The organism is Streptomyces sp. NPDC028298 (assembly GCF_055565895.1).
In genome coordinates this window covers 845,178-902,029 of sequence record NZ_JBVHTL010000001.1, presented here as the reverse complement: position 1 = coordinate 902,029, position 56,852 = coordinate 845,178, and the positions used below count along the sequence as shown (strand labels likewise).

The following is a 56,852-nucleotide window of genomic DNA, read 5'->3' as shown; positions in this document are numbered from 1 at the left end:
TCCACGCGGAACGTTCCGCCACCAGTTCCAGCAGCGTGCGCCAGTCCTCCATGTCCCCGGCGTACAGGCCGGGGACACGCCCGGCGTCGTCCGCCTGCCGCAGGGTCACCGCGTCCTCGGCCAGGGGATCGTGCCCGAACGCGGCCGCCTCCTGGCGGGTCATCGCGCCGCCCGGGGCGAGCGCGGCCGGCCCCTGGGCGGGCGAGCCGGCCGCGAGGTACCGCTCCGCCGCGACGTGCAGCCGGACCAGTCCGGAGACCCGCTCGCCGAGGAGCGGCCGTACCGCGTCGGCGGCGAGGCCGGCGTGCCCGGCTTCGTCGCCGGGCCGGAGCAGATGCCCGATGTCGTGCACCAGGCCCGCGACCTGGAGCTCCTTGTCACTGGGGTGCCCCCGGCGCAGCAGCGCGGCGGTCTGCAGGGCGTGGTCGTGCAGATCGACGGGATCACCGGAGGGCGTTCCTCCGCCCGGGCGGAGCCGGGAGGGGGCGAGCTCGGCGGTGTCGTGGACGCCCCGGCAGGCGTGCAGCAGATCCATCAGCTCCTCGACGCTGCGCAGCTCCATGCGTCAGTCCTCCCGCGAGAAAGGCCGTTGCCGTGCGACAGCACAGCATGGCCTCCTTGCGAACCGGCCAACGGCACCTGAACTGCGTGACGTCTTCGGGCCGGCCGCGCGCGACGGCCGTCGGCCGATGGTGACTCAGTCCTGCCCCGGGTCGGCCCCGACGCCCCCGTCCAGGGGCGATATTGAGCCGAATGGGTGGTCGCGAAGAGGGCATCATGTTTCAAATCGCCGCAGATCGAGGCTTGATGGAGCCTGGAAGACGTGTGACAGTTACCTCACGTTTTCAGCCCCATAGAGCGGGGGCCTGCTCATTTGGTTAGGCTGTAGCCGACGGACAGACTCACTGGGGTCCACCCACACCCACGGTCCGTCCCGGGACTTGCCGGTCACCACGGCCTGCTCTCACACGAGTTACCGGCGCCACCGCGTCCCTAACTGCTTCGACTCAGACCCGAGCGGACGTCAGGCGACCCGAGAGCACCGGGCCCTAGCGTCCCGAGGGTGACCCGACACATAAGGAGTGCGCGGTGACACCAGAGAAGACGAATCGCGATCAGGGCACCAAGGAACGCAGGGACCGCCTCGGCGGTGGGTCCGACACCAAGCTCGGAAGCCTGGACGTGTGGGCCAGGTCCGCCCCCATCCGCCTCGCGGGCTACGAGGACGACCTCGCCGAGCCCCACATCCTGCCGAGCGTCGACTGACCGACGCCAGGAGCCGGCGCGACCGGGGACGGCACGTGAGTGCCGGACCCGCGTTCCCGCCGAACACGAGAAGCCGTGGCCGACGACCGGCCGCGGCTTCGGCGTGTGACGCCACCTCCGGGCCGACCGTCTGCTCCCGGCCGACCGACGACCGCCGACCGCCGCCCGCGACCGCCGAGGGGCTGGCTGCCGTCTGCCGACGGCCTGCGGCCCCCGAGGCCGTCCCTCAGCCGAGCGGAGCGGTGCGCCGCCACGGGTGGAGTACCTCGAGTTGCCCGGCCACGTCGAGCAGGGCCGCCTCCGAGCCGGGCATGCCGACGAGCTGGACCGCGCACGGCGCCCCGTTCGCCAGCTTGCCGAACGGGACGGACATCGCGGGCCAGCCGGTGAGGTTCCAGGGCGGGGTCATCGGCGAGTAGTTGGTGTTGGCCAGGACATTGCGCAGCCAGCCCCGCTTGTGCCAGTCGGCGGACGCGGGGCTGCGCCGGGCGAGGGCCGGGGTGAGCAGCACGTCGTACTCCGCGAAGAACGCCGCGAGGCGCCCGCGCAACTGCTCGCGCCGGTCCCCCTTGCGCACGCCCGTCACGAAGCGGCGGCCGACCGCGGCGTGCACCCGGGTGCGCCGGGCCAGCCGGCGCGGGTCGAGGTCCTCGGCGTCCACGGCGGTGCCCGCCGTCCAGTGCGCGAGCGAGGTCGTGCTCAGCCACAGCGGGTAGGGCGGGTTCGCGGTCCGCACCCGGTGCCCCGCCTCGGCCAGCAGGGCGGCGGCCTCCCGGGCCGCGTTCGTATACGGTCGCGTGACGTGGATTCCGGCCAGCGGGCTGCGTACGGACAGGGCGATCCGGCGGGTGGCGGGCTCCGCGGGCGGGGCCGGCTCGATGTCCGCGAGGAGGGCGAACATCAGCCGCGCGTCCTCGACCGTCGTGGCCAGCGGGCCGTTCTCCGACATACCGAACCAGTCGCCGTGGCCGATCCCGGCGGGGATGACGCCGTGGCCCGGTTTCAGGGTCACCAGACCGCAGTTGGCGGCCGGGATGCGCAGCGAGCCCATGCCGTCGTTGCCGAGGGCGATCGGCACCATCCCGGCGGCGACCGCGGCCGCGCTGCCGCCCGAGGAGCCGCCCGCCGTGCGGGACAGGTCCCAGGGGTTGCGCGCGTTGCCGTACACGCCCTCCGTGGTGCCGAAGACACAGAGTTCGGGCACGTTCGTCAACCCCACCACGACGGCGCCCGCCGCGCGCAGCCGGGCCACGGTGACGTGGTCCTCCTCGGCGACGGCGTCCGGGGTCGCGGCGGAACCGTTGCGGGTCTGCTCGCCGCGCACCGCGAGGTTGTCCTTCACCGCCACCGGCACGCCCGCCAGGGGGAGCCGGCCGAGATCCCTGCCGGCCAGCCCGTCGGCCTCCGCGAGGGCGGCCTCGGCGCGGACCGTGCGGAAGGCGCCGACGCGCCCGTCGAGGCGTTCGATCCGCGCGAGATGCTCGGCCACCACCTCGCGGGGGGTGACCTTCTTCTCGCGTACGGCTGCGGCGATCTCGGTGGCGGTCCGGCCGGCCCAGGTGGTCACGGGCGCTCCTCACTCGTGTCGTACTGGTGAGTAGTTACGGGGAGCACTCTGCCCGCAGCCCGGGCACCGCGTCGAGAGCACACGACCCCCGACCTTCGGCCGTCGGACCGGAAACGCCCCGGACGCTGTACGCGGACGGGTGGGCGGGGAGATCCTCGGGACCGAGCACTCCTCCGCACCCGGCCATGGACCCCTGCCGCCGACGGAAAGGCCCGCCGTGCCCCCGACCTCCGCCCGTGTCGTCGCGGTCGACACCCACGACATCCGCTTCCCCACCTCGCGCGAGCTCGACGGCTCGGACGCGATGAATCCGGACCCCGACTACTCGGCCGCGTACGTCGTGCTGCGCACCGACGCCCCCGACGGAGCCGAGGGGCACGGCTTCGCCTTCACCATCGGGCGGGGCAACGACGTCCAGGTCGCCGCGATCGACGCGCTGCGCGGACACGTCGTCGGGCGGTCCCTCGACGAGCTGTGCGCCGACCCCGGCTCCCTCTCACGGGACCTCGTCGGCGACAGCCAACTGCGCTGGCTCGGACCCGAGAAGGGCGTGATGCACATGGCGATCGGCGCCGTCGTCAACGCCGTGTGGGATCTGGCCGCCCGGCGCGCCCGCCGTCCGCTGTGGCGGCTGCTCGCGGAAGCCGAACCCGAATGGCTCGTCTCCCAGGTCGACTTCCGCTACATCGCGGACGTGCTGACGCCCGAGGAGGCGCTGCACCTGCTGCGCCGGGGCAGGGAAGGCGCCCAGGAGCGCGTCGCGAACCTGCGCGCACGGGGCTACCCCGCGTACACCACCTCGCCCGGCTGGCTCGGCTACGACGACGAGAAGCTCACCCGGCTGGCCGTCGAGGCCGTCGCCGGGGGATTCCGGCAGATCAAGCTGAAGGTCGGCGCCGACCTCCAGGACGACCTGCGCCGCCTCCGCGCCGCGCGGGCCGCGGTCGGTCCGGACATCCGTATCGCCGTCGACGCCAACCAGCGCTGGAACGTGGACGAGGCGATCACCTGGACCAGGGCGCTCGCCGCGTACCGGCCGTACTGGATCGAGGAGCCGACCAGCCCCGACGACATCCTCGGCCACGCGGCCGTGCGCGAGGCGGTCGCCCCGGTCAAGGTCGCCACCGGCGAGCACGTACACAACCGGGTCGTCTTCAAGCAGCTCCTCCAGGCGGGCGCCATCGACATCCTTCAGATCGACGCGGCACGCGTCGGCGGTGTCAACGAGAACCTCGCCATCCTGCTCCTCGCCGCCAAGTTCGGCGTGCCCGTCTGCCCGCACGCCGGAGGGGTGGGCCTGTGCGAACTCGTCCAGCACCTCTCGATGTTCGACTTCGTCGCCCTGTCCGGCACCACCGACGACCGCGTCATCGAGTACGTGGATCACCTGCACCACCACTTCACCGATCCGGTGGTCCTCCGTGACGGCCACTACACCGCGCCCACCGCGCCGGGCTTCTCCGCCGCGATGCGGCCCGAGTCCATCGCGGAGTTCACCTATCCCGGCGGCACCTTCTGGGCCGCCGACCTCGCCCGGCACCAGGCCGACGACCCGAAGGGACACGCCGTATGACGGACTCTCAGGAACTCGACGGGCTCAGGGCCCTGGTGACCGGAGGCGCCTCCGGGATCGGCAGGGCGACCGCCGATCTGCTCGCCGCGCGCGGCGCCCGGGTCGCGGTCCTCGACCTCGACCCGTCGTCCGTCGACAAGCCGCTGACCGGCCACCGGGCCGACGTCGCCGACGACGCCTCCGTGCGCGCCGCCGTCGCCGCCGCGGTCACGGACCTGGGCGGCCTCGACATCCTGGTCAACAACGCGGGCATCGGCGCCCGCGGCACCGTCGAGGACAACGACGACGCCGAATGGCACCGGGTCCTGGACGTCAACCTCCTCGGCATCGTGCGGACGACCCGCGCCGCCCTGCCCCACCTGCGGGAATCCGCGCACGCGGCCGTCGTGAACACCTGCTCCGTCGCGGCCACGGCGGGACTGCCCCAACGGGCCCTGTACTCGGCCTCCAAGGGCGCGGTCCTCGCGCTGACCCTCGCCATGGCGGCCGACCACGTCGGTGAGGGCATCCGCGTCAACTGCGTCAACCCGGGCACCGTGGACACCCCTTGGGTCGGCCGGCTCCTGGACGCCGCCCCCGACCCGGCCGCCGAACGTGCCGCGCTGGAGGCCCGCCAGCCCACCGGACGTCTGGTGACGGCGGCGGAAGTCGCGGGAGCCATCGCCTACTTGGCGAGCCCGCTGTCCGGATCCACCACCGGCACCGCCCTCGCGGTGGACGGCGGGATGCAGGGACTGCGGCCGCGCCCGGTGGTCCGGTGAACTCCCTCGGCGCCGCAGGCGTCCCCGTCAGCGCGCTGTCCTTCGGCGCCGCCGGCATCGGCAACCTGTACACCGAGGTCACCGACGAGCAGGCGTACGAGGCCGTCGGCGCCGCCTGGACGAACGGCATCCGCTACTTCGACACGGCCCCGCACTACGGCCTCGGCCTCTCCGAACGGCGGCTGGGCGCGGCCCTGCGCGACCTGCCCCGCGCCCAATACAGCGTCTCGACCAAGGTGGGCCGCCTGCTGGAGCCCGTCGACTCCGGAGGCGACGACCGGGCGGACGGCTTCGCGGTGCCCGCCACCCACCGCAGGGTCTGGGACTTCAGCGCCGACGGCGTACGACGGAGCCTGGACGCCAGCCTCGACCGCCTCGGCCTCGACCGCGTGGACGTCGTCTACCTCCACGATCCCGACGACCACGCCGAACAGGCCTTCCGTGAGGGCTTTCCCGCGCTCGACGAGCTGCGTTCGCAGGGCGTGGTGCGGGCGATCGGCGTGGGCATGAACCAGACGCGGATGCTGACCCGGTTCGTCCGCGAGACCGACGTCGACGTGGTGCTGTGTGCGGGCCGCTACACCCTCCTGGACCACGAAGCGCTCACCGAACTGCTGCCCGCCGCGCAGGCCCGCGGTACCTCCGTCGTCATCGGCGGCGCCTTCAACTCCGGTCTGCTGGCCGACCCGAGGCCCGGGGCGACCTACAACTATGCCGCCGCGCCCCGTGAGTTGCTGGACCGCGCTCTACGGCTCCAGGAGATCGCGGGACGCCACGGCACCAGCCTGCGCGCCGCCGCCCTGGCCTTCCCGGCCGCCCACCCGGCGGTGGTGAGCGTCCTGGCCGGGGCCCGCTCGGCGGACGAAGTCCGTGACTGCGCCGAGCGGTTCGCGGAGCCGGTGCCCCCGGACTTCTGGCGGGAACTGCGCACGGAGGGCCTGCTCCCCGACACCGCACCCCTCCCCGACACCGCACCCCGCCCCGCCGGAGCCCCCGTGACGGCCGCCGGCCCGGTCCCCGACCCCACGACCGCACCCCGCCCCGCCGGGGCCCCCGCCCCGGAGCGTCCGTGACCGTCGACGCGCACCACCACGTCTGGGACCTGTCGGTCCGCGACCAGGACTGGCTCACCGGACCCGCGCTGCGGCCCCTGCGGCGGAACTTCGCGATCACCGACCTCGAACCGGTGGCCGCGGCCGCGGGGGTGGACCGTACCGTCCTCGTCCAGACGGTCACCGTGGCCGAGGAGACCCCGGAGCTGCTCGCGCTCGCGGAGCACAGCGCCCTGGTGGCGGGCGTGGTCGGGTGGACGGACCTGACCCGGCCGGACGTCGCCGACGAACTGGCGCGGCTGCGGGAGCTCCCCGGCGGCTTCCGCCTGCGCGGCATCCGCCACCAGGTCCAGGGCGAACGCGACCCCGGATGGCTGCTGCGCCCCGACGTGCGCCGGGGACTGGCCGCCGTCGCGGACGCCGGCCTCGTCTACGACCTGGTCGTCCTGCCGAGCCAACTGCCCGCCTGCGCCCGGGCGGCCGCCGATCACCCCGGACTCGTGCTCGTCCTGGACCACCTGGGCAAGCCGCCGATCGCGAGCGGCGCCCTGGACCCCTGGGCGGGCGCCGTCCGTGAGCTCGCCGCGCTGCCCGACACCGTCTGCAAGCTCTCCGGCCTGGTCACCGAGGCGGACCCGGCGCGCCGGACCCCGGACGACCTGCGGCCGTACGCGGACACCGTCCTGGAGGCCTTCGGTCCGGAGCGCACGATGTTCGGCTCCGACTGGCCCGTGTGCACGCTCGCCGCGACCTACGGAGAGGTCCTCCGGACGGCGCGGGAGCTGACGGCCGGGCTGGGTGAGAGCGAGCGCCGGTCCGTCTTCACCGGCACCGCCGAGCGCGTCTACCGCCTGGGACCGCCACCCGGTGCTTCCTCCGTCGTGACCACCCCCGCCCCGTCCTGCTGATCAGCGGGGAACGCCTCGCTCGGCGGCCCCTTCCAGCCGGGTCGGCGGGAGGAAGTCGCGCACGTACGTCCGTTCCCAGCACGCGCCCGTCTCGCGCAGCTCGCGCCAGGTCGTGTAGCGGTAGCGGAAGAGGCGGGCGCGGACGTAGCGCGGCGGCGCGTCGGCCGGGAACGGGGAGCGGCGCAGCAGCCGCAGGGTGTCGGGGTCGTTCTCCAGCAGTCGCTCCACGAGACCGGAGAACCAGGTGCCGGCGTAGCCGGGAGACAGCGCCACGAACCACATCAGCCAGTCGAGCCGCAGATGGTACGGGGCGAACTGGCGCGGCCAGTGGCGCGGATCCCCCGGCTTGCCCTTGAACTCGTACTCCCGCCAGTCGGCGTCCTCGCGCGGCACCGCGTCCGCCGTGCCCTCGACGACCACCTCGTGGCGCATCCTGCTGACACTGCCGAACGCCCCGTAGGTGTTCACCAGATGAAGCGGGTCGAAGGAGCGGTTCATGACCTGCCTCCTGGAGACCAGATTGCGCGCCGGACGGTAGCCGAGCGCGACCAGGCCCGCGGCCACCACCAGCACGACCACCTCGTACCACAGCGGTGTCGGCGGGGTCCGCGGCGCGGTGACGGGGAGTTCGGTCACGCTCAGGGCGAGCACGATCGTCGTCCAGTTCAGCCAGGAGAAGTTGCCGGAGAGCACCAGCCAGAGCTGGGTGAGGATCATCAGCGAGGCCGCCGCCGTCGCGATCGGCTGCGGGGTGAACAGCAGCACCGGAAGCACGAGTTGGGTGAAGTGGTTGGCGGCCGCCTCGATCCGGTGGAACGGCTTCGGCAGATGGTGGAAGAACCAGCTCAGCGGGCCCGGCATCGGCTGGGTCTCGTGGTGGTAGTAGAGGCAGGTCAGATTCCGCCAGCAGGCGTCGCCCCGCATCTTGATCAGCCCCGCGCCGAACTCCACACGGAACAGCACCCAGCGCATGAGGAACAGCACGACGACCGGCGGTGCCACCTCGTCGTTGCCGAGGAACACCGCGAGGAAGCCCACCTCCAGCAGCAGCGACTCCCAGCCGAACGCGTACCAGGTCTGGCCGACGTTGACGACCGACAGGTACAGGGCCCACGGCACGAGCCACAGCAGCATCGCGCCCCAGAGCGGCAGCAGACCGTCGAGTCCGGCGGCCAGCGCCAGCGACACCGCGCAGCCCGTCCAGCACCAGGCGGCGTAGAAGCGGTCGGAGTAGCGCCAGTGGAACACGCTCGGCGCGTCCCGGAACGCGACGTGCCGCACGAAACGGGGCACGGGCAGCATCCCGCGCTCCCCGGTCAGCGCACGGAACTGCCGGGCCGCGCCCAGGAACGCGACCACGTACAGCACGGCCAGCCCCCGCTGGAACACCAGCCGGCTCAGCTCGTACCCGGGTGCGACGAACCACTCCATGGCGCGTGCTCCTCTCCCCTCCATTGTGACGCTGGGTGACCGTTTTCCGCTTGCGTGCGCCAAGAGGGTGACGCAGAGAATGAGGCACGAACAGCCCGGGACGAACGGGAGAACGCGTGCACATACCCACCAGGACCTTTGCCGCGGCCTGCGCGCTCGCGGCGGCACTCCTCGTCGTCGCGGGCTGTGGCGGCGGGGGCGGGCACTCCGCGCCGAACGGATCCAGCGGCGGCGACGTGCTGCTCCAGCCCCTCGCGGTCCGGGGGCCCGACCCCTTCACGGAACCCACCGTCACCACCCCAGCGCCCCGCCCGCCCGTCACCCGAACGCCGCAACCCACGGCCACCGGCACCGGGGGCGCGCGCACCGTCTCGGGAGCCACCCCCGGTCTGTACGGCGGCACCCGGAACGCCGGGAGCTGCGATGTCGAGAAGCAGATCCGCTACCTCGCCGCCGACCCGGCCAAGGCCCGCGCCTTCGCCGAACTCTCCGGCGTCTCGACCGGGTCCGTCCCGGACTACCTGCGCCAACTCACCCCGGTCGTGCTGCGCGCCGACACCGGCGTCACGGACCACGGCTTCGCCGCCGGACAGGCGACGGGCTACCAGGCCGTGCTCCAGGCCGGTACGGCCGTCCTGGTCGACAACCGGGGCGTACCCAGGGTCCGCTGCGCCTGCGGCAACCCGCTGGGCCGGCCCACCGCGCTCGACCGCGACCCGGACACCCGCGGCACGCCCTGGAGCGGTTACCGGCCCGCCCGGGTGGTCATGGTGACGCCGTCGGCCGAGGTGATCACCGCCATCACGATCGTCGACGACGGCGACGACACCTGGATCGAGCGGCCGGTCGGATACGACGGCCACCGTCACGACCACGCCGTACCGCCGCCCGAGGGCCAGGACCCGGTGCCGCACGACTCCGCCACCGCGCCCGAGCCCTCCGCCGGCACCTCGGAGGGCGGCCGGAGCCCGAACCCCGACGCCTCCGACTGCGCCACACCGACCGCGACGGTGACCGCCACGCCGGGCACCGGTGAGGGGACCCCGGGCGAGAGCGCCGGGCCGCGCACCGCGCCCACCGTCAGCCCGACGCCCACCGACGGCCCCCTGACGACCGTCGGTCCCACGCCCAGCGGCATTCCCACGGACGACACCGCCATGGACGTCGTCGCGCCGGGCCGCACAGAGCGCCCGCACTGCCCGGGAGCCACCGTCACGGCATCGCCGACGACGGGACCCGGCACCACCCCGCCCCCCTCGGGCGGCACCACGGCCCCGCCGTCCGACCCGGCCGCCCCCGACCGCTCCGGCTCCCCGGAGTCGCGGGTCCCGTCCGAGGAACCGGGCACCCCCACCGAGGACACCGGCCCGGACAGTCCGGACGCACCCGACGGCGGGCTGATCCCCGACGAGCCGACCGGTCCCGACAGCGTCTTCGAGGTCTCGGCCGACACCCCGGGCACGTGAACGGGGCCGCGTCCGGGAGCCCCGGAACCATGCCCTCCAGAAGTCGAACAATCGGGCAAATGCTGGCATGGTGGCCCCATGGTTGATCGGGGAGCGAGCGCCCTGTCACTCCCGGACGACTGGCCCGCCCACCCGGATCCGATCCTGGCGCTCAACCGCATGGGCAGCTTCGACTGGGACCTGGACACCGGTCTGATGCAGATGGACGCCCAGGCCCACGAGGTCTTCGACGTGCGCCCGGACGAATACGACGGGCAGCCCGCCACCCTGTCCGTGCGCGTCCCGCCGGCCGAGTCGCGCCGCCTCGACACGATGGTCTCCCACGCCCTCAAGGACGGCAGCGAGAACTACGGCGCCTACTTCCGCATCCGGCGCCGCGACGGCGCCCTGCGCTGGACCCACACCCAGGGCTACATCCGCCGCGACGAGAACGGCAGGCCGCGCCGCATCATCGGCATCGTCCGCGACGCCACCGACGAGCTCGACGAGAGCGCGGCACGCCGTGAACAGGCCGCCCAGAACGAGGTACGGCGCCAGCAGACCAGCGTCGTCCAGCTCACCACCGCCGCGCTGGCCCACGCCGTCACCGTGCAGGACGTCATCGACGTGCTGCAGGACACCCACGGCCTCACCCACCTCGGGGCGGCCAGCCTGGTCATGGGCCTGGTGGAGGCCGGCCGTATCCGCATGGTCGCCACGGGGCCCGTCGACAGCTACGTCCCCGGCACCCGGGTCACACGGCTGGACGCGCAGTACCCGATGAACGAGGTCGTCCGCAGTCTCGCCCCGCACTTCATCGAGTCGCCCGAGGAGTTCGCCGAGTCGTACCCGCTCCTGTGGCCCAACATCACCGGTCTGAAGATCACCTCGGCGGCGTATCTGCCGCTCATCGTGCAGGCCCGCCCCATCGGCGCCATCGGCCTGCTCTACAACGACCGGCACGGCTTCTCCGAGGACGAGCGCAACGTCCTCGTCGCGCTCGGCAGCAGCATCGCCCAGAGCCTCCAACGGGCCATGTTCTTCGAGCAGGAGAAGGACCTCGCCCAGGGCCTCCAGCAGGCCATGCTGCCGCGCTCCATCCCCAGCGTGCCCGGCGCCGACATCGCCGTCCGCTACCGCTCCGCCTCACTGGGCCGGGACATCGGCGGCGACTGGTACGACCTGATCCCGCTGCCCGGCGGACGCGTGGGCGCCGTCATCGGCGACGTCCAGGGCCACGACACCCACGCCGCCGCCGTCATGGGCCAGCTCCGCATCGTCCTGCGCGCCTACGCGGCCGAGGGCCACACCCCGGCCACCGTGATGGCCCGCGCCTCGGTCTTCCTCCACGAACTCGACACCGACCGCTTCGCGACCTGCCTGTACGCGGAGATCGACCTGTCCACCGGGGTGACCCAGCTCGTCCGGGCCGGCCACATCGACCCGCTCGTGCGGTACACCGACCGGACCTGCCGGCGGCTGCCCCTCGAAGGCGGCCTGCCGCTCGGCCTGTCCGCCGAGTTCGGACGCCTCGAATACCCCGTCGCCATCATCGAACTCGACCCGGGCCAGACCCTGCTGCTGTGCACCGACGGGCTCGTCGAGGAACCGGGCGTCGACCTCGACGACGGCATGCACACGCTCAGGGAACGCGTCCGCGTCGGCCCGGAGGACGTCAGCGATCTCGCCGACCGGCTCATCGACATGGCCGAGGCCCGCGGCGGGGACGACGACGTGGCCCTGCTGCTCCTGCGCCGCCACGGCGGCGGCGACCAGCGCTCGGGCGGGCGGCTCCAGCAGCACGTGGCACCCGGCGACCCCGAGGCGCTCAGCTCGGCCCGCCACATGATCCGGGCCGCCGTCCGCGCCTGGGGAGCCCGGGACCGGGCCGACGAGGTCGAGCTCGTCGCCGACGAACTGATCACCAACGCCCTCATGCACACCGAGGGCTCGGCGATCGTCACCTTGCGCGTCCTGGCCGGACCCGAACGCCGACTGCGCGTCGAGGTCGAGGACTCCTCCAGCGCGCTGCCGCGCCGCCGTGAGGCGGGGGAGTCCGGGGTCTCGGGCCGCGGACTGCTGCTCGTCGACCGGCTCACCGACGTCTGGGGCGTCGACGCGCGCGGCGGCGGCAAGGTCGTGTGGTGCGAGTTCCTGGTCGGAGAGCGCGCCTGATCCCCGGCGTCGTCGGCGCCGGATGGCACCCTGGACGTATGCCGGAACTGCCCGAGGTCGAAGCGCTCAAGGATTTCCTGGCCGAGCATCTCGTCGGCCGCCGGATCGTGCGCGTGCTGCCCGTCGCCGTCAGCGTCCTGAAGACGTACGACCCGCCCGTCTCCGCGCTGGAAGGGCGCGAGGTCACGGCCGTCCGCCGGTTCGGCAAGTTCCTGGACATCGGCACGGACGGCCCGCACCTCGTCACGCATCTGGCCCGGGCCGGCTGGCTGCACTGGAAGGACACGCTCCCGGACGGCCCTCCCCGGCCCGGCAAGGGGCCGCTCGCGCTGCGCGTCGCCCTGGAGACCGGCGAGGGCTTCGACCTCACCGAGGCGGGCACCCAGAAGCGGCTCGCCGTGTACGTCACCGAGCACCCGGAGCAGCTCCCCGGCGTGGCCCGGCTCGGCCCCGACCCGCTCGCCGGCGACTTCGACGAGGAGCGGTTCGCCGGGCTGCTCCAAGGCGAGCGGCGCCGGCTCAAGGGCGCGCTCCGCGACCAGAGCCTGATCGCGGGTGTGGGCAACGCCTACAGCGACGAGATCCTGCACGCCGCCCGGATGTCCCCCTTCAAGATCGCCTCCTCGCTGACCCCCGAGGAGACCGCGCGGCTGTACGAGGCGCTGCGCGACACGCTCACCGACGCGGTGGAGCGCTCCCACGGGCTGGCTGCGGGGCGGCTGAAGTCGGAGAAGAAGAGCGGTCTGCGGGTGCACGGGAGAACGGGGGAGCCCTGTCCGGTGTGCGGCGACACCATCCGTGAAGTCTCCTTCAGCGATTCCTCGTTGCAGTACTGCCCGACCTGCCAGACGGGCGGCAAGCCGCTGGCGGACCGGCGGATGTCCCGGCTGCTCAAGTAGGAACGGGCTTCGCTTCAAGTAGGAACGGGCTTCGCTCAGGGGGAGTTGAGCGAGACGAGGTGCTCGCCGTCCGCCGTGCGTACCTCGAAGCCGCGGATCTCGTCGGTCTGCATCGAGGAGCCGCCCTGCATGGTGATGGCGTCCTCGTTGTGCGCGGGCTCCATCCAGCTCGTCACCGACTGCTCCGAGCCGTCCTTGCCGATGGCGACGAGCTCGCAGGAACGGGGGCCCTTGGCGTCCTTGACCTCGACCTCGATCTCGCTGCCCCAGAGCCGTTCGCGGGTCGTCACCTGGGCCCACACGCCGGTCTCCGCGTCGGTCCTGGCCATCTGGCTCGACGGCGGGCCGTCCGCGACGATGCTGTCCGAGGGGGAGTCGTGGCCGACGACGAGCGCGAGCGCGGGTCCGCCGGTCGCGAGGACCACGGAGGCGGCCAGCGCGAACAGAAGACGCCGGCGTCCGGCCCGGTTGCGTGCGGCCACCTCGCCGAGCAGCCGGTCGAGCAGGCGCGGCCCGGGGGCGGCGAACGGGTGGACGCTGCGCGGCGTCGACTGCCGGTACAGCATCAACTGCCGGGTGGCGGGGCGGTACTCGCTGACGAACGCCGTGCACTGAGCGCACTCCACGAGGTGGTCCTCGAAGCGGAAGGCTTCCGCCTCGCCGAGCACGCCGAGCGCATAGGCGCCGACGTCGCGATGCCGTTCCAGGGACCTCATACCGAATACCGAATCCTCGTGGCGTTGGTGCGGACTGTGAGTGGTGTTGCTGTTGCCCACGGGTACGCATCAGACCGTCGAATCACTCAAGACTCGTCAGGAATCGGGGTGAAGACATTCGGAGCGGGGGCGCTCGCGGATTGGTGCGAGCCCCGGGAAATTCTCCCGGGACCGGTCGCGGCCGCCGCCGGAAGCCGTTCCGGCGCGGTCACGGCCGTCGTCAGAAGAGGTGGATGGCCAGATGGCCGAGCGGCAGACCCAGCCGCCAGGCCGCCGTCCACACCTTGGGACCGTCGTCCTCACCGGGCACGGAGCCGCCGCCGGGCACCGCGTCGAGGTCCGGCGCCAGAAGTTCCGTCTCCTCCAGCCACCGCCAGGCAGCGGACGCCAGCTCCAGATCGGGGTCGGGCGCGGCGCGTCCCGTCGCCTCGGCGGCGCGCAGCTCCAGGTGCTCGCGCACCCAGACGTGCCAGGGCTGGTCGTAGGCCGTCAGCGACAGCCAGGTCTCGAGCTGGGTGATGACCCGGATCCCGGAGAGTTCGCCTCCGCTGTCGGACAGGAAGATCGTCAGCGCGAGGGCGTCGCGCCCGGCGCGGAACTCGAAGGAGGTGGGCGGCATCAGGTCGCCCGTCCGCAGCAGTTCGTCGGCGATGTACTCGGCGTACAACCAGGCCATGGGGACGGTGAGTTCGCCCCCGCCGGTACCGTCCGTGCTCTCTTGCCCTCTGTGCAGCATCCCTTCCTGCCTTCCTCCGGTGCGTGCGCGTCGCCCGACCCCGGGCCCCAGTCCGGAACACGGATGAGGCAAGCTGATTGCTCAACCATGGTCCTCAGCAAGGCACTTTACGGAGGTTTGACTAAGCCTTCGGTTTCACCGCAGGTCGGCCGCATATCCAGGAAGAACCCGGCGCAGGGCGCGCAGCGCGTAGTACGCGCGGGATTTCACCGTACCGGGTGGAATGCCCAGCGCCGCGGCGGCCTCCGCCACACTGGCACCCTGGAAGTACACCAGCACCAGGACTTCACGGTGTTCGGGAGTGAGAGTCTTCACAGCCTCCCGCACATCGAGCGTCGCCGCCGACCGTTCGGCGTGATCGGCGCAGATCCGCGCGTTGTCGAGGACGTGGTCGCCGACCTCCGGGGGCCGGGCCTGCCGGGCCCGCCGCGCGTCGATGGCCAGCCGCCGTCCCACGGTCAGCAGCCAGGGCCGTACGGAGTCGAAGTCGTCCGCGCGCAGTGCCTCGGGATGCTGCCAGGCGCGTACGAACGTCTCCTGCACCAGGTCCTCCGCGCGCTGGCGGTCTCCGTCGGACAGGCGCAGCAGCAGCGCGAACAGGGGGCGGCCGTGGTCGCGTTGCAGCGCGGCCAGCTCGTGTTCGGCGGTCGTCCCGGGGGTGATGGTGGTGGTTCCGGCCGTCATGGCGTGTATGTCAGCGCCCCGCGCCCCGCGCGGACAGGCCGGGGACACGGTTGTGCGGTGGGCGGTCGAAGCCGTCGGTGAACGGTGCGCCGAACGGTCCGCCGAGGTGGAGCCCCGAATTCCGGAGCCCCGGTGTTCGTACCGCTGTTCGTCCGGCGGGCAGGCCCGCGAACGCCGGACGGGTGACCTGCCGGGGTGTCTCCTTGACTGCCGGCGGCCCGTATACGTGGATGCGTATCTATTGGTAGGTAAATGCGACCGCATGGGGTCCGGCATGTTCACACGCGCGCGACAGATCAATCTGGCCCTCGCGGCCGCCCTCATCGCGGCCGCGGTGACCAGCCAGGCCCATGACGCGGCCTCCCCCCACCGCGACGGGCGGCCCGGCCCCGCCGCGGCGGCCCGCGGTTTCACCCTCGTCGCCGGTGGTGACGTCCTGCCGGACAGCTCGGTCCTCGAACGGGCCGGCTCCGACGCGGGAGGCACCGGATACGACTTCCGGCCGATGCTCGCGGGCGTCCGGCCCGTGGTCTCCCGCGCCGATCTGGCGCTCTGTCACCTGCGGACCGTCTACGACACCGACGCGGCCCCCAGCGGCACGTACGCCTTCAAGACCCCTCCCCAGGTGGCCGAGGGGCTCGCCGCCACCGGCTACGACTCCTGCTCCACCGCCTCCAGCCACACCCTCGACGACGGCGCCGACGGTGTCCGGCGCACCTTGGACGCGCTGGACCGCGCGGGCGTGCGGCACGCCGGTTCGGCCCGTGGCGCGCGGGAGGCGAACGCCGTCACCCTGATGCGGGCGGGGAGCGCCCGGGTCGCCCATCTCGCGTACACCGACGGCACCGGCGGCCTTCCGCTCCCGCCGGGACAGCCCTGGGCGGTCGGTCTGATCGACCCCGCCCGGATCGTCGCGGACGCCCGTGCCGCCCGGAAGGCGGGCGCCGACGTGGTCGTCGTCTCCCTCGACTGGGGCACCGAGTGGCAGGACGGGCCCGACGAACGCCAACTGAGCCTGAGCAGGCGGCTGACCGCCTCCCGCACCGGCGGCCGACCGGACATCGACCTGATCCTCGGCACCCACTCCCACGTCCCGCAGGCGTACGAGAAGGTCAACGGCACCTGGGTCGTCTACGGCACGGGCGACCAGGTCGCCGGCGAGATGTACGACGACCGGGGAGTCCAGGACCCGCGCGGTGACCAGAGCACCATCGGCCGCTTCACCTTCTCCCCGCCGGCGGGGCCCACGCGGCGGTGGGAGGTGACGAAGGCCGAGTTCGTCCCGCTGGCCTTCGACCTCGACGCCGGCCGGGTCGTCGACCTCGGCGCGGCGCTGCGGCAGGGCGCCGACGTCGGCGCGGTGCGCGACCGGATCCGCGACGTCGTCCTCGCCAGGGGCGCGGGCCGGGCGGGCCTCGTCATGGCCGAATGACCCCCACCGGACCGGCAGGAACCCGGGGCCGCCGGCGACCGACCGCAAGAGGCCCGACCGGACCGCGGCGACCGCGACGGGACCTGCCGTGACAGGGCGGGCGGGCCCCCTGGGCACCGCCTACGGCACGACCGTGACCGGCCAGCGGCCCGCCTTCACCAGCCGGATCGCCACCGAACCGATGATCCGGTGCCCCGACTGCTCGGAGGCCCCGACCACCACGGCGTCCGCCTTCAACTCGTCCGCGGCGGTGACCAGACCGTTGTACGGATCGCCGCGGAAGGTGTGGAACTCCCAGCGCACGTCGAATATGTCCTTCACCCGCTCGGCGGCGTCGCGGATGTACTGCACCAGATCCTCGGCGATCTCGTCGGTCGTGTCCGCGACCGGCACCCCGAGCGCGGCCCCCGCCGCCATCACGGGCTTGACGTAGACCACCGCCAGCAGCGCGTGCTGGCGCCGGGCCAGGCCCCCGGCGTACGCCGCGGCGCGCAACGAGGAGTCGGAGCCGTCCACCCCGACGACGATGACCTTGGGACCGTCCGTCCCGCGTTCGAACCGATGCGCGTGCTGCTCTTCCGTCACGGCTGCGAGGCTATCGGAACCCCCAGGTCCCACCGCCGCGGGGGAGCGGCGGAGATCCGCTCGACGGGCGGGGCGCCGCCGCTCTTCCTACAGTCGGAACCATGAGTGCCACCGTGGAGGCCCGCCCGCCGAAGACCGCCAGTGGCGCGCCACGGCCGCCGCAGAGCGGGTTCCTGAGCAAGGTGCCCGAAGGCTTCGCGACCTTCTTCGTCGCCATCGGCCTGCTCTGCACCCTGCTGGCGTTCATCCCCCCGCTGCGCGCGCTGCTGCGCCCGGTCGTGCGGTTCCTCGACCTGCTGATCATCCCGGTCAGCGCCAACCTCGCGTACGCCGTCTTCCTCTTCCTGCTCGCCGCCGCGACCGCCGCCCGCAAGAAGATCGCCTGGTGGCTGGTGGTCGTCTACCTCGGCCTGCTCGTCCTGACCGACGTCCTCGGGATCGCCGCCGGCCTGTACGCCGCCTCGATCCCGTCGTTCGTCGTCTGCGGGCTCCTGCTCGCCCTGCTGATCGTGGCCCGCCGGGAGTTCTACGCCGACTCGCGCCGCGCCGCCGTACGACGCGCCCTGCTCGTGCTGGTCACCGGCCTCGTCGTCGCGATCCTGCTGGGCTGGGGCCTGGTCGAGCTGTTCCCCGGCACCCTGCCGGAGAGCCAGCGGCTGCTGTGGGCCGCCAACCGGGTCTGCGGCGGACTCGTCTCCGCGCGCTCGTTCGACGGCCGTCCACCGCGCTGGCTGTTCTTCGTGCTCGGCCTGTTCGGCGCGCTGGCCCTGCTCAACGCGGCCGCCACGCTCTTCCGCTCCCAGCGTCTGGTCGCGGCCCTGCACGGCGACGAGGAGGCGCGGATCCGCGCCCTGCTCCAGGCGTACGGCGGCGACGACTCCCTCGGCTACTTCGCCACCCGCCGCGACAAGGCGGTCGTCTTCTCGCCCAGCGGCAAGGCGGCCGTCACCTACCGCGTCGAGGCGGGGGTGTGCCTCGCCAGCGGAGACCCCGTCGGCGACCGCGAGGCCTGGCCCCACGCGATCGCCGCCTGGCTGGACATCGCCCGCCGCTACGCCTGGGCACCGGCCGCGATGGGCGCCTCCGAAGAGGGCGCCAAGGCGTTCGCGCGCGCCGGGCTCGGTGCACTCCAGCTCGGCGACGAGGCCATCCTGCACGTCGCCGGCTTCGACCTGTCCGGCCGCGACATGCGCGTCACCCGGCAGGCCGTCAACCGGGTCAAACGCTCCGGCGCCACCTGCCGGGTCCGCCGCCACTCCACCCTGTCCGACAGCGAGATGGAGGAGATCGTCGGCCGGGCCGACGCCTGGCGCGACACCGAGACCGAACGCGGCTTCTCGATGGCGCTCGACCGGCTCGGCGACCCCGAGGACGGCGACTGTCTGCTCGTCGAGGCGATGGGGTCCGACGGCAAGCTCCTCGCGCTGCTGTCCTTCGTGCCCTGGGGCCGCGACGGCATCTCGCTCGACCTCATGCGCCGCGACCGCAGCGCGCCCAACGGCGTCATGGAGTTCATGGTCGCGGAGGTGTGCGCGGTCGCCGGCAAGTTCGGTGTCCGGCGCATCTCCCTGAACTTCGCCGTGTTCCGCTCCGTCTTCGAGGAGGGCGCCCGCATCGGCGCCGGACCGGTGCTCAGGCTCTGGCGCAGACTGCTGCTGTTCTTCTCCCGCTGGTGGCAGCTCGAGGCCCTGTACCGCTCCAACGCCAAGTACCACCCGGAGTGGTACCCGCGCTTCATCTGCTACGGCGACACCGGCGCCCTCGCCCGCATCGGCCTGGCCTCCGCGATCGCCGAGGGCTTCGTCTCCGTACCGTCGCTGCGCAGCCTGTGGGGCAAGGGGCACACCAAGGGCGGACTCGCGCCCGCCACGACCGCGGGACTGCCGTCGCTGGCCGCCCTCGGCCTCGACGCGGACGGCGGGGCCCCGGCCGACGATCCGACCACCGGTCTGCCCGACCAGGTCCGGGTGCGGCACCGCAAACTCGACCGGCTGCGCGCCGAGGGCACCGACCCCTACCCGGTCGGCATCCCCCCGCGCACCCATGTGCTGGCCGACGTCCGCGGCGGGGAGGACGTGACCGTCGCCGGACGCGTCATGCTCGTACGCGACTTCGGCGGCATCCTCTTCGCCGTGCTGCGCGACTGGTCGGGCGACCTCCAGATCGCCCTCACCCGTGACGGGGCCGGACCCGCGCTCGACCGCTTCCGGCAGGTCATCGACATCGGCGACCACATCAGCGCCGACGGTCTGGCGGGCGCCAGCGACACCGGCGAACCCACGGTCTTCGTCACCTCCTGGCGGCTCACCGCCAAGTGCCTGCACCCGCTGCCCGACAAGCGCAAGGGCCTCGCCGACCCCGAGGCCAAGGTCCGCCGCCGCTATCTCGACCTGGTGTCCAGCCCCGCCGCGCGCGAGGTCGTGCGTGCCCGCTCCACGGCCGTCCAGGCACTGCGCCAGGGACTGCTCGACCGCGGCTACCTGGAGGTCGAGACCCCGATGCTCCAGCAGATCCACGGCGGGGCGAACGCCCGGCCCTTCACCACCCACATCAACGCCTACGACCTGAACCTCTATCTGCGCATCGCGCCCGAGCTCTACCTCAAACGGCTGTGCGTCGGCGGCATGGAGAAGGTCTTCGAACTGGGCCGCACCTTCCGCAACGAGGGTGTCTCCTACAAGCACAACCCCGAGTTCACGATGCTGGAGGCCTACCAGGCCTTCGCCGACTACGACGTGATGCTCGACCTCGTCCGCGAGCTGATCCAGGGCGCCGCGACCGCCGCGTTCGGCAGCCCGATCGCCCGCAAGGACGGTGTCGAGTACGACATCTCCGGGGAGTGGCCGGTCAAGACGGTGTACGGCGCGGTCTCCGAGGCGCTGGGCGACGAGATCGACGCCGACACGAGCCTGGAGAGGCTGCTGCGGCTGTGCGACCGCGCGGGCGTGCCGTACACGGCGGACGACGGACGCGGTGACGTCGTCCTGGAGATGTACGAACGCCTGGTCGAGGAGAAGACCGGGCTGCCCACGTTCTACAAGGACTTCCCGACCGACGTCTCCCCGCTCACCCGCCAGCACCGCACCGACCCGCGGCTCGCCGAACGGTGGGACCTCGTCGCCTTCGGCACGGAACTGGGCACGGCCTACTCGGAGTTGACCGATCCGGTCGAGCAGCGGCGCCGGCTCACCGAGCAGTCGCTGCTGGCCGCCGGGGGAGACCCCGAGGCGATGGAGCTCGACGAGGACTTCCTGGACGCGCTGGAGTACGCCATGCCCCCCACCGGCGGGCTCGGCATCGGCGTCGACCGGCTCGTCATGTTCCTCACGGGCCTGACGATCCGTGAAACGCTGCCGTTCCCGCTGGTCCGCCGCCGCTGAGTGGTCCAGGCGGGTGCATTCGCGGGGCCTTCCCGGTGGTGCTCGGCGTGGTGGGTCCTCCGTCGGGTGACTGATTGGTCATGAAAAAGGATCAGCTGATTACCCGACGCCGGGCGTTGATCGCCGGCGCCGCTGTCCTCGGGGCGGCCGGAGCGGCGGGCACGGCCCATGTCCTGACCGCCGGTCAGGCCGCGCAGCCGGCGAGCGGACCGCCGCTCTCCGGCCCGCAGGCGAACCGGGCCCTCAAGCCCTCCGCCTACCGCCTCCAGCCGCTCACCGGGTACGGTCCGCCGCACGGCACTCAGCTTCGGACCCTCGTCCGGCACGAGCCCTTCATGCGCGTCTCCGGGCGGGGCCGCACCATGGTCCTGACCTTCGACGACGGCCCCGACCCGACGTACACCCCCGAGATCCTGCGGACCCTGCGCGAGTACGACGTGCACGCCATGTTCTTCGTGTGCGGGCAGATGGCCGCCGACAACAAGGACCTGCTGGGCGACATGGCCGACGACGGACACATCGTCGGCAACCACACCTGGAGCCATCCGCTGCTGACCAAGCTCTCGCGCTCCGCGATCCGCTCCGAGATCGAGCGCACCAGCGAGGTCATCGACGAGGCCTACGGCGAGCCGCCGAAGTGGTTCCGCGCGCCGTACGGGGAGTGGAACCGGGCGACCTACCAGATCGGCGCCGAACTCGGCATGGAGCCGATGGCCTGGACGATCGACACGAACGACTGGGCGAGGCCCGGGACCCGCGCGATCGTCGGCACGATCCAGAAGGAGGCCGCCCCCGGGGTCGTCGTCCTCTCCCACGACGCGGGCGGTGACCGCTCGCAGAGCGTGCAGGCGCTGCGCACCTACCTCCCGCGCCTGCTGGACGCCGGATATCACATCACGGTGCCACGCCGGAGAGACGCCTAGAACCGAAAAAAGCCCCGCGCACCCTGTGTCGCGGGGCTTTCGGCCGGACCGGCCGGCGGGAGGCGGAACGCCTCACCGACCGGCTTTCTCGCGGACCGGTCCGGGAACGCTCAGCGCACCTCGGAAAGGCGCGCGAAGACGACCACGTTCCCGTCGTAGCCGTGCTGCTTGGAGAATCCGCCCCCGCACGTGATGACACGCAATTCGGGGGTTCCCTTGCTGTTGTAGACACGGTCTCCGGGGAAATTGCTCTTCGCGAAGACCTCGATGCCGTAGATCTCGAACACCGCGGTCTTCCCGTCCTTGCGCTGGACCTCGACCTTGTTCCCCTTCTTGAGCGCCCCGAGCCCGTAGAAGACGGCGGGGCCCTGCATGTTGTCGACATGGCCCACGATCACGGCCGTGCCCTTCTCGCCGGGCGAGACCGCGCCGGTGAACCAGCCCGCGAGATTCGGGTCGTCGGGCGGCGGCGCGTCGACCCAGCCGTCCACGTCCAGCCCCACCGGCATCACGGGGGCGTCGACGCGGATCGCCGGGATCCGCACCCGGTCGACCACGGAGTACGGCAGCGCGGCGGGCGTCTTCGAGAACGTGCCGCCCGGTGTGCGGCTGTCCGCCGCGGCCGCCGAGGCCGGCTGCGGGGGGCCCACGTCGAACTCGCCGGAACCGTTCCGAATGAGTGCGAGGCCGGTCAGCAGAACAAGCGCTATGACGCCCCAAGGAGCGCGCTTCCTCCGCCGCTCCTCCTCTTCGGCCAACTCGTCGGACGCAGACATTCGCAATCCCCTCTCGACGCGGCCGTCGCCTCGTCATCCGCGCATATGAGCACGCTAATGGCAGCAAGGCCGCCCGGCGACGGGGCACGGGCGAACGGGTGGCGGCGGGAATGCCCCGTGCGCCATCCGAGTTGCCGTGACCAGGAATTTTCTGACGGTCCGTGACCTGCGGCAATATCCGATTGTGTGGAATTCCTTCGGCGTGTCCTCTCACCAGGACGGACCATTCCCGAAATGCGGCCCCGTGCACGGCATCTGAGGGTCTGACTGGGAGGCGCTTTCTCGCCGATCCACCGGGGACGGTTCCCGGGGCGCCCCCGCGGAGGATCACATGCGTACTACTCGTGCCCTGGCGGTGTCCGCCGCCGCGGTCGCCGCCGTGGGGCTCGCCGCCCCGATGGCCGCGGCGTGGAACACGCCGAGCAACATCGTCGCGCAGCCCAGCGTCATCGCCCGGGGCGGCCAGCTCACCGTGACGGTCGACGGGTGCCCGAGGGGAGGCACGATGACCTCTCCGGCGTTCCGTCAGGCCAGACTCTCGCCGCTCCTGGGCAGCCGCACCGAGGCGTCCAGCGGTACGGCCACCATCAACCAGGACGCCAGCCCCGGCTCGTACGACATCACCGTCAACTGCGACGGGACGGGCCCGCTGACCCGCCCGGCCGCCTTCACCGTCATCGGCGGTGTGCGCGGTGGTCTCGGCGGCAGCAGCTCCACCGGTGCCACGCCCACCGACATGGCGATCGGCGGCGGTCTGGTGGCCGCGGCGGCCGTCGGCGGCGGGGTGTTCTGGATGCGGCGCAGGTCGGAGCGGCACATCTGACCGTTCCACCGGTGAACGGCCGGTCCCGCCCCCTTCGGAGGCCGGCCCTCGCCGCGCGGAGCCACACCTGACAGCCCTTCGCTCCGGACCCGCCCGACCGGGTCCGGGGTGAAGGGCTGTGCCGTCGTGTCAGGTCTCGTCGGAGGAGGTGCGCCGGCGGGACAGGTACCAGGCCGCGCCGACCGAACCGGCGATGAGCGCCGTGCCCATCCCGATCTGCTTCAGGTCGAAGCCGCCGGCGCTGCCGCCGACACCGGCCCGCACGCCCCGCTGGAGGGGTACCGGGGTCGGCGTGACCGGCCGGCCGCCGGCGATGGTGAGACCGGTGCTGCCGCTCGCCCCGCTGCACGAGAACGTCACGTCGTACACGGCGCCGGGTCTGGCGTCCCAGTCGACCGTGGCGGTGGCCGAGGACTGTCCCGGCGGGATGCTGACGGTGTCGAAGACCCCGGAGGTGACCGTGGCGGTGCCCCGGCACTGGCCGTCCCGTTTCAGGAGCAGCGACACCTGCCCCCCGGGCGCGACGGTCGACGGCTGCACGCTGAAGGCGAACGGGGTGATCGGGGTGAGTCCGTGGTCCCCGTCACCGGCGAGCGCGGCGGGTGCGGCGAAGGTCAGGGCGGTCACGCCCAGCAGTGCGGCCGAAGCGACGCGTATCGCGCGCATGGTGAGCCTCCAGGTCCCCGAGGAGCCTTGCTGCGGACCTTTTCCGCTTGCGCCAGAAATGCACCTCGATGATCGGAACGCTAGGAAAGGCCGAACAGGGACGCGATCCCAGTAGCGCGAACGGGGCAATTGTGTGGGCCGTCCGGGGGACGCCGTGCCCGCGGACGGGGGACGGGCACGGCGTGGCGCGCGTCCCTCCGCCCGCGGAGAGTGCTCAGGACCGCGTCACCCGGGAAGCTGCGGGAACAGCGAGGTGAAGGCTTCCGCCGACGTCGTGAGCCCGCGGCTGTAGGGCGCGTCGAAGTCCCAGATCAGGAACAGCAGGAACGCGATCAGGGCGGAGAACAGCCCGGCCAGGATCAGTTCCCGCGCGGTACGCCTGATCTGCAGCGCGAAGATCATCCCCACTGTCACCACGGCACCGGTGATCAGCCCGAACCACACCACCCCGGGCATGGTCGCCCCGGTCGAGTCGGCGCGGGCGCTGCGCGCGGTGTCGGCCGCCGTCACCTGGTCGAGGAGCGGCTGGTAGGCCTGGGCCTCGAAGTCCGACTTCGGCTGGTAATCGGTGACGTCGTGCCGGACCCGGTCGAGGAGCCGTCCGCCCTCGTCGGTCACCCGGCCCTGCTCGGCCATGGCCTTCCACTCGGTGGTGACCACGTAGTGGACGTACGTGTCGACGTCGCCGCGGATCCGGTCGCGGACGTCGGGCGGGTAGACCCGGACCCGTTCGGAGATCTCGTGCAGGGCCTGGGCCTCCGTCTGCACCTGGCTCTCGGCGCCGCCGCGGGCCTCCCAGACACCGGCGATGGCCAGTCCGAGGACGATGGCGTACACCACGCCGATCATCATCGTCATGTACTCGATGACGTCCGGCGTCTCGGTGGGGTCCTCGTCCTCGCGGGCCCTGCGATGACGCAGGAGCGTCACGACGAGGACCACGAGGCACGCGGCCGCCATCGCCAGGGCGAGAACAAGCCAATCCGACACAGTGTGCCTCCAGGGGTCAGCGCGGGCGCAGTGCCGCGACGGCGAGCACCGCGGGCGCGGTGATGAGCAGGGTGAACGAGACCAGCGAGGGGCCGCCGCGGGGCGCGTGCTTGTGCGCCGGGGCGCGGTACGCCGGATAGCTGACCGGAACCGGCCGCGGTGCGGGACGCGCACGGGGTGTCGGGGCGGGCTCGGGAGCGGGTCTCGGTGCCACGACCGGAGCCGGCGGCGGAGGCTTCGGCGCCGCCGGTGGAGGCGGTGGAGGCGGTGGGGGCGGCGGAGGCGGAGGCGGCGCGGGTTTCGGCGCGTGGGTGGGCGGAGGCGGAGGAGGTGGCGTCGGCTTCGGCTCGGGCCTGGGGGTCGGCTTCGGCGGGGGAGGGGGCTCGGGGGCCGGAGGTGGTGGCGTGGGCGTGGGGGTCGGCGGGCAGGGCGGGGTGGGCGTCGGGGGCGGGCACCGGATGGTGTGCCCGGCGACGGCGACCGCCCCGTCGCCCGCCACGGCCACCGCGGTGATCCCCTCACCGTCCGGGCCGGTCGAGGCGTAGGCACAGGCGTCGGCCGCGGCCGTTCCGCTGGGCGCGCCGACGAGGAGCCAGGTGAGCGCCGTCAGCGCCAGTACCCGTATGACGAGGGCGGATCGGGTCCGCTGGGGTGCGTGCACGACGGAGATCATGGAGTGTGAGGGGCCCGGTCACGCCGAAGTGTCCTGGAATGGCCACGAATTGGGTACCTCGGCCCCCCGGCGGCTTGACGCGTGGGGCCGGCGAACGCCGCCGTGGCTCGAACGCGTGGGCGGTCCGTGTCGAACGGCGTCACAGTCTTCCGAAAGAAATGTGGCACCCCTTTGAACGCTCCTGCACCTCCCGCCCGTACCTAGGGCCATGCGCGGCGCTGCAGGGCGCTGCAACACTTATGCGAACAGCGGGAGTTACCAATGAAGACCTCCTGGCGGAGCGCCTCACTCGTAGCGTCAGCTGCGGCCGTGCTGGCGCTCACGACGGCGTGTGGTCAGGAAAATGGCACTGCGACGGGTGCCCAGAACGTCGGCGCCACCGCGCAGGCGGGGGGTTACGGCACCAGCACCACCGCGGGTGCGGGCAACGGCTACGGAGCCGATTCCGACGCGAGCGCCGCCGCCAAGCCGGAAGCCGCGGGCGAGCTGTCCGTGAGCGAGAGCGCCAAGGTCGGCAAGGTGCTGACCGACGGCGCCGGATTCACCCTTTACCGTTTCGACAAGGACACGGCCGAGCCCCCGAAGTCGAGTTGTGACGGCGACTGCGCGAAGGCCTGGCCGCCGGTGCCCGCCGAGGGTGCCGAGGCCGCCACCGGTGTCGACAAGGCACTGCTCGGCGAGGTCACCAGGACCGACGGCACCAAGCAGCTCACCATCGGCGGCTGGCCCATGTACCGGTACGCCAAGGACACCAAGGCCGGTGACACCAACGGGCAGAACGTGGGCGGGACGTGGTTCGCCTCGGCGCCCGACGGCAAGAAGGCCACGCTGGCCTCCCTGCCCGGCCTGTCGGTCCGCAAGGACCCGAAGCTCGGCGACATCATCGTCGACAAGAACGGCATGACCGTCTACCGCTTCATGAAGGACCAGGCCTGGCCCGTCTCGAAGTCGGCCTGCACGGGCGCCTGCCTGGAGAAGTGGCCCGCGGTCGCCCCGGTCGACGAGGCCGACACCAAGGGCGTCAAGAAGAAGGGCCTGATGCCCTTCACCCGCCCCGACGGTCTGAAGCAGATGACGGTCAACTGCTGGCCGATCTACACCTTCTCCGGTGACAGCGCCCCCGGCGACACCAACGGTCAGGGCGTGGGCGGCACGTGGTACGCGGTCTCGCCCGAAGGAAAGCCGGTCGGCGCGGCCAAGTAGGGCACCGGCACCCCACGGTCGACCGCCCCGCCCGCACGAACGCGCCGCCAAGGGTCCGCCCCCTCCACGGAGGGGGCGGACCCTTGTGCGCTGCTTCCGGCGGACTTTCACGTTCCGGCGGCGAAGGTTTCCGGCCGTCGCCGGAACGTGAAAGATCCGGGCGTCGGCCCGGATGTGAAAGAACGCCTCGGCCCGGCGGGAGACTTGACCACGCTTCGTGACCCCGCGGAGCTTTTTGGAATGCTTCGGAGGGATTTCGCGAGGGCGGTGAGTGGCGTGCGCGGTATACGTTCGCAGATGCCAATTCGGCACGTGCCTGAGGCAGTGACCGGGAACGGACGGTCAATTTCCGGTTTGACTCGCTCCTTTGGCGGGCGATCAGTAGCCTCTGCTCGAACACCGGATCGTCCGTGCCGTCGCCTACGCCTTGGAGAGATAGATGGAGCGTCCCGCCTGGGCCCCTCGCAGCATTGACATCTCAGTGCCGAGCGTGTCCCGGATATACGACTACTACCTGGGCGGTTCGCACAACTTCGAGGTCGACCGGGAAGCGGCGCGCAAGGCGATGGAGTTCATGCCGGGACTTCCCAAGATCATGCAGGCGAACCGGGCGTTCATGCGCCGGGCCGTCCGCTACGCCGCCGCCGAGGGCATCGACCAGTTCCTCGACATCGGCTCCGGCATCCCGACGTTCGGCAACGTCCACGAGATCGCCCAGGCCGCCCGGCCCGGCGCGCGGGTCGTCTACGTCGACCACGACCCGGTTGCCGTCGCACACAGCGAGGTCGTGCTGCGCGACAACGAGGACGCGGACGTCGTCGCCGCGGACCTGCTCAAGCCCCAGGAGATCCTGCTGAGCCACCCGGTTCAGCGGCTGATCGACCTGAACCGGCCGGTCGCGGTGCTTCTCGTTGCCATACTTCACTTCGTGGAAGACGCGGACGACCCGTACCGGGCGGTGGCCGAACTGCGCGACGCCCTCGCGCCGGGAAGCATGCTCGTCGTCACGCATGCCTCGTTCGAGGGCATTCCGCTCCCGCGGGAGCAGGCCGAGGGCACGGTCGACGTCTACAAGGACATCCGCAACCCGCTGATCATGCGCACGCGCGACGAGATCGCGCGGTTCTTCGAGGGGTACGACATGGTGGAACCCGGACTGGTGCCGATGCCGAACTGGCGGCCCGACACGGCGTCCGAGGACGAGGATCCCTATTCCTTCTCCGGGTTCGGCGGCGTGGGACGCACGGCGTGAGCGCCGAGCCGGACGGGCCGGAGGACAGACTGCGCCGGTTCGCGACGATCTGGAGCCGCGCGGTCTTCCCCGTCACCTCCACCTCGCTGACCCGGCCGGAGTTCGAGGAACAACTGCTGCCGCTCGCCCGGCGGCTGAGCGAGGCGCTGCGGGCCAGGACCTTCGAGGCGGCCGAGGGACGCGGCGTCGGAGCCGCCCTCGTCGCCGCGCACTGCACCGACCCCGAGGCCCTCAGCAGGGCCCTCGACTGCGTCGACGCCTACCTCGTGCTCTACTGCGGCGAGGACGGCCCCAAGGAGGCCCTGCGCACCCGCTCCGCGCGACTCCAGCACGCGATGGCCGCCGGGTACGCCGAGGCGCTGCGCGAGCGCACCCTCTCCGAACAACAGGCCATCTCGCAGGCGGCGTTGACCGCGCGCAGCGCGGTGGCCGAGGCGCTGCACGACAGCGAGGCCCGCTTCCGCGCGGTGTTCGAGGGCGCGGCCATAGGCATCGCCATCGCCGACCTCGAAGGCAACATCCTCCAGGCCAACGGCGCCCTGCTGCGGATGTTCGGCGGCTCCGAACAGACCATGCGCGGCCGCAAGGTCCCGGAATGGACCCACGCCGAGGACGCTCCCCAGGTGTGGCGGCTCTACGAGGAGCTGGTGCGCGGCGAGCGCGAGCACTACCACGTCGAGAAGGCGTTCTACCGCCCCGACGGCACCGCCCTGTGGACCAACCTGACGGTCTCCCTGCTCCGCGACGCGGACGGCCAGCCCCAGTACCAGCTCGCGCTGATGGAGGACACCACCGAGCGGCGGCTGCTCAATCTGCGGCTGCGCTACGAGGCGACCCACGACGCGCTGACCGGACTGCCCAACCGCACCCTGTTCTTCGAGCGCCTGGAGAAGGCGCTGGCCGCGGGGGAGGGGCAGCGCTTCGGGCTCTGCTACCTCGACCTCGACGGCTTCAAGACCATCAACGACAGCCTCGGGCACGCGGCCGGCGACCGGCTGCTCGTCGAGGTCGCCGACCGCCTCCAGTCCTGCGCGACCGCCCCCGGCGAGATGGTCGCCCGGCTCGGCGGCGACGAGTTCGTGGCCCTGACCACCGGCCCGCACACCGAGCGCGAGGTCGACGAACTGGCCGGGCGCATCATGAACGCGCTCGTCACGCCGATCAGCATCGACGGCCGTGACCTGACCGTGCGGGGCAGCGTCGGCGTCGTCGAGGGGCCGGCCGGGGAGCGCGGCGCCGCCGAGGTGCTGCGCAGCGCCGACATCACGATGTACCGGGCCAAGTCCGCGGGCGGCAACCGCTTCGAGCTGGCCGACCCGGAGGCCGACGCTCGCGCCATCACCCGCAACGGGCTGACCACCGCGCTGCCCGCCGCCCTGGACCGGGGCGAGTTCTTCATCGAGTACCAGCCGCTGGTGCACCTCGGCGACGGCAGCGTGCGGGGCGCGGAGGCGCTGGTGCGCTGGCTGCACCCGCAGCACGGCGTCCTCGGACCGGACCGCTTCATCCCGCTCGCCGAGCACACCGGGCTGATCGTGCCGCTCGGCCGCTGGGTCCTGGAGCAGTCGGTGCGGCAGGCCCGCAGCTGGCAGGAGCGGCACTCCGACGCGGGTCCGCTGCGCGTCAACGTCAATCTCTCGCCGTGCCAGCTCACCCATCCCGGCCTGGTCCAGGACACCGTGGACATCCTGGAGCGCGAGGGCCTCGACGCCCAGGCGCTGTGCCTGGAGGTCACCGAGTCCGCGCTGATCGGCGCCGACGACGACCTCCTCAAACCGCTGCGCCGGCTCGCCGAGATGGGCGTCGACATCGCGCTCGACGACTTCGGCACCGGCTACTCGAACCTGGCCAACCTGCGGCGTCTGCCGGTCAGCATCCTGAAGCTCGACCGCTCCTTCACCCAGGGGATGCAGCAGTTCCCGGCGGATCCCGTCGACCTGAAGATCGTCGAGGGCATCGTCTCCCTCGCCCACAGCCTCGACCTGGCGGTCACCGTCGAGGGCGTGGAGACCGGCGCGCAGGCCGAACAGCTTCGGATCCTGGGCTGCGACACCGCCCAGGGCTGGTACTACGCCCGCCCCGGACCGCCGGAGCGGCTGCACGAGCTGGCCCTGGTCGACGCGGTCGGCTGAGCCCGTCCACGCGGCGCGCCTCCGTCACCGGAGGCACGCCGCGCGGGGGCGGACGTCCCGGGCGCACGGCACGCCTCGCGCCCGCGGCCCTTCGTATGTCTCATGGACGGGGAGCACCTCCCACACATGGAGCTGAGACGGATGAGCACGGAACTTCAGGGCAGAACCGCCGTCGTCACCGGAGCCAGCAAGGGCATCGGACTCGCGGTCACGGAGGCGCTGGCCGGGGCGGGCGCCACGGTGATCGCCGGCTCCCGCGGCACCTCGGCGGGCCTCGACGCCCTGGCCGCCAAGGGGAACGTGACCTGGGTGCCGGCCGACCTCGCCGAACCGGACGCCGCGGCCAGGCTCGTCGAGGCGGCGGGCGGACGGATCGACGTCCTGGTCAACAACGTGGGTACGGCCCCCGCCCGGACCGGCGGCTTCCTGTCGGTCACCGACGAGGAGTGGCGGCGCAGTCTCGAACTGAACCTGTTCACGGCCGTACGGGTCACCCGTGCGGCCCTGCCGGTGATGCTGGCCGCCGGTGACGGCTCGGTCGTGACGATCGCCTCGGTCAACGCCACACTGCCGGACCCGCTGGTCATCGACTACAGCGCGGGCAAGGCGGCCCTGGTCGCGTTCTCCAAGGCCCTGTCCAAGGAGGTCGGCCCGCAGGGCATCCGTGTCAACACGGTGAGCCCCGGCCCGGTGAAGACCGACCTGTGGCTCGGCGGCGGGGGAGTAGCCGCGACGGTCTCGGCGTCCGCCGGGCTCACCCCCGACGACGTCGTCGCCAAGGCGTCCGGGGCGACCGTCACCGGCCGCTTCTCGGAGCCGTCCGAGGTGGCCGGACTCGTCCTCTTCCTCGCCTCGGACGGGGCGCGCAACATCACCGGCAGCGACTTCGTGATCGACGGCGGCCTCATCCCGACCTGGTGAGCCCGGGGCGGTCCGCCGTCAGCGCTCCAGCAGCATCCGCTGCAGCTCCCGGGCCGCCCGGGGCGGCGCCACGTCACTGCGGTGCGCCAGCGCGATGGTCCGTTCCAGACCGGGCGGCGCCAACGGTGTCACCCGCAGCCCGGACCCGGACCGCGCGGCCACCATGCGCGGTACGACGGCCACGCCGAGGCCCGCCCGGACGAAGCCGAGCACCGCGTCCATCTCCCCGCCCTCGACCGCGAAGTCCGGTTCGAAGCCCTCGGCCCGGCAGGCGGCGACGGTCAGCTCCCGCAGGTCGTAGCCGTGCCGGAACATCACCAGACGCTCGCCCTCCAGGTCGGCGACCCGCACCGCGCGCCGCCCGCCGCGCCCGCCGGGCGGCGGAGCGTCGGGCGACGACACCACCACCAGGTCCTCGCGCAGCAGCTCCACCGTGGTCAGCGCGGGGGACGGGGTGGGCAGGGGCAGGACGACCAGGGCCAGGTCGAGCGCGCCGCGCGCGAGTTCCCGTACGAGATCGTGCGAGCCGCCCTCCTCGATCAGCAGCCGGATGCCCGGATAGCGGTCGTGGAAGGCGCGCAGCACGTCGGGCAGCAGGCCCGTGCACAGGCTCGGGGTCGCGCCGAGCCGCACCCTGCCGCTGCGCAACTGGGCCAGCTCCTGCACCTCGTGCCGGGCCGTGTCCGCGTCGGCGAGGATGCGCCGGGCCAGCGGCAGCAGCGCCTCGCCCGCGTCGGTCAGCGTGATGTTCCCGCGTGCCCGCAGGAACAGATCGGCCCCCAACTCCCGCTCCAGCGCCTTGATCTGCTGGGACAGCGAGGGCTGCGCGACATGCACCAGGTCGGCGGCCCGGGTGAAGTGCCGGGTCTCCGCGACGGCCACGAAGTACTGGAGCTGGTGGAACTGCACCCTTCGACCATAGCCCAGGTCTATGGAAACCAGCCGTTTCATGTCTTGGACCGATCGGTACCTCGCCACCTACCGTCTCTTCTCATGGCTCTGGCAACGCGGACGGACCGACGGCCGTCCATGGCGCGCACCGTGTGGGACAGCTCCGTCGGCAAGAAGACCGTGATGGCCGTCAGCGGCCTGATCATGCTGCTCTACCTGGTCGCCCACATGATCGGGAACCTGAAGATCTACTTCGGAGCGGGCGAGTTCAACCACTACGCGCACTGGCTGCGCACCATCGGCGAACCGTTCATGCACTACGAGTGGACCCTGTGGCTCGTCCGCGTGGTCCTGGTCGTCGCCGTGATCGCGCACGCCACCTCGGCGTACCAGCTCAGCCGGCGCGACATCAAGGCCCGGCCCACCCGGTACGTGCACCGGAAGCGCGGCGCGAGCTACGCCACCCGCACGATGCGCTGGGGCGGGATCATCCTCGGCCTGTTCATCGTCTGGCACCTCCTCGACCTGACCACCGGCACCGTGCACTCCGGCGGCTTCCAGGAGGGCCACCCCTACCAGAACGTCGTGGACACCTTCTCCACCTGGTACGGGAACGTCATCTACATCGTCGCGATGCTCGCGCTCGGCCTCCACATCCGGCACGGATTCTGGAGCGCCGCCCAGACCCTCGGGGCCGGCAGCCGCACCCGCGACCGCGCCCTCAAGACCGTCGCCGACGTCCTCGCACTGCTGCTCACGGCGGGCTTCATCGCCGTACCCGTGGGCGTCATGACCGGAGTGGTGAGCTGAAATGACCACCGAATACGCCCACTTCACGACCGGCGAACCCGTCGCCGACACCAAGGCACCGGCCGGCCCGGTCGAAGAGCGCTGGGACAGGCGCCGCTTCGAGGCCAAGCTGGTCAACCCCGCCAACCGCCGCAAGCACACCGTGATCGTCGTCGGCACCGGCCTCGCGGGCGGCTCCGCCGGCGCCACCCTCGCCGAACAGGGCTACCACGTCGTCCAGTTCTGCTACCAGGACTCCCCGCGCCGGGCCCATTCGATCGCCGCGCAGGGCGGCATCAACGCCGCGAAGAACTACCGCAACGACGGCGACTCCGTGCACCGGCTCTTCTACGACACCGTCAAGGGCGGCGACTTCAGGGCCCGCGAGTCCAACGTCCGCCGCCTGGCGCAGATCTCGGTCGAGATCATCGACCAGTGCGTCGCCCAGGGCGTGCCCTTCGCCCGCGAGTACGGCGGTCTGCTCGACACCCGGTCCTTCGGCGGCGTCCAGGTCTCCCGCACCTTCTACGCCCGCGGCCAGACCGGCCAGCAGCTCCTGCTCGGCGCCTACCAGGCCCTGTCCCGGCAGATCGCCGCCGGCAACGTCGAGATGCACCCGCGCACCGAGATGCTGGACCTGATCGTGGTCGACGGACGCGCCCGCGGCATCGTCGCCCGCGACCTGATCACCGGCCGGATCGACACCCACTTCGCCGACGCGGTCGTCCTGGCGAGCGGCGGCTACGGCAACGTCTTCTACCTCTCGACGAACGCCATGAACTCCAACGCCACCGCGATCTGGCGGGCCCACCGGCGCGGCGCCTACTTCGCCAACCCCTGCTTCACCCAGATCCACCCCACCTGCATCCCGCGCACCGGCGACCACCAGTGCAAGCTGACCCTGATGAGCGAGTCGCTGCGCAACGACGGCCGCATCTGGGTCCCGAAGGCACACGGCGACACCCGCCCGCCGAACGAGATCCCCGAGGAGGAGCGCGACTACTACCTGGAGCGCATCTACCCCTCCTTCGGCAACCTCGTGCCCCGCGACATCGCCTCCCGCGCCGCCAAGAACGTCTGCGACGAGGGCAGGGGAGTGGGCCCCGGCGGCCAGGGCGTCTACCTCGACTTCGCCGACGCCATCCGGCGGATGGGCCGTGCCGCGGTCGAGGAGAAGTACGGCAACCTCTTCGACATGTACGCCCGGATCACCGCCGAGGACCCGTACACCGTGCCCATGCGGATCTACCCCGCCGTGCACTACACGATGGGCGGACTGTGGGTCGACTACGACCTCCAGACCACCGTCCCCGGCCTGTTCGCGATCGGCGAGGCCAACTTCTCCGACCACGGCGCGAACCGGCTCGGCGCCTCCGCCCTCATGCAGGGACTCGCGGACGGCTACTTCGTCCTGCCCTCGACGATCAACGACTATCTCGCCCGCAACCCGAAGCAGCAGCCCGTCACCACCGGACACCCCGCCGTGCAGGAGGTCCTGGCCGAGACCGAGGACCGCGTCAACCTGCTCCTGTCCGTCGACGGCGACCGCACCCCCGACTCCTTCCACCGCGAACTCGGCGAACTCATGTGGGAGTTCTGCGGAATGGCCCGCACCAAGAGCGGCCTGCGCAAGGCCCTCGAACGCATCCCGCAGATCCGCGAGGAGTTCTGGCGGCGCATCAAGGTCCCCGGCAGCGGAGAGGAGTTCAACCAGTCCCTGGAGAAGGCCAACCGCATCGTCGACTACCTCGAACTCGCCGAGCTGATGTGCCTCGACGCACTGCACCGCGCCGAGTCCTGCGGCGGCCACTTCCGCGAGGAGTCCCAGACCCCCGACGGCGAGGCCGCCCGCCGGGACGAGGAGTTCTCGTACGCGGCCGCCTGGGAGTTCACCGACACCGGCACCGCGCCCGTCCTGCACAAGGAAGACCTGGTCTTCGAGTACGTCCACCCCACCCAGCGGAGCTACGCATGAAGCTCACCCTGCGCGTCTGGCGGCAGAAGAACGCCGACGCCGACGGAGCGATGTCCACGTACGAGGTGGACGGCATCTCGGCCGACATGTCCTTCCTGGAGATGCTCGACACCCTCAACGAAGAGCTCATCCTCGCCGGGGACGACCCCGTCGCCTTCGACCACGACTGCCGCGAGGGCATCTGCGGCGCGTGCAGCCTGGTCATCAACGGTGACGCGCACGGACCCGAGCGCACCACCACCTGCCAGCTCCACATGCGCTCCTTCCGCGACGGCGACACGATCGACGTCGAACCCTGGCGGGCCGCCGCCTTCCCGGTCGTCAAGGACCTCGTCGTCGACCGCTCCGCCTTCGACCGCATCATCCAGGCCGGCGGCTACATCACCGCCCCGACCGGCGCCGCGCCCGAGGCGCACGCCACCCCCGTCCCCAAACCCGACGCCGACTTCGCCTTCGAGCACGCGGAGTGCATCGGCTGCGGCGCCTGCGTGGCGGCCTGCCCGAACGGGGCCGCCATGCTGTTCACCTCGGCCAAGATCAACCACCTGAACGTACTGCCGCAGGGCGCCCCCGAGCGGGAGACCCGGGTGCTCGACATGGTCGGACAGATGGACGCGGAGGGCTTCGGCGGCTGCACCCTGGCCGGGGAGTGCGCGACCGCCTGCCCCAAGGGCATCCCGCTGGTCTCCATCACCTCCATGAACAAGGAGTGGCTGCGCGCCACCCGCCGAGCGGGCAAACGTTAGGCACAAAGTCGTTCGCCGTACGGTGCGGACGGGCGGGACCGGGTGTGGTGCTCATACCCCGGTCCCGTCTCGCTTTTCCGGGCACCCCTGTCATTCAGCATCCCCACATCCGCCCTCCTGGCACTGGTCACGCAGGCGCCAACCGGCGTCGGAAGAACAGGAGCGCGCAGACCGTTCGGATCCGGCCTGCCTCCCCCGAGCTCTCGACTCCCTTTGAGCAAGGGGTATCCCCTCCGCCGAACCGGCCCGTGACCAGGAGAGTGCCATGACCGGCGTATCCACCCTCGACAGCCCGACCGAGCCCGTCGCCCCCACCCGCTACACCGTCACCCTGGCCCGCGACGAGGCCGATGTCCGGGCAGCGCAACGGCTCCGCCACGACGTCTTCGCCGGGGAGATGGGCGCCCTCCTGAACACCCCGCAGCCGGGCCTCGACATCGATGCCTTCGACGCCTACTGCGACCACCTGCTGGTCCGCGACACCGAATCGGGGCAGGTCGTCGGCACCTACCGGCTGCTGCCGCCCGAGCGCGCCGCGGTAGCCGGACGGCTCTACTCCGAGAGCGAGTTCGACCTCGGTCCGCTGGCCGGAATTCGCCCCGGACTGGTCGAGGTCGGCCGCTCCTGCGTCCACCCCGACCACCGCGACGGCGCCGTCATCGGACTGATCTGGGCCGGGATCGCCCGCTACATGGTCGACGGCGGCCACGAATGGCTCGCGGGCTGCTGCTCGATACCCCTCGCCGACGGCGGCACCCTCGCCGCGGGCACCTGGGACCGGGTCGCGGCCAAGCACCTGTCCCCCGAGGAGTTCCGCGTCCGCCCCCTGCTGCCCTGGAGCCCCGAGGGCGTCGCCCGGCCCGCCCGCACCGAACTGCCCCCGCTGCTGCGCGGCTATCTGCGCCTCGGCGCCTGGGTGTGCGGCGAGCCCGCGCACGACACGGACTTCGGGGTCGCCGACATGTACGTGCTGCTGTCGATGCGCCGGGTCAACCCGCGCTATCTGCGGCACTTCCTCTCGCTCGTCCCCGCCTGATGAGCACGCCCCGCACCGGAGCGCCGCGCCTCCCCGCCGTCCGCCGCCCCCGGTTCGCCGGAGGGCGGTCGGCGACCGTGCTCTCCGAAGCCATCCCCGCGCCTCGGCGGCCCGCCGCCGGTCCGCTCCCCGTGTCGAGGCCGCCGGCGGCCGGTCCCGTGCCCGCGCGGGGCCGGCGGCCCGCCGCCGGCCCCGTTCGGGGGGCCAGTGCCTGGCTGCCCACCGCTCCCTGCTCGCCGCGCGGCTGCGTGGAGTCCGCGCGGCCCTGGTGGGGTGCGCCCCGCGCCGTCCTGCGGCTGGCCGCGCTGGTGGCCGTCGTCGTCCTCGGGATCGCCCTGATCCCGGCGGCCGGACTGCTGCGGGACCGGCCCCGCCAGAGGTGGATCCGCCGCTGGTGCCTGGCCGTGGTGCACACGGCCGGGGTCCGGACACGGATCACCGGAGCGGCCCGGCCCACCGGCGGCGTGCTGATCGTCGCCAACCACGTCTCGTGGCTGGACATCCCGCTGCTCGCCGCCGTCCGCCCGGCGCGGATGGTCGCCAAGACCGAGGTGCGCGGCTGGCCCGTGATGGGCGCGCTGGCCGCCCGTGGCGGCACGCTCTTCATCGACCGCGACCGGCTGCGCGCCCTGCCCGGCACGGTGGGCCGGGTCGCCGAGACCCTGCGCGGCGGCTCGGCCGTCGCCGCGTTCCCCGAGGGCAGCACCTGGTGCGGCCGGGCCCGGGGCCGCTACCGCAGGGCCCTCTTCCAGGCCGCGCTGGACGCCGGCGTACCGGTCCAGCCGGTGCGTATCCGGTACCGCTCCGCCGACGGGACGGCGAGCACCGCGCCCGCGTTCGTCGGCGAGGACTCGCTGCTCGCCTCCCTGTGGCGGGTGGTGTCGGCACGCGGCCTGGTGGCCGAGGTGGACCTGTCTCCCCCGCTCCCCGCGGGCAGCCACCCCGACCGCCGCTCCCTGGCCGAGGCGGCACAGACCTTCGCAGGCGACCCCGGCGCGGGCGCCGGAGCGCATCTCTGAGGGCCGGTCCGTGTTCCGGTGCGGGGCCCTGAGACCCGGGGCCCCGCCACCGGAGCCGTCCGAGCCGTCCGGGTACCCAGGGGCGGGCCGAGCCGTCCGGGCCGGCCGAGTGCCGGGGGCGGGGCGAAAGGGGGCAGGAGCGGTCCGAGCCGTCCGAGTGCCCGGCGAAAGGTGGGGCGGGAGCCGTCCGAGCCGACCGGGCACCTGGGCGGGGCCGAAGCAGGCCGAGCTGTGCGAGCCGGCACAGCGCCCGGGGCGGGGCGAAACGGGGCCGGAGCCGTCCGAGCCGTCCGGGCATCCGGGTGGGGCCGAAGGAGGCCGGGTCGGATCGGCTAGCGGCGTCCGTTCAGGGCGCGGGCGAGGTAGGGCGCCGTCCGGCCGTTCGTCGCCGCCACCTGCGTGGGTGGTCCGGCGGCCACGATCCGGCCTCCCTCGTCACCTCCGCCCGGCCCGAGGTCGATCACCCAGTCGGCGCCCGCCACCACTGTCATGTCGTGCTCCACCACCACGACGGTGTGACCGGCGTCCACGAGCCCGTGCAACTGGCCCATCAGCACCTCGACATCGGCCGGATGCAGTCCCGTCGTCGGCTCGTCGAGGAGATAGAAGGTGTGCCCCCGGCGGATCCGCTGCAACTCGCTCGCCAGCTTGATGCGCTGGGCCTCGCCGCCCGACAGCTCCGTGGCCGGCTGGCCGAGCCGCAGATAGCCGAGGCCCACGTCCAGCAGGGTGCCGAGGCTGCGCGTGACGGCCGGGGTGTCCGTGTCGGCGAAGAACCGGGCCGCCGCCTCCACCGTGAGATCCAGGATCTGCGCGATGTTCCGTCCCCGGTACGTCACTTCGAGGGTCTCGGGGTTGTAGCGCGCGCCGCCGCAGTCCGGGCACGGGGCGTAGGTGCTGGGCAGGAACAGCAGCTCCACACTCACGAAGCCCTCGCCCTGACAGGTCTCGCAGCGCCCCCCGGCCACGTTGAAGGAGAACCGCCCCACACCGTAGCCGCGCGCCCCGGCCTCCTCCGTCCCGGCGAACACCTTGCGCACGACGTCGAACAGCCCCGTGTAGGTGGCGAGATTGGAGCGGGGGGTTCGGCCGATGGGTCTCTGGTCGACACCGACCAGCCGTCCGACGCCCGCCAGGTCCTCGGTCAACTCGCCGATCAGCGTGGACTTGCCGGAGCCGGAGACCCCGGTGACCGCGGTGAAGACACCGAGCGGGAACTCGGCGGTGACCCCGCGCAGGTTGTGCCGGGTCACCGGGCCGACCGACACCCGCCCCCGAGGGGTGCGCGCCGGGCGCGCCGGTGCCGGGGAGCGGTCGAACAGGAAGCGTGCCGTCGCGGACTCCGGCACATCCTCCAGCGCGGCGACCGGCCCGCTGTGCAGGACCCGCCCGCCGTGCTCCCCGGCCAGCGGTCCCACGTCGACCAGCCAGTCCGCGCCGCGCACGACGTCGAAGTGGTGCTCGACCACGAACACCGAGTTGCCCGCCGCCTTCAGCCGCTCCAGCACGGTGAGCAGGGCCTCCGTGTCCGCCGGGTGCAGCCCCGCGGACGGCTCGTCGAGGACGTACACCACACCGAACAGCCCGGAGCGCAACTGCGTCGCCAGCCGCAGCCGTTGGAGTTCGCCCGCGGAGAGGGTGGGGGTGGCCCGGTCGAGGCTGAGGTAGCCGAGTCCGAGCTCCACGACCGGCGCGATGCGGGAGGCGAGGTCCTCGGTCAGGACGCGCGCGGTCTCGGAGTCGCCCTTGAGGGACTTCGCCAGTTCGACGAGCGGCAGCGCGGCCAGCTCGGCGATGTTCCGCCCCGCGAACGTCACGGCCAGTGCCTCGGGCCGCAGCCTGCTGCCGCCGCACACCGGGCAGGGGGCGGCGGTGAGGAATCGCTCGGCCTTGGCCCGCAGGGTGGCGCTCTTCGTGTCGGAGAAGGTCTTCATGACATAGCGCCGGGCGCTCATGTACGTGCCCTGGTAGGGGCGTTGGATCCGCTCGGCCTCGCGCACCGGATGCACGGTGACCACCGGCTGCTCCTCCGTGAACAGGATCCACTTCCGCTCCTCGGCGGGCAGTTCACGCCAGGGCCGGTCCACGTCGTGGCCGAGCGTGTCGAGGATGTCCCGCAGGTTCTTGCCCTGCCAGGCTCCCGGCCAGGCGGCGATCGCGCCCTCGCGGATCGACAGCTCCGGATCGGGGACCAGCAACTCCTCCGTCGTACGGTGGACTTGTCCGAGGCCGTGGCACTCGGGGCAGGCTCCGGCGGCCGTGTTCGGGGAGAACGCGTCGGAGTCGAGCCGTTCGGCGCCCGCCGGATACCGTCCCGCGCGGGAGAACAGCATCCGCAGCGAGTTGGACAGATTGGTGACCGTGCCCACGGAGGACCGCGAGGTGGGAGCCGACCTGCGCTGCTGAAGCGACACCGCGGGCGGCAGCCCGGTGATCTCCCCGACCTTGGGCGCCCCCACCTGATGGATCAGCCGCCGCGCGTACGGGGCGACCGACTCGAAGTACCGCCGTTGCGCCTCCGCGTAGATCGTGCCGAAGGCCAGCGAGGACTTCCCGGACCCCGACACCCCGGTGAACACCACGAGGACGTCCCGCGGGATGTCGACGTCGACACCCCGCAGATTGTGCTCCCGGGCGCCGCGGACGCGGACGTACGAGTCGAGGGGGCGGCCGTCGGGGCTGGGCATCGGCGGGACTCCTGGGGGCGGCCCGTACCGCGGTCCGTGGGCCGCGGCCCGGCCGTCGGCGGGGCAGGGGGTTGGGGGTAGGGGGCAAACCCCACGATTCTAGGCCGCGCCCGGTCCCGCTACCCGGGCGCGCCCCCGCCGGTCAGGACGGCTCGTTCTCCAGGTCGAGGAGCTGCCGCTTGCGTTCCAGGCCTCCGGCGTATCCGGTGAGCGCCCCGGTCGCGCCGATCACGCGGTGGCAGGGGCGGACGATCAGCAGCGGGTTGGCGCCGATCGCCGTACCGACGGCGCGGACCGCCGCCCTGGACGCCCCGATCCGCGCGGCGACCTCCCCGTAGCTGACCGTGGTGCCGTACGGGATGGTCTCCAGGGCCTTCCAGACGCGCCGCTGGAAGTCGCTGCCGCTCGTCACGTACTCGATGTCGAAGGCGGTGAGCCGGCCGTCGAAGTACGAACCGAGCTGGGAGACGATCTCCCGGAACGCCTCCGGGTCCTCGTGCCAGCCCTCCTGGACGACCGCGCCGCGCTTCTGGTCCGGCACGGACAGCGCGGCCAGCGCCGTACCGCCCTTGGCGGTGGCCGACTCCTCACCCACCAGCAGCAGTCGGCCGAGCGGGCTGTCCATGGTCGTGTAGACCGTCATCGGTCGGTCCTTTCCGAGTTCTCGCAGCGTGTTCACCCTCAACAGTGCGCCCTGCGCCGGCTTCCGTCCGGCGGGATTCGGACACGGCGCTGAGTCGGTGGCCGCTCGCCGCCGTGCGGGCGTGTTCGGCGGTGCCGGGCGGCCCGCTGGGGTCGCGCCGGGGCCGGTGCGGGCACACGATCGAAGTCGACCACTCCGCACGCCCCAGGAGTCCTGATGGTCTGGATCCCGCAGATCCCCGACCTCGTCGGCCGGCTCGGCGCCACCGAGCTCGCCGACGCCCTGCGCGACCCGGCGACGGCCACCGTACCCGTCGCCCTGGACGACCCGGAGGCCGGCCGGATCAGCGGCGTCGCCGTCCTGGCGGCCTGGCTCGCCGTGCAGGACACCTGGAGGGCGGAACGGAAGGCGGAGATCGAGGAGGTCGCCACCACCTTCGGCGAGGGGCGGGCCGTGGGGGAGTGGGTCGTCCACCTGGAGGGCGCGGAGGGTGAGCGCGTCGGGCTGCCCGTGGCCGCCGCGGTCGACCTCGCCTCCGCGCTCCCGGTGCGGATCCACCACTCCCGCCTGCCGCTGCTCGGCCGGCACGCCGTGCGCCGTCCGATGGTGCCGCCCGACCCCTCGGCCCGCGCCTCCGGCGTGGTGGACGGCTATCTGGCCGCCCTCGGCGCGGGGGACACCGCGGCCGCCGTCGCCGCCTTCGCTCCGGACGGGACCTTCCGGGGGCCGTCCGCCGACACGGACCGCTGCACGGGGACCGGAGAGCTGACCGAGCTCCACGACATCCTCTTCTCCGCAGGCGGCGGCATTCCGCTCACGCTGTGCACCGTCACCGAGGACGGCGAGCGCAGCGCGTTCGAGTACGTCGTCGACCGCTGGGGCGGCACAGAGCTGCCCCCGCAGCCGGGCCTCGCGGTCTGCGCCCTCGGCACCGATGGCCTGATCGCGTCGGCGCGGGTGTACGACGACGTGGAAGCACCGGTGGAGTAGGGCTGCCGGGCCCGTGGCGCGGGCAGGGTTCTGTCCTCGGATCTCCCCGCCCCACCCCCACCGGCACCGAGAGCAGGAGTGAGCATGCGGTACGTGAAACTCGGATCGACGGGTCTGGACGTCTCCCGGATCTGCCTTGGCTGCATGAGTTTCGGTCTGCCCGACCGGGGCGTCCACGCGTGGACCCTCGACGAGGAGGCCTCGCGCCCCCTGATCCGGCAGGCCCTGGAGTCCGGGATCACCTTCTTCGACACGGCCAACGTGTACTCGGACGGCACCAGTGAGGAGATCGTCGGACGGGCGCTCGGCGAGTTCGCCCGCCGCGACGAGATCGTCGTCGCCAGCAAGGTCAACGGCGCGATGCACGAGGGCCCCAACGGCCGTGGCCTGTCCCGCAAGGCGATCATGACGGAGATCGACAACAGTCTGCGCCGCCTGGGCACCGACTACATCGACCTCTACCAGATCCACCGCTTCGACCGTCACACCCCCGTCGAGGAGACGATGGAGGCGCTGCACGACGTGGTCAAGGCGGGCAAGGTCCGCTATCTCGGGGCGAGTTCGATGTACGCGTGGGAGTTCTCCAAGGCCCAGTACACGGCCACGCTGCACGGCTGGACCCGCTTCGTCTCCATGCAGAACCACTACAACCTCCTCTACCGCGAGGAGGAGCGCGAGATGCTGCCGCTCTGCGCCGACCAGGGGGTCGGCGTCCTGCCGTGGAGCCCGCTCGCCCGCGGGCGGCTCACCCGTGACTGGGACGCGGTCACCGAACGCAGCCGGGCCGACGCGTTCGGCCGGAACCTGTACCAGGACGGCGACCGCGAGATCGCCGGCGCGGTCGCGCGCATCGCCGCCGAGCGCGGGGTGCCGCGCGCCAGGATCGCGCTCGCCTGGCTGCTGGGGCGCGACACCGTGACCGCGCCCATCGTCGGCGCCACCAGGGCGGCGCACATCGAGGACGCGGTCGCCTCGCTCGACGTGGAGCTCTCGGAGAAGGAGACCGAGGAGCTGGAACAGCCGTACACGCCCCGGGCGATCAGCGGTCACTGACACACACGGAAGGGCCGGCCGTCGCCGGGCGTGTGTGTCGGGCATACGCGGTCGTGCGGCTGTCGACGGGCGTGTGCGTCGGGTGTACGCGGTCGGGCGGCTGTCGACGGGCGTGCCTCGTGCCCGTCGACAGCCGGCTCCGGCTGACCAGGAATTACGTGCGGAATGACGCTCGGATGAGCGCGTGAGAGCGCTCCCATTGCGGAGACTTCGGACGGAAGGGAGACCCCCCGGGGTTTCCGAATTTCTTTTGGAGCGGCCCGGCTGACATTTGGTCAATATTCCCGGCCGGGCCGTATTAGGAGAAAATCCGGGATCGCTTGTTCCGGCTCGCCGCCCTGTGCAAAGGTGGGCGTTGTCGGCGTGCAGACAATATTGACTTCGTTCTGCACGCATGCGGCGCGCCCGCTCCCTCTCGCCCGGAAGGGCCGCCGGAGGTGGTCGTTCGCGACGCCGGCCCCCATGGGCAGGCCCTCCGGTTCCGACGGGCGGTCTACATACCCATTGGTATGGACTATTTACCGCGCTGCCTTTGGAAGGAAAGCGGACGTGAATGACGGAACGCTGCCTCATTCGTCTGACCCCGACCGTGTGTTCGAGGTGTCGGATGAACGGCTCGCGGCCGAGCTGAAGAGGCAGGGTGGCGCGACCGCGAACTATCCGGTCGGAGAACTCCTGGACCGCCACTGGGAGGCGGTGTTCTCTTACGCGCGGCTGTGCACCGGCGGTGTACGTCCCGCAGGAATGCTCACGACCGCCTCATTCACGCGTCTGTTCGGGGATTCGCTGCACCAGGGCGGACCGAGCGCCGCCTGGCGCCCCCACCTGCTCGTCACCGTCCGCCGCATAGCCGCCGAGTGGCTGATGGACGCGCGGCGCGAACTGCTCGATCCCGGGCTCCTGGCCAAGACGGACGGCGCGGACCGGGCGGCGGCACGGCTGCTTCCCCCGGAGAACCGGCGGCTGATCTCCCGGGCGTTCCAGCGCCTGCCCGAGCCGGCCCGCTGCCTGCTGTGGCACGGGGAGGTGGAGGCCGAACGACCGGAGGTCCCCGCGGCCCTGTTGGGGATCTTCCCCGAGGACGCGGTCACCGAACTGGAGCGGGCCAGGGAGCGCCTGCGCCAGGGCTGTCTGGAGATCCACCACGAACTCGCCCCCAGCCAGGAGTGCCGCCGCTACCACCGCATGCTCGACGCCTCCTTCCGACGCGGCGGTACGGTCCTCGATCCCGACCTGCGCGGCCACATGGACGCGTGCGGCCACTGCCGTTACGCGGCCGACCAGTTGAGCCGGTTCAACGGGGAACTCGCCGTCCCGCTCGCCGAGGCGGTGCTCGGGTGGGGCGCGCACGCCTATGCGACCTCCCGGCGGGCGCGGGCCGCCGCGGCCGCGGACGCGGCCCAGGAGCCCTACGGTGACCCGGCTGACGGAGGCGCGGTCCGCGCCGGGGGAGTGCCGGGCGCCGACGGCGGTCCGGCCACCGGGACCGCCGGCATCGTCGAGTTCCTGCCCGACGCCGACGGCGTACGCACCCCGGGCTTTCCGCCGCCCACCGGGTCGGACGTCGACTGGTCCACCGGCAACCCGAACCTGGACCCAGAAGCGGCCGTGCCGGGGCCTGCCGCGCCGTCCGGACCGGGTGTCTCCGCGCCGTCCGGACCGGGTGTCTCCGCGCCCCTGGGGGACGACCGGCCCCTCCGCCGCCAGGACGAGCAGTCCTTCGGCCGTCCGGAGGACCGGTCCTTCAGGCGTCGGGACGACCGGCCCTCCCGCCGTCGGGGCGCGTCCCGGTCCGGTGCCGGGACCCGCTCCTCGCGTTCCGCGGGAGGCGGCGGGACGCGCGCCACCGGCTCGGCCGGAGGCGCCGAAGCCGGGATCTCCGGCTCCGTGGCAGGGACCGAATCCGGCAGTTTCCGCTCCGAGGCGGGTACCGAATCCGGCAGCTCCGGCTCCGTTGGAGGCACCGGAACCCGTGCCTCCCGCAGGGTTGCCGGGCGCAAGGCGGCCCGGCGCGCTCCGGGCCGCCGCAATGTCGCCGTCGCCGTGCTCACGCTCGGCGCGCTGATCATGGTCCCGCTGGTCCTGTGGATGTCCGACAACGATGCCGACGGCCGACACGACACGGCCGACGGCGGCCGCTCCGCCGACGCGCCGAGCCGCAGCACCGACCCGTCGTGGGCCCGGACCGGCGAGAAGAAGGACGGCACGATGCGCGGGCGGCTGCGCAACGTCGCGACCGGCCGCTGCGTCGGCTTCGCCGGGACGACACCGGCGATCGGTGCCGAGGCCCGGCTCATCCCGTGCTCCTCGGAGTCGGCGACGGAATGGTCGTACGGGACCGACGGGCTGCTGCGCGACGCGGCCCACCCCGGCCTGTGCCTGGACTCGCACCTCGGCTACTCCGTCCAACTGGCCCCCTGCACGGACGCGTCGCGGCCGGGGGCGAAGAACGTCCGCTACGAGCTCACCCTCCAGGGCCTGCTCGTGCCGCGCTGGAACCCGGATCTGGCCCTCGTCCCGGCCTCGGCCGAGGGGGAGTCGGCGCTCGTCCTCAAACTCCGCGAGGACGAGCCGATCCAGCACTGGACCTTCGACCCCTCGTCGCCCTCGCTCCAACTGGAGGTCGTCAACTGGGACTCCACGGACGGCGACGCCAAGGGCTCCACCACAGGGAAGCCGACCGCGTCCGCCACGGCGACCGCCGGCACCCGGACGCCCACCACCACGACCGCGCCCCCCGGCCACGCCACGCCGTCCGCCGAGCCGTCCGACGGCTCCTGCGGCTCGGTGTCCGCCTCCTGCCCGGGAGACGGCCTCAACGGCTCCCGCCGGGACGGCGGTTACGGTACGGGCTCCGGGTCCGGCGGCTACGGATCGTTCGGCGGAGGAGGCCAGGGAAGCCGCCGGTGACGCGACGGACACCGGCGGCCGTGGGGCGTGTGGCCGCGTGGCCGCGAGGCCGTCAGGACGCCGCGGCGCCGGGAGAGCCGGTCGCCGAACCGGCCGTGCCCGCCTGGCCAGTTGTATCCGCTGTGCTCGCCGAACCCTTCGCCCCCGCCGTGCCCAGGAACTCGTCCCAGCCGCCGAGCGGCGACTGACCCGGGCCGAGCGTGCGCAACTTCCGCAGAACCGCGGGGTCCTGGGCCTCCAGCCAGGTGACGAGCTGACGGAAGGAGACCATGCGGACGTCGTCGTGTGCCGCCATCCGGGAGAGAGCCTCCTCGACGGCGTCCATGTAGATGCCGCCGTTCCAGCGCTCGAAGTGGTTGCCGATGAAGAGCGGGGCCCTGTTGCCCTCGTAGGCGCGGCGGAAGCCGGCGAGGTAGCTGTCGCGGGCCTGGACGCGCCAGGCGTCGTACCGGGTGCGGTCGCCGAGCGGATTCGCACCGGACTGATTGGCCATCAGGTTGTAGTCCATCGACAGGACCTGGAAGGAATGGCCGGGGAACGGGATGGACTGGAGCGGGAAGTCCCAGATCTTGCCGCCCTGCACCTTGGCGGGCCACATCTGGAGCCCGCCGGGCGAACTGGCGTCGTACTTCCAGCCCAGCGCGGCGGCGGGCGGCAGCAGATTCGCCTGACCTTCCAGACAGGGGGTGCGGCCGCCGGTCAGCTCCTTGTCGTAGTCGAACGGGAGCGGTTCGAGGTCGGTGAAGCCGGTGTTGGTCCGCCACTCGGTGACGAACTTCTTGGCCTGCGCTATCTCGCTGCGCCACTCGGCGGGCGACCAGCGGCGGACCCCGTCCGCACCGCAGAAGTGACCGTTGAAGTGGGTGCCGATCTCGTGCCCCTCCAGCCAGGCCGCGCGTATCTGCTGGAGGGTCGCGTGGATGTGCCGGTCGGAGAGATAGCCGATGGCGGAGGCGCCCACGGGGTGCTGCGGCGGGTGGTAGAGGTGCTTCTTCGACTCCGGCAGCGTGTAGATGCCGCTGAGGAAGAACGTCATCGACGCCCCGTGGTCGGCCGCGACCTTGCGGAACCGGGAGAACAGCTTGTTGCTCAGCTCGCCCGCGCCGTCCCAGGAGAAGACGACGAACTGAGGGGGCCGTTCACCGGGCTTCAGCCGCTTCGCCTTCGGCTGCCCCGGCTGGGCGCCGGTGTCGGCCGTCGACCCGTCGCCGATCAACCGGACCGGCCGCGGCCGCGCCGGGCCGTCGCCCCCGCCTCCCACGGACCAGTCCTTCGCCGAGCAGGCCGACAGGGCGCCCAGTGCGCCCGCCGACGCCGTCGCGGCCAGCAGTCGCCTGCGTGAGACACCGCTCATCTCATCCCCCGATGCTCTTGGCACCGGCCCGGGTCCGGGGCCGGTGCCTTCGTCAGAACGACGCGCCTTTCGCGGGGTGCGTCAAACGGTGGGATGCGTGAAATTCCGGAAAGGGTCGCGGGAAGCGGGACACGTTGCCGTTCTGTGACAAATCCCGCTGCCCCAGGGGCGGTTGGCGGGCCAAGGAGCGCCCCTGTCCGGTGCGGCGACGGCCGGGCGCACGGTCAGGGGGCGCTCCCGGGGCGGACGACCGTCAGGGAGACCGACGAGGCGTTGCCCGACACGGGCACCTTGCCCTGGGTCCACGCCACGGTGAGCGAGTCCCGTTCGTCCGGCGGCGTGACGATCAGGGAGGCGGGAGTCGCCGTCTCCGCCCCGCTGATCTCCGGGTTGGAGAAGGTCAGTCCGGACCAGGCGCTGTGGCCGGGCGTGAGCGCGACGGTCGTGGGCGTGCCGGAGGACCGCCGTGGATCGGGTCCGAGCTGCTTGCCGGACGCGTCGACGAAGGCCGCGCCGGGGTAACCGCGCACGGTGCAGACGCGCTTGGACGTGTTCGTCAGGACGATCGGGAAGTTCTCCTGGCCCGCTCCGGGGTCGTTGCGGCCGACGGAGGCGCGCAGTTCCGAGGTGTGGCAGCGCCCGCCGCCCGCGGCGCTCCCGGCGGAGGCCGAAGCGGACCCGCTCCCCGTCCCGGACCCGGTCTTCGAGGACGAGGCGCTCGACGCCGGGCCGGCCGACTTGGTGGAACCCGCCGTCGGGTCCGTGCTCGCATCGGTGCTCGTGCCGCCGCCGGAGGCCGGTCCGGCCGTGCCGGGCAGCGTCTTCGGCGAACTCTGCGGGGTGCCGCTGCCGCAGGCGGTCAGCACACTCAGCAGGGCGACACCCGCGAGCAGCGCGGCCCGCCGGGCCCCGGGTGCCGCGCCGTGCGCGGACCCCGTGCCGGTCCGGTCCGTGTCCGCCGCCGTGTCCGGGAAGGTCGACATGTCACCACTCCTTGCGAATCTCCGTACGAGCTCGTCGCACATGCGCGAGGCGCGTCGCGCCCCGTCATTCCTCTTGGATGCGCCCGGGAGCCGAAAAGTTCGCGGGATCGCGGACGGGTTCGGGCGGGACCGCCCGCCCAGGATCACGCTTCGAGGCGTACGGAGCCGATGACACCGTCGGCCGTGTCTTCGGTGCCGCTCTCCTGGCGGATCTGGACGTACACCTGAGGCCGGGTGCCGGTCCCCGTCGCGGTCAGCGCGGCCTCGGTGAGGCGGCCGTCCGGGCCGGGACAGCCGTCCCAGGTCCGTATCAGCCCGTGCCAGCGCCCGCCGGCATAGGCGTGGCTTCCGGCGTAGTGGCACCCCGGGTGCGTGACGGCCCGGACCGCGCCGGTCACGTCGCCGTGTCCCGCGAGTCCGACGAAGACCCCGTCGACCCGGGCGTGGAGGTCCGGCCAGCGTGTCAGGCGGTTCGCGACGACCAGGCCGGGTTCCGTACCGTCCCCGAGGCCCAGCGACCGCGGATTCCACCCGGAGTCGCGCACCTGCCCGCCCCAGGAGGCCGGTACCTCCACCGCGATCCGGCCCGTGCCGTCCTCGACCGTGAGGGTCCTCGCGCCGGGTCCGTCCGTCAGCAGGACGGCGGTGACTCCGACGGCGCAGGCCACGGCGACGCCGGCCGACGCGAGGATCGCGGTGCGCCGGGGCCGCCCGGACCGCTGGTTCCGCCGGGGCGGCCGGTTCCGCCGGGACGCGGGGACAGTTTCGTCCGCGGCCTCCCCGGCCAGCCGTTCGAGCTCCGCCGCGAAGGCCTCGGCGCTCGGCCAGCGCCGCTCCCGGTCGGGTTCCATGGCGCGCAGCAGCGCCCGTCCGACGCCCGGACCGATGTCCGTACGGAGCCGGTCGGGGCGTTCGGACCTGCCCGGCGGGCCCGGAACCGAACCCGTGACGAGGTGGTGGCCGAGGGCGCCCAGGCTGTACACGTCGGCCCGCGCGTCGATCCCGTATCCCGCCTGAGCCTGTTCGGGCGGGGCGTAGCCGGCCGAGCCCGCCGCGATGGTGAGTCCGGAGGCCTGGGCCAGACTCTTGGCGAGGCCGAGGTCGGCCAGCAGCACCCGGTCGGCCCCGCCGGGGGTCGCGCGCAGCAGCACGTTGGACGGCTTGATGTCGCGGTGCACGATCCCGGCCGCGTGCAGGGCGGCCGCGGCCCGCGCCGCCAGCGCCGTCAGACGCAGCGCCTCGGCGACGGGCAGCGGTCCGGCCTCGATCCGGTCGGCGAGGGTGCCGCCGTCGGCGTACTCCATGACGAAGTAGGGTCGTCCGTCGGGGAGTTCACCGATGTCGTAGACGTGGACGACCCGGCTGGAGTCGGCCTTGCGCAGCAACCGGGCCTCGGAGAGGAAGCGTTCGCGGATGTCGAGGCGGTCGACCCAGTTCTCGGTGAGCACCTTGACCGCGACGGCTGCGTCGAGGACGTCGTCGTGGGCGAGCCAGACCACGCCGAAACCGCCCGCTCCCAGGCGCCGTTCGAGGCGGTAACGGCCGATCCGCTCCAGCGAGTGCATACGACTATCATGCCTGGCCTTCGGCCGGCATCGAGGGGAGCGTCAGGTGGGCGACGCGGCGGAGACCGAGGAACTCGCGCGGCGGGCGGCGGCCGGGGACCGGGCGGCACTCGACGTCCTGCTGCGGCAGGTCCGGCCCGAGGTCGTCCGCCGGTGCGGACGCTTTCTCCCCTGCCGTGAGGACGCCGAGGAGGCGGCCCAGGACGTCCTCCTCCAAGTCGCGCGCGGGATAACGGCGTTCGAGGGCCGCAGCCGGTTCAGCACCTGGCTGTACACGGTGGTCGCCAACTGCGCCCGGCAGAAGTACCGCGAGCTGAAGCGGCGGGCCGCCGAGCGGCCCGAGGTCATCGACGCCGCGCGGTACGTCGATCCGCGGACGACGAGCGTCATCGCGGGTTCCCGGATCGACCTGCTGGAGGCCCTTGAGCGGCTGGAGCGTGAACACCCGCATCTGGTCGAGCCGTTGGTCTACCGGGACATCTGCCGGCTCGAGTACGCGGAGGCCGCCGAGCGCGTCGGCGTTCCGCTCGGCACGCTCAAGTCCCGTCTGCACGAGGCCCGTAAGAGGGTCAGGCCGTGGTTGTCCGACGCGTCCTGACCGCTTCCCGCCGGGTTCCAGGACCCGGCGGGAACGGTTCGGGTGCTTGCGGTGCGGCCGGCGCGGTCGGCGTCGGGTGGCCGGTCAGCGCCGGCGTGCCCGGTCAGCGCTGGGTGTAGATGAAGCCGATCTTGTCGACCTCGTCCCCCGCGCGGCCGTGGAAGCCGGCGATCTGCCGCCCGCTCGGCGCGGTGCGCGTCACGCAGTCCGACGTCGTCGTACCTCCGGACAGCGTTCTCCCGAGGTTCGTGGTGAACTTCGCGTAGAAGATGCGGGTATGACTGTCCTTCACGCCTTGGCAGAGCTGCGCGGAGGTGACGTACTCGCCGCTGCCGAGCGTCAGCGAGGAGGCGGTGCCACCCGTGCCGCCGTGCGTGAACGTCGTGCCGTCGCTCAGCGTCAGCCCCAGCCGGTCGACCCGTGAACCGCTGCCGATGGACACCACGGACGCGCGGGCGCCGGCCGGCACCCGGACGATGTCGTTGAAGTAGCTGCCGTGCGGCCCGCCGAACTGGTCGCTGAGCTGGAAGGCACTGCTGCGGGACCAGGTGAACGACGCGGTGATCGGGTCGTGGTCGGAGAGCATCAGGCCGTCGGAGGTCAGGAAGCGCGTGTGCTCGTTGTGGTAGCTCGTCGCGTCGAGCGTGACCGACTTGCTGCCGCGGTAGAGGATCTTGTCGACGACCTCGCAGGTGTCGGGCACGGTGGTGCCGCTCTGGTCGCAGACGAGGGCGTCGCTTCCCTTGGCCGGCGCGGATCCGCCGCGGACGAGCTGGACCCAGGCGTCCGACAGTCCGTTGGCGGCGGCGAACTCCGCGATGTTGTCGCCGGAGCGGGTGTACCGGGTGTTCGTGTCGCCCATGACGACGACGGCGTTGCCCGCGGAACGGCTGCTGATGAACGCGGTGAGCTGGGCGAGGTTGTCGGCTCGGGAGGCGAGGTCGCCGGTACTGGTGCCCGCGTTCGTGTGCACGTTGTAGAAGTCGACGTACACGCCGTCGGCGAGGCGTTCGCGCATGAACGTGAAGCCCTTGGGGGTGAGGCAGTCACCGGAGTCGAGCTGGCAGGAGTTCCAGCCGACCCGCTCGAAGTCGTCGGTGTCGTACGAGATCTTCGAGAGGGTGTTGAGGCCGCTGCCGATGCCGGCGCCACCACTGGTCGGGGTGCGGTAGGCGTGCGCCGTGTCCGCCGCGTACAGGGCCGCGTGATAGTTGAAGTCCTCCTCGACATGGACGATGTCGTAGGGGGCGATGAGCCCGCCGATCGCCGTGGTCGCGCTCTGGCGGGGTGTCGGCGCGCTGGAGATGCCTTCGGGCAGCCCGGCGACGTTGTAGCTGAGCACGCTGAAGGTGCCGGAGTCGGCGGCCGTCGCGGGGGACGCGGCCGCGGTGAGCCCGCCGAGCGCGGCGGCTGCCGCCGCCGCACCGGCGAGAAGTCTGCGGAGAGGGGACATCGGGGGTGACATCGCGGGTGTCTCCAGGGGACGAAGGGACGTCAAGAACCGACCGGGAAGGGGGCGTCGGCCTTGTCGGTGGCGGTGGAGATCGGATCGATGCGCAGCACAGAGTTTGCGTGCCGGAGGTGACGGTCCGGGTGGTCCGTCCGGTCTCCTCGGTGAAGGAGCGGCGATGGCGAGGATGTCCCTCCGCTGACCGACACCCCTGTTCGGCCCACGGTTTACCTACCGTTCGATATACCGAATGGCGTACGACAGGCTGTTCGGGGATTACGGTAGGGGCCCACCGATGATGTGAACAGAGCCTGGAGGGACGGAAGTTGAGCGTGTTCACGCCTCTTCGCGGCCCCTGGGCGGAGGGTTGCGGCGCGGCCGTTGTCGGAGCCGCTGTCTAGGCTGGTCCGTGTGAAGGAACAGACCAGCAGACCCCTCGCCGTGTTCGACCTGGACGGCACGCTCGCGGACACCGCGCACCGGCAGCGGTTCCTGGAACGCTCGCCGCGGGACTGGGACGCGTTCTTCGCGGCGGCGCCCGAGGACCCGCCGCTCGCGGAGGGCGTCGCCCTCGCGCTGAGCAGCGCGCGGGAGTGCGAGGTGGTCTATCTGACCGGCCGCCCCGAGCGATGCCGGCGGGCGACGGTGGAATGGCTGGCCGAGCACGGCCTCCCCGAGGGGCGCATCTGGATGCGGCGCAACGACGACCGCAGGCCCGCCCGCCGCACCAAGCTGGAGATCCTTCGCCGGCTGGCCCGCGACCGGGAGATCCGCGTCCTCGTCGACGACGACGAATTCGTGTGCGAGGAGGCGGAGCGGGCCGGCTTCACGGTCGTACGGGCACGGTGGGCGGCCGCGTCGGCGGCACTGAAGGACGCGCAGGAGCGGGAGGGGCGGACCTGAGGGGATCCCTGGTCGACGGGGGCCTGAGGGAGTCCGGCGGGCGGGGCCTGCGGAATCCCCGGCAAGCGGGGAACTGAGGGCTCCCCCGGGTTTCCCGGCAGGCGGACGTGCCTGAGGGGTTCTCCGACAGGCGGAGCAGCTCTGAGGAGACCCCCGCGGGCAGAGTAGGCCTGGGGAGGGGTATCCCTTGGGCGGGGTGGACCCGTGCGGCACGGGTCGGGTCAGTCGGCGTCCTCCAGCCGGAAACCGAGCTTCAGACCGACCTGGTAGTGCTCGATCCGCCCGTTCTCGATCTGCCCCCTGACCTGGGTGACCTCGAACCAGTCGAGGTTGCGCAGGGTCTGCGAGGCCCGGGTGACCCCGTTGCGAATGGCCTGGTCGACGCCTTCGTGAGAGGTCCCGACGATCTCGGTGACCCGGTAGGTGTGCTCGGACATGCGGCTGCTCCTCTCCGCCGTGGCGCGAGTGCCAGGCGTGATTCCACGGTGCCCCACCGGGTGGCGCTCCGCGAGACGGCGGGGGTGCGGCGGGTGACGTGGGGTGGTCGGAGACGGGTCCGGATGGGTTCTGAGCCCAGCGGACGCGTCCGGGTGAGGCCGGTGTGTTTGAGTGAGGCGCGGCGACGGCCGGGCCGCACCGCCCGTGCCGCACTGTGCAGCGGTCGGCTGTGCCGCATTCTTCGGAAGGAACCGGACATCGTGCACGTACTGATCCTCGGTGGTACGACCGAGGCCCGTCGCCTTGCCGAGAACCTGACGGCGGGGACGCGGCCGGACCTCCGGGTGACGAGCTCGCTGGCCGGACGGGTGGGCGCGCCCCGGATGCCGCCGGGCGAGGTGCGGGTGGGCGGCTTCGGCGGTGCGGAAGGCCTGGCGCGCTGGCTGGGTGAGCACGCGGTGGACGCGGTCGTGGACGCCACGCACCCCTTCGCCGGAACGATGAGCTCCAACGCGGCATGGGCCGCGGCCGCCACGGGCGTTCCCCTGCTCGCGCTGAGGCGCCCCGGCTGGGTCGCGGTCGAGGGGGACGACTGGCACGAGGCCGGTTCACTGGAGGAGGCCGCCGCACTCCTGCCCTCGCTGGGCCGCAGGGTGTTCCTGACGACGGGCCGACTGGGCCTGGCGGCCTTCGCGTCGCTGGAGGACCTGTGGTTCCTCGTACGTTCCGTGGACGCACCGCAGGCCCCGGCCCCGCCCCGCATGGAGGTGCTGCTGGACCGAGGCCCGTTCACGCTCCAGGGAGAACGGGAACTGCTCCGGCGTCACGCCATCGACGTGCTGGTGACGAAGGACAGCGGAGGCGAGGCCACCGCCCCGAAACTGACAGCGGCCCGGGAGGCGGGCCTGCCGGTGGTCGTGATCCGCAGACCCCCGGTGCCGTCCGGGGTCCCGATCGTGGCAACCCCGGAGGCAGCCGCCGCCTGGCTCGACGACGGGATCCACTTGGGCGCGTTCCCGGACATCGGCTGAGGCCGAAGCGCCTGCGACCAGCGGACCCGCCGACGCCGGGGATCGCTAAGATCACCGTCCTGAACCCGAGTTCGGAGGTGCGTCCGGACGCGAACACCTCCGCTTGGAACCGGGAACCGCCTGAGGTGTCACCGCTCGCGTCGGACGGTTGTCAGCTCTCATTCCGGGCTCGGCGGCGGCGCGCGATGAGGAGCGTGCCCGCACCCGTGATCACTGCCGCGGCAGCCGCGCCCGTGATCGGCAGTGTCGAGGAGCCGGTCTCTGCGAGGTTGCCGCCGTTCGACGTCGTTCCGTTGTCACCGGTCGACGACGACCCGCCTGCCGAGCCGCCCGAGCCATTGGTCGAGCCGCCCGTCGAACCGTTGGAGCCGCCGGTCGAGGCGCCCGTCGAACCGTTGCCGCCACTGGTCGAGCCGCCCGTCGAGCCGGTCGACCCCCCGCCCGTGACGTCCAGCGTGATGTCGGCCTTGTCGTTTGCCTTGTCGTGGTCGAACGGCCGTGGTCCGGTGCTCAGCGCGATCGAGCCCTTGGCGCCCGCGATCCGCTTGTCGATCTTCAGCTTGAAGGTGTAGCCCATTTGGGCGTCCTCGGCCATGTGCATACCGACGTGCGCGGGGCAGCGATACTTCCCGCCGTCGGCGTGGCAGTAGTAGTCGCGCTTGACGACCGAGGTCCCGGCGGGAGGCGTGATCATGATCTGGACGCCCTGCTCCCCTTCGTCCCCTTCCAGGACCCAGGCGGGCCCGGCGTTGGCGAACGCCACCTTCATCGTCACCGTGTCACCGACCCGCCCCCTCAACGCGGCGCCCGTCACCTGGTAGTCGGCCGTGTTGACGGAGGTGACCGACACGTTGACACGTTTCGCGGAGCCCTCGCCCCCGGCCGGTTGCTCGACCAGTTTCACCGCCGGCGCGGTCCCCGGCACCGACGGTTCTCCGTTCTCGTCGTCCATCGGGGCGCCGCCCTCCTCGACACGCACGCGCAGCCTGTCGTGGAACGCGCGGTCCAGTGCCGTGACCCGGAGAGGTTTCTCGGGCGTGTAGACGACGCCCGGCCCCACCGCCTGGTCGAACGTGCACGTCGCGGTCCAGTTCTCGGGCATCTCGTCGTAGGACCTGATGTGCTGTACACGGCAGTTGGAGGGAACGTCCACGAAGGCGAGCCCCCGGGTGACGGAGTAGGAGACCCACACCTTCTCGGCGGTCCCGACGCCCTTGTTCGCCACGGTGACCGGCAGGTCGAAGGTGCCCCCCGGTTTCAACCCGTGGATCGGCTCGACGCCTCCGACGACCAGTTCGGGTGCGGTTCCGTCGCCGAAGGCCGCGGGAGCCACGGCCAGCACGATCAGGCCGGCAGCGCCGAGGGCGGCGACAACGGCACCGGAGGCGCGACGGTTGTGTGGGGGTATCGGCATGGAGAGATCCTCTGTCGGGACGCGGGTAAACGGACGGTGCCCTCCGGGGGAACAGTCCTTCGTTCCCTAGACCCTTGCCGATCTCGAACGGTTGTACATCCGATGCCTTCTCCGCCACGGGATCACCTCCTTGTGACCGACCGCGGCGGCCATCCGCCGCAGGCATCCGGCCGGCACCCGATCGAGGAATGAGCGGCCGTACGCCGTGGTCGGGCTCCAGAGCGAGGCCTGGCAAGGCGGAGGCATGGGAGTTGCGGCAGCTCAAGGCGGCGCACGCGCAGAGAGGATCCCGACGGTTCGTGCGGCTGGTGCACGAGGTGCGCGCGGGCACGAACTGGTGGCGCATCAGGGGCCGTTGGCCCTCTCGATGGGTACTGTGCCGACGTGGCTGACGAGAAGGACAGCGGGAGCGGCTCGATACGGCAACGTCCGTGGGATCTGGTGGTGGAGACCGTCTTGCTGGAACTCGTCGGCCTGGCTTTCTTTGGGATCGCCACCCTGGTGGCGTGGCTGTTCGGGTGGCTGCCCGACCCCACTCTCGGCATGTTGACCACGAGCATGCTGGGGCTCTGGCCTGCGGTTGAGTTGTACCGTGCGGGACCGCCCCGACGGCTCGCCGTTGTTGCCGCTGTCCTTGCGCTGGCAACGGTGACAGTGCTTGTGGCTGCAGTGGCGAACTGGGCCCTTCCCGCGTCGGCTGACTCAGACGTCGGCATCCTCATCGGCTACGTCGTCGCCCTACCCGTCGCCGCGGCTGTGTTCGCGTGGTTCATCAACAGGGCGAACGTTGCCTGATGCGGCACTGGCCAACCCTCGGTCAGGGTTGTAGTTGGCCGGTCCGGCCAACCGGATGCTCGGCCACGAGTCAGTGGAACCAGACGACAAGGCGTACGTTGTCAGCTCCGTGGACTTCGCTGAGGATGCGCATGACGCTCCAGACCCGGCCCCAGTCTGTGTCGCTGCCCGCGGCTGACGCGCGGGTCCGTGTGCCTGAGGCGTCGGTCTCCCGCCAGTCCGTGATGCTCACCTCGGCCCAGGTCAGCCAGGTGGTCCCGTGCACATCGCGAGGGCCGCCACAGTCCGCGAACGCACCTCGCAGCCCGTCCGAGGCGTCATCCGGAAAGCCACGGTCTTCCGCCAGGGGACGGAAGCCGAAGGAATTTCGGACTCCGAAGAGGCACGCCAGGCCGTCGTAGGCGTTGCCCTGGTTGATGAGGAAGAGATCGATGCCGGCCTCCCACACCGAGTCCTCGTCGCCAGGGCCCCATAGACGGGCCCCCGGCCGGCATTCGATCATTCCGCTGACATCGGTCGACATGGAGCGATCCTGCCGTCGCGGGCCAGGAGGCGGCATCTCCATTTCCCGTGCTCGCACGAGGCCCGGTCGGGCCTCACGGCCAGATGGCCT

The 56,852-nt window shown here is 72.3% G+C and carries 49 protein-coding genes (1 of these 49 only partly in view); 28 read left to right on the top strand and 21 right to left on the bottom strand.

Features of this window, described 5'->3' with window-relative positions; all coding sequences use genetic code 11:
* Positions 1 to 562: the 5' portion of an HD domain-containing protein gene (locus ACZ4TO_RS04110; RefSeq protein WP_468023359.1), read on the bottom strand. The gene continues 95 nt to the left of window position 1, outside the view; 562 of the gene's 657 nt are visible here — the first part of the coding sequence; it begins with the start codon at positions 560 to 562; its stop codon lies off the left edge, out of view.
* Positions 563 to 1,089: 527 nt separating this feature from the next.
* Here ACZ4TO_RS04110 and ACZ4TO_RS04105 point away from each other — a divergent pair.
* A complete protein-coding gene (locus ACZ4TO_RS04105; protein WP_382779171.1) occupies positions 1,090 to 1,266 on the top strand; it encodes a hypothetical protein in 177 nt (58 codons plus the stop codon).
* Positions 1,267 to 1,492: 226 nt separating this feature from the next.
* On the opposite strand, the gene ACZ4TO_RS04100 is transcribed toward ACZ4TO_RS04105, so the two are convergent.
* Positions 1,493 to 2,833 carry an amidase gene (locus tag ACZ4TO_RS04100; RefSeq protein ID WP_468023358.1) on the bottom strand — a complete coding sequence of 447 codons (1,341 nt, stop codon included), beginning with the start codon at positions 2,831 to 2,833 and terminating at the stop codon, positions 1,493 to 1,495.
* Positions 2,834 to 3,050: 217 nt separating this feature from the next.
* On the opposite strand from ACZ4TO_RS04100, the gene ACZ4TO_RS04095 reads away from it, so the two are divergent.
* From ACZ4TO_RS04095 to ACZ4TO_RS04080, 4 genes are read left to right on the top strand one after another with little or no spacing between them, the layout of a single operon-like run.
* Entirely contained in the window at positions 3,051 to 4,406 is a 1,356-nt protein-coding gene (locus ACZ4TO_RS04095) for an enolase C-terminal domain-like protein (RefSeq protein WP_468023357.1), read from the top strand.
* Positions 4,403 to 5,167 (top strand): SDR family NAD(P)-dependent oxidoreductase, encoded by a 765-nt coding sequence (locus ACZ4TO_RS04090; RefSeq protein ID WP_468023356.1) that lies wholly within the window; start codon positions 4,403 to 4,405, stop codon positions 5,165 to 5,167. The genes ACZ4TO_RS04095 and ACZ4TO_RS04090 overlap by 4 nt, the downstream gene beginning before the upstream one ends.
* Entirely contained in the window at positions 5,164 to 6,240 is a 1,077-nt protein-coding gene (locus ACZ4TO_RS04085) for an aldo/keto reductase (RefSeq protein ID WP_468023355.1), read from the top strand. The genes ACZ4TO_RS04090 and ACZ4TO_RS04085 overlap by 4 nt, the downstream gene beginning before the upstream one ends.
* Positions 6,237 to 7,127: an amidohydrolase family protein gene (locus tag ACZ4TO_RS04080; protein ID WP_468023354.1), complete on the top strand. Its 891-nt coding sequence runs from the start codon at positions 6,237 to 6,239 to the stop codon at positions 7,125 to 7,127. Before ACZ4TO_RS04085 ends, ACZ4TO_RS04080 begins: the two co-directional genes overlap by 4 nt.
* On the opposite strand, the gene ACZ4TO_RS04075 is transcribed toward ACZ4TO_RS04080, so the two are convergent.
* Positions 7,128 to 8,558, bottom strand: coding sequence for a lipase maturation factor family protein (locus ACZ4TO_RS04075; protein WP_468023353.1), 1,431 nt, complete (start codon positions 8,556 to 8,558; stop codon positions 7,128 to 7,130). It lies immediately after the preceding gene.
* Between the two features lie 116 nt (positions 8,559 to 8,674).
* Between ACZ4TO_RS04075 and ACZ4TO_RS04070 the strand changes: the two genes are divergently transcribed.
* From ACZ4TO_RS04070 to ACZ4TO_RS04060, 3 genes are all read left to right on the top strand, one after another.
* Positions 8,675 to 10,024 carry a DUF6777 domain-containing protein gene (locus tag ACZ4TO_RS04070; RefSeq protein WP_468023352.1) on the top strand — a complete coding sequence of 450 codons (1,350 nt, stop codon included), beginning with the start codon at positions 8,675 to 8,677 and terminating at the stop codon, positions 10,022 to 10,024.
* A 78-nt stretch (positions 10,025 to 10,102) separates the two neighbouring features.
* Positions 10,103 to 12,178, top strand: coding sequence for a SpoIIE family protein phosphatase (locus ACZ4TO_RS04065; RefSeq protein ID WP_382779194.1), 2,076 nt, complete (start codon positions 10,103 to 10,105; stop codon positions 12,176 to 12,178).
* 38 nt (positions 12,179 to 12,216) lie between these two features.
* Positions 12,217 to 13,077 carry an Fpg/Nei family DNA glycosylase gene (locus ACZ4TO_RS04060; protein WP_385038932.1) on the top strand — a complete coding sequence of 287 codons (861 nt, stop codon included), beginning with the start codon at positions 12,217 to 12,219 and terminating at the stop codon, positions 13,075 to 13,077.
* A 35-nt stretch (positions 13,078 to 13,112) separates the two neighbouring features.
* Here ACZ4TO_RS04060 and ACZ4TO_RS04055 read toward each other — a convergent pair whose 3' ends face one another.
* The 3 genes from ACZ4TO_RS04055 to ACZ4TO_RS04045 all read right to left on the bottom strand — a co-directional run bounded on the left by ACZ4TO_RS04055 (position 13,113) and on the right by ACZ4TO_RS04045 (position 15,213).
* Positions 13,113 to 13,793 carry a zf-HC2 domain-containing protein gene (locus ACZ4TO_RS04055; protein WP_382779200.1) on the bottom strand — a complete coding sequence of 227 codons (681 nt, stop codon included), beginning with the start codon at positions 13,791 to 13,793 and terminating at the stop codon, positions 13,113 to 13,115.
* Between the two features lie 220 nt (positions 13,794 to 14,013).
* The gene (locus ACZ4TO_RS04050) at positions 14,014 to 14,529 is read right to left on the bottom strand and encodes a hypothetical protein (protein WP_382779203.1); all 516 of its coding nucleotides are present in this window, start codon (positions 14,527 to 14,529) and stop codon (positions 14,014 to 14,016) included.
* 135 nt (positions 14,530 to 14,664) lie between these two features.
* A complete protein-coding gene (locus ACZ4TO_RS04045; protein ID WP_382779206.1) occupies positions 14,665 to 15,213 on the bottom strand; it encodes a sigma-70 family RNA polymerase sigma factor in 549 nt (182 codons plus the stop codon).
* Positions 15,214 to 15,487: 274 nt separating this feature from the next.
* Between ACZ4TO_RS04045 and ACZ4TO_RS04040 the strand changes: the two genes are divergently transcribed.
* On the top strand, positions 15,488 to 16,645 hold the full coding sequence (locus ACZ4TO_RS04040; RefSeq protein WP_468023351.1) for a CapA family protein: 1,158 nt from the start codon (positions 15,488 to 15,490) through the stop codon (positions 16,643 to 16,645).
* A 120-nt stretch (positions 16,646 to 16,765) separates the two neighbouring features.
* On the opposite strand, the gene ACZ4TO_RS04035 is transcribed toward ACZ4TO_RS04040, so the two are convergent.
* A complete protein-coding gene (locus ACZ4TO_RS04035; protein WP_382779212.1) occupies positions 16,766 to 17,230 on the bottom strand; it encodes a universal stress protein in 465 nt (154 codons plus the stop codon).
* Positions 17,231 to 17,331: 101 nt separating this feature from the next.
* Here ACZ4TO_RS04035 and lysX point away from each other — a divergent pair, with 101 nt between their 5' ends.
* Together lysX and ACZ4TO_RS04025 are read left to right on the top strand one after the other, a co-directional pair.
* Positions 17,332 to 20,610: a bifunctional lysylphosphatidylglycerol synthetase/lysine--tRNA ligase LysX gene (gene lysX, locus ACZ4TO_RS04030; protein ID WP_385038926.1), complete on the top strand. Its 3,279-nt coding sequence runs from the start codon at positions 17,332 to 17,334 to the stop codon at positions 20,608 to 20,610.
* Between the two features lie 80 nt (positions 20,611 to 20,690).
* Complete coding sequence (locus ACZ4TO_RS04025) at positions 20,691 to 21,533, top strand: polysaccharide deacetylase family protein (RefSeq protein ID WP_382779218.1); 843 nt, start codon at positions 20,691 to 20,693, stop codon at positions 21,531 to 21,533.
* 110 nt (positions 21,534 to 21,643) lie between these two features.
* Here the strand turns inward: ACZ4TO_RS04025 and ACZ4TO_RS04020 are convergent, their stop codons facing one another.
* Positions 21,644 to 22,309, bottom strand: coding sequence for a class F sortase (locus ACZ4TO_RS04020; protein ID WP_382779220.1), 666 nt, complete (start codon positions 22,307 to 22,309; stop codon positions 21,644 to 21,646).
* A 331-nt stretch (positions 22,310 to 22,640) separates the two neighbouring features.
* Here ACZ4TO_RS04020 and ACZ4TO_RS04015 point away from each other — a divergent pair, with 331 nt between their 5' ends.
* On the top strand, positions 22,641 to 23,132 hold the full coding sequence (locus ACZ4TO_RS04015) for a hypothetical protein (protein ID WP_382779222.1): 492 nt from the start codon (positions 22,641 to 22,643) through the stop codon (positions 23,130 to 23,132).
* A gap of 129 nt (positions 23,133 to 23,261) precedes the next feature.
* Here ACZ4TO_RS04015 and ACZ4TO_RS04010 read toward each other — a convergent pair whose 3' ends face one another.
* The 3 genes from ACZ4TO_RS04010 to ACZ4TO_RS04000 form a co-directional block, all read right to left on the bottom strand.
* Positions 23,262 to 23,798, bottom strand: a complete 537-nt coding sequence (locus tag ACZ4TO_RS04010) for a hypothetical protein (protein ID WP_382779225.1) — start codon at positions 23,796 to 23,798, stop codon at positions 23,262 to 23,264.
* A gap of 225 nt (positions 23,799 to 24,023) precedes the next feature.
* A complete protein-coding gene (locus tag ACZ4TO_RS04005; RefSeq protein ID WP_382779228.1) occupies positions 24,024 to 24,788 on the bottom strand; it encodes a bestrophin-like domain in 765 nt (254 codons plus the stop codon).
* A 16-nt stretch (positions 24,789 to 24,804) separates the two neighbouring features.
* Entirely contained in the window at positions 24,805 to 25,002 is a 198-nt protein-coding gene (locus tag ACZ4TO_RS04000; protein ID WP_382779230.1) for a hypothetical protein, read from the bottom strand.
* Positions 25,003 to 25,722: 720 nt separating this feature from the next.
* On the opposite strand from ACZ4TO_RS04000, the gene ACZ4TO_RS03995 reads away from it, so the two are divergent.
* From ACZ4TO_RS03995 to ACZ4TO_RS03980, 4 genes are all read left to right on the top strand, one after another.
* On the top strand, positions 25,723 to 26,664 hold the full coding sequence (locus ACZ4TO_RS03995) for an SCO0930 family lipoprotein (RefSeq protein WP_382779232.1): 942 nt from the start codon (positions 25,723 to 25,725) through the stop codon (positions 26,662 to 26,664).
* 439 nt (positions 26,665 to 27,103) lie between these two features.
* A complete protein-coding gene (locus ACZ4TO_RS03990; RefSeq protein WP_385038915.1) occupies positions 27,104 to 27,916 on the top strand; it encodes an SAM-dependent methyltransferase in 813 nt (270 codons plus the stop codon).
* Positions 27,913 to 30,048: a putative bifunctional diguanylate cyclase/phosphodiesterase gene (locus tag ACZ4TO_RS03985; protein WP_382779238.1), complete on the top strand. Its 2,136-nt coding sequence runs from the start codon at positions 27,913 to 27,915 to the stop codon at positions 30,046 to 30,048. Before ACZ4TO_RS03990 ends, ACZ4TO_RS03985 begins: the two co-directional genes overlap by 4 nt.
* Positions 30,049 to 30,189: 141 nt before the next feature.
* Entirely contained in the window at positions 30,190 to 30,969 is a 780-nt protein-coding gene (locus ACZ4TO_RS03980; RefSeq protein WP_382779241.1) for an SDR family NAD(P)-dependent oxidoreductase, read from the top strand.
* 18 nt (positions 30,970 to 30,987) lie between these two features.
* Here ACZ4TO_RS03980 and ACZ4TO_RS03975 read toward each other — a convergent pair whose 3' ends face one another.
* Positions 30,988 to 31,878 (bottom strand): LysR family transcriptional regulator, encoded by an 891-nt coding sequence (locus tag ACZ4TO_RS03975; protein WP_382779244.1) that lies wholly within the window; start codon positions 31,876 to 31,878, stop codon positions 30,988 to 30,990.
* A gap of 120 nt (positions 31,879 to 31,998) precedes the next feature.
* On the opposite strand from ACZ4TO_RS03975, the gene ACZ4TO_RS03970 reads away from it, so the two are divergent.
* The 5 genes from ACZ4TO_RS03970 (at position 31,999) to ACZ4TO_RS03950 (ending at position 37,425) form a co-directional block, all read left to right on the top strand.
* A complete protein-coding gene (locus ACZ4TO_RS03970; protein WP_382780789.1) occupies positions 31,999 to 32,670 on the top strand; it encodes a succinate dehydrogenase in 672 nt (223 codons plus the stop codon).
* A 1-nt stretch (position 32,671) separates the two neighbouring features.
* On the top strand, positions 32,672 to 34,624 hold the full coding sequence (locus ACZ4TO_RS03965; protein ID WP_468023350.1) for a fumarate reductase/succinate dehydrogenase flavoprotein subunit: 1,953 nt from the start codon (positions 32,672 to 32,674) through the stop codon (positions 34,622 to 34,624).
* Positions 34,621 to 35,370, top strand: a complete 750-nt coding sequence (locus tag ACZ4TO_RS03960) for a succinate dehydrogenase/fumarate reductase iron-sulfur subunit (protein WP_385038909.1) — start codon at positions 34,621 to 34,623, stop codon at positions 35,368 to 35,370. The genes ACZ4TO_RS03965 and ACZ4TO_RS03960 overlap by 4 nt, the downstream gene beginning before the upstream one ends.
* Before the next feature lie 265 nt (positions 35,371 to 35,635).
* Entirely contained in the window at positions 35,636 to 36,406 is a 771-nt protein-coding gene (locus tag ACZ4TO_RS03955) for a GNAT family N-acetyltransferase (protein ID WP_468023349.1), read from the top strand.
* A 248-nt stretch (positions 36,407 to 36,654) separates the two neighbouring features.
* Positions 36,655 to 37,425: a lysophospholipid acyltransferase family protein gene (locus ACZ4TO_RS03950; protein ID WP_385038904.1), complete on the top strand. Its 771-nt coding sequence runs from the start codon at positions 36,655 to 36,657 to the stop codon at positions 37,423 to 37,425.
* Positions 37,426 to 37,757: 332 nt separating this feature from the next.
* Here ACZ4TO_RS03950 and ACZ4TO_RS03945 read toward each other — a convergent pair whose 3' ends face one another.
* Together ACZ4TO_RS03945 and ACZ4TO_RS03940 are read right to left on the bottom strand one after the other, a co-directional pair.
* A complete protein-coding gene (locus ACZ4TO_RS03945; protein WP_468023348.1) occupies positions 37,758 to 40,112 on the bottom strand; it encodes an excinuclease ABC subunit UvrA in 2,355 nt (784 codons plus the stop codon).
* Between the two features lie 142 nt (positions 40,113 to 40,254).
* Positions 40,255 to 40,755 carry a methylated-DNA--[protein]-cysteine S-methyltransferase gene (locus ACZ4TO_RS03940; RefSeq protein ID WP_382779263.1) on the bottom strand — a complete coding sequence of 167 codons (501 nt, stop codon included), beginning with the start codon at positions 40,753 to 40,755 and terminating at the stop codon, positions 40,255 to 40,257.
* A gap of 216 nt (positions 40,756 to 40,971) precedes the next feature.
* Between ACZ4TO_RS03940 and ACZ4TO_RS03935 the strand changes: the two genes are divergently transcribed.
* From ACZ4TO_RS03935 to ACZ4TO_RS03925, 3 genes are all read left to right on the top strand, one after another.
* A complete protein-coding gene (locus ACZ4TO_RS03935) occupies positions 40,972 to 41,745 on the top strand; it encodes a nuclear transport factor 2 family protein (protein WP_468023347.1) in 774 nt (257 codons plus the stop codon).
* Between the two features lie 84 nt (positions 41,746 to 41,829).
* Positions 41,830 to 42,798, top strand: coding sequence for an aldo/keto reductase (locus ACZ4TO_RS03930; RefSeq protein WP_382779269.1), 969 nt, complete (start codon positions 41,830 to 41,832; stop codon positions 42,796 to 42,798).
* A 600-nt stretch (positions 42,799 to 43,398) separates the two neighbouring features.
* A complete protein-coding gene (locus tag ACZ4TO_RS03925; protein WP_468023346.1) occupies positions 43,399 to 45,708 on the top strand; it encodes a ricin-type beta-trefoil lectin domain protein in 2,310 nt (769 codons plus the stop codon).
* Between the two features lie 52 nt (positions 45,709 to 45,760).
* Here the strand turns inward: ACZ4TO_RS03925 and ACZ4TO_RS03920 are convergent, their stop codons facing one another.
* The 3 genes from ACZ4TO_RS03920 to ACZ4TO_RS03910 all read right to left on the bottom strand — a co-directional run bounded on the left by ACZ4TO_RS03920 (position 45,761) and on the right by ACZ4TO_RS03910 (position 49,610).
* Positions 45,761 to 47,062, bottom strand: a complete 1,302-nt coding sequence (locus ACZ4TO_RS03920) for a polysaccharide deacetylase family protein (RefSeq protein WP_468023345.1) — start codon at positions 47,060 to 47,062, stop codon at positions 45,761 to 45,763.
* Positions 47,063 to 47,286: 224 nt separating this feature from the next.
* Entirely contained in the window at positions 47,287 to 48,045 is a 759-nt protein-coding gene (locus tag ACZ4TO_RS03915; protein ID WP_468023344.1) for a DUF4232 domain-containing protein, read from the bottom strand.
* Positions 48,046 to 48,188: 143 nt separating this feature from the next.
* Complete coding sequence (locus ACZ4TO_RS03910) at positions 48,189 to 49,610, bottom strand: serine/threonine-protein kinase (protein WP_468023343.1); 1,422 nt, start codon at positions 49,608 to 49,610, stop codon at positions 48,189 to 48,191.
* Positions 49,611 to 49,656: 46 nt separating this feature from the next.
* Here ACZ4TO_RS03910 and ACZ4TO_RS03905 point away from each other — a divergent pair, with 46 nt between their 5' ends.
* Positions 49,657 to 50,208, top strand: coding sequence for an RNA polymerase sigma factor (locus tag ACZ4TO_RS03905; protein ID WP_385038880.1), 552 nt, complete (start codon positions 49,657 to 49,659; stop codon positions 50,206 to 50,208).
* Between the two features lie 103 nt (positions 50,209 to 50,311).
* On the opposite strand, the gene ACZ4TO_RS03900 is transcribed toward ACZ4TO_RS03905, so the two are convergent.
* Positions 50,312 to 51,673, bottom strand: coding sequence for a jacalin-like lectin (locus tag ACZ4TO_RS03900; RefSeq protein ID WP_468023342.1), 1,362 nt, complete (start codon positions 51,671 to 51,673; stop codon positions 50,312 to 50,314).
* 396 nt (positions 51,674 to 52,069) lie between these two features.
* On the opposite strand from ACZ4TO_RS03900, the gene ACZ4TO_RS03895 reads away from it, so the two are divergent.
* The gene (locus tag ACZ4TO_RS03895) at positions 52,070 to 52,561 is read left to right on the top strand and encodes a phosphatase domain-containing protein (RefSeq protein WP_382779287.1); all 492 of its coding nucleotides are present in this window, start codon (positions 52,070 to 52,072) and stop codon (positions 52,559 to 52,561) included.
* Between the two features lie 221 nt (positions 52,562 to 52,782).
* On the opposite strand, the gene ACZ4TO_RS03890 is transcribed toward ACZ4TO_RS03895, so the two are convergent.
* Complete coding sequence (locus ACZ4TO_RS03890; protein WP_103547697.1) at positions 52,783 to 52,998, bottom strand: dodecin; 216 nt, start codon at positions 52,996 to 52,998, stop codon at positions 52,783 to 52,785.
* Between the two features lie 261 nt (positions 52,999 to 53,259).
* On the opposite strand from ACZ4TO_RS03890, the gene ACZ4TO_RS03885 reads away from it, so the two are divergent.
* A complete protein-coding gene (locus tag ACZ4TO_RS03885) occupies positions 53,260 to 54,030 on the top strand; it encodes a cobalt-precorrin-6A reductase (RefSeq protein WP_468023341.1) in 771 nt (256 codons plus the stop codon).
* 151 nt (positions 54,031 to 54,181) lie between these two features.
* On the opposite strand, the gene ACZ4TO_RS03880 is transcribed toward ACZ4TO_RS03885, so the two are convergent.
* Positions 54,182 to 55,444, bottom strand: a complete 1,263-nt coding sequence (locus tag ACZ4TO_RS03880) for a hypothetical protein (protein WP_468023340.1) — start codon at positions 55,442 to 55,444, stop codon at positions 54,182 to 54,184.
* Positions 55,445 to 55,828: 384 nt separating this feature from the next.
* Here ACZ4TO_RS03880 and ACZ4TO_RS03875 point away from each other — a divergent pair, with 384 nt between their 5' ends.
* Positions 55,829 to 56,239, top strand: a complete 411-nt coding sequence (locus ACZ4TO_RS03875; RefSeq protein ID WP_468023339.1) for a hypothetical protein — start codon at positions 55,829 to 55,831, stop codon at positions 56,237 to 56,239.
* A 70-nt stretch (positions 56,240 to 56,309) separates the two neighbouring features.
* Here the strand turns inward: ACZ4TO_RS03875 and ACZ4TO_RS03870 are convergent, their stop codons facing one another.
* Positions 56,310 to 56,762: a hypothetical protein gene (locus ACZ4TO_RS03870; RefSeq protein ID WP_385038861.1), complete on the bottom strand. Its 453-nt coding sequence runs from the start codon at positions 56,760 to 56,762 to the stop codon at positions 56,310 to 56,312.
* Positions 56,763 to 56,852 lie beyond the last annotated feature (90 nt).

Bases quoted from the DNA above. Each gene is read 5' to 3' on its own strand.
- ACZ4TO_RS03880 (WP_468023340.1), bottom strand. From the start codon at position 55,444: ATGCCGATACCCCCACACAACCGTCGCGCCTCCGGTGCCGTTGTCGCC.
- ACZ4TO_RS03920 (WP_468023345.1), bottom strand. From the start codon at position 47,062: ATGAGCGGTGTCTCACGCAGGCGACTGCTGGCCGCGACGGCGTCGGCG.
- ACZ4TO_RS03910 (WP_468023343.1), bottom strand. From the start codon at position 49,610: ATGCACTCGCTGGAGCGGATCGGCCGTTACCGCCTCGAACGGCGCCTG.
- ACZ4TO_RS03945 (WP_468023348.1), bottom strand. From the start codon at position 40,112: ATGCCCAGCCCCGACGGCCGCCCCCTCGACTCGTACGTCCGCGTCCGC.
- ACZ4TO_RS03940 (WP_382779263.1), bottom strand. From the start codon at position 40,755: ATGACGGTCTACACGACCATGGACAGCCCGCTCGGCCGACTGCTGCTG.
- ACZ4TO_RS03890 (WP_103547697.1), bottom strand. From the start codon at position 52,998: ATGTCCGAGCACACCTACCGGGTCACCGAGATCGTCGGGACCTCTCAC.
- ACZ4TO_RS03955 (WP_468023349.1), top strand. From the start codon at position 35,636: ATGACCGGCGTATCCACCCTCGACAGCCCGACCGAGCCCGTCGCCCCC.
- ACZ4TO_RS03995 (WP_382779232.1), top strand. From the start codon at position 25,723: ATGAAGACCTCCTGGCGGAGCGCCTCACTCGTAGCGTCAGCTGCGGCC.
- ACZ4TO_RS03960 (WP_385038909.1), top strand. From the start codon at position 34,621: ATGAAGCTCACCCTGCGCGTCTGGCGGCAGAAGAACGCCGACGCCGAC.
- ACZ4TO_RS03900 (WP_468023342.1), bottom strand. From the start codon at position 51,673: ATGTCACCCCCGATGTCCCCTCTCCGCAGACTTCTCGCCGGTGCGGCG.
- ACZ4TO_RS04050 (WP_382779203.1), bottom strand. From the start codon at position 14,529: ATGCTGCACAGAGGGCAAGAGAGCACGGACGGTACCGGCGGGGGCGAA.
- ACZ4TO_RS04045 (WP_382779206.1), bottom strand. From the start codon at position 15,213: ATGACGGCCGGAACCACCACCATCACCCCCGGGACGACCGCCGAACAC.
- ACZ4TO_RS04060 (WP_385038932.1), top strand. From the start codon at position 12,217: ATGCCGGAACTGCCCGAGGTCGAAGCGCTCAAGGATTTCCTGGCCGAG.
- ACZ4TO_RS04065 (WP_382779194.1), top strand. From the start codon at position 10,103: ATGGTTGATCGGGGAGCGAGCGCCCTGTCACTCCCGGACGACTGGCCC.
- ACZ4TO_RS03970 (WP_382780789.1), top strand. From the start codon at position 31,999: ATGGCGCGCACCGTGTGGGACAGCTCCGTCGGCAAGAAGACCGTGATG.
- ACZ4TO_RS04010 (WP_382779225.1), bottom strand. From the start codon at position 23,798: ATGCGCGCGATACGCGTCGCTTCGGCCGCACTGCTGGGCGTGACCGCC.
- ACZ4TO_RS04040 (WP_468023351.1), top strand. From the start codon at position 15,488: ATGTTCACACGCGCGCGACAGATCAATCTGGCCCTCGCGGCCGCCCTC.
- ACZ4TO_RS03965 (WP_468023350.1), top strand. From the start codon at position 32,672: ATGACCACCGAATACGCCCACTTCACGACCGGCGAACCCGTCGCCGAC.
- ACZ4TO_RS03915 (WP_468023344.1), bottom strand. From the start codon at position 48,045: ATGTCGACCTTCCCGGACACGGCGGCGGACACGGACCGGACCGGCACG.
- lysX (WP_385038926.1), top strand. From the start codon at position 17,332: ATGAGTGCCACCGTGGAGGCCCGCCCGCCGAAGACCGCCAGTGGCGCG.
- ACZ4TO_RS03870 (WP_385038861.1), bottom strand. From the start codon at position 56,762: ATGTCGACCGATGTCAGCGGAATGATCGAATGCCGGCCGGGGGCCCGT.
- ACZ4TO_RS04055 (WP_382779200.1), bottom strand. From the start codon at position 13,793: ATGAGGTCCCTGGAACGGCATCGCGACGTCGGCGCCTATGCGCTCGGC.
- ACZ4TO_RS03935 (WP_468023347.1), top strand. From the start codon at position 40,972: ATGGTCTGGATCCCGCAGATCCCCGACCTCGTCGGCCGGCTCGGCGCC.
- ACZ4TO_RS03990 (WP_385038915.1), top strand. From the start codon at position 27,104: ATGGAGCGTCCCGCCTGGGCCCCTCGCAGCATTGACATCTCAGTGCCG.
- ACZ4TO_RS04025 (WP_382779218.1), top strand. From the start codon at position 20,691: ATGAAAAAGGATCAGCTGATTACCCGACGCCGGGCGTTGATCGCCGGC.
- ACZ4TO_RS04020 (WP_382779220.1), bottom strand. From the start codon at position 22,309: ATGTCTGCGTCCGACGAGTTGGCCGAAGAGGAGGAGCGGCGGAGGAAG.
- ACZ4TO_RS03980 (WP_382779241.1), top strand. From the start codon at position 30,190: ATGAGCACGGAACTTCAGGGCAGAACCGCCGTCGTCACCGGAGCCAGC.
- ACZ4TO_RS04090 (WP_468023356.1), top strand. From the start codon at position 4,403: ATGACGGACTCTCAGGAACTCGACGGGCTCAGGGCCCTGGTGACCGGA.
- ACZ4TO_RS04075 (WP_468023353.1), bottom strand. From the start codon at position 8,558: ATGGAGTGGTTCGTCGCACCCGGGTACGAGCTGAGCCGGCTGGTGTTC.
- ACZ4TO_RS03930 (WP_382779269.1), top strand. From the start codon at position 41,830: ATGCGGTACGTGAAACTCGGATCGACGGGTCTGGACGTCTCCCGGATC.
- ACZ4TO_RS04015 (WP_382779222.1), top strand. From the start codon at position 22,641: ATGCGTACTACTCGTGCCCTGGCGGTGTCCGCCGCCGCGGTCGCCGCC.